General features: G+C 69.8%; 56 protein-coding genes and 1 riboswitch (1 of these 57 running past the window's edge). Of the genes, 35 read left to right on the top strand and 21 right to left on the bottom strand.

Annotated features, from left to right (window positions below; translation table 11 throughout):
- Window positions 1-147 precede the first annotated feature (147 nt).
- Complete coding sequence (locus tag ABD108_RS00200) at window positions 148-816, bottom strand: TetR family transcriptional regulator (RefSeq protein WP_343928925.1); 669 nt, start codon at window positions 814-816, stop codon at window positions 148-150.
- Window positions 817-872: 56 nt separating this feature from the next.
- On the opposite strand from ABD108_RS00200, the gene ABD108_RS00205 reads away from it, so the two are divergent.
- Window positions 873-1,445, top strand: coding sequence for an ester cyclase (locus ABD108_RS00205; RefSeq protein WP_343928926.1), 573 nt, complete (start codon window positions 873-875; stop codon window positions 1,443-1,445).
- Window positions 1,446-1,459: 14 nt separating this feature from the next.
- Entirely contained in the window at window positions 1,460-3,301 is a 1,842-nt protein-coding gene (locus ABD108_RS00210) for a neutral/alkaline non-lysosomal ceramidase N-terminal domain-containing protein (RefSeq protein WP_343928927.1), read from the top strand.
- On the opposite strand, the gene gdhA is transcribed toward ABD108_RS00210, so the two are convergent.
- Window positions 3,298-4,641 carry an NADP-specific glutamate dehydrogenase gene (gene gdhA, locus ABD108_RS00215; RefSeq protein ID WP_220655738.1) on the bottom strand — a complete coding sequence of 448 codons (1,344 nt, stop codon included), beginning with the start codon at window positions 4,639-4,641 and terminating at the stop codon, window positions 3,298-3,300. The two genes, ABD108_RS00210 and gdhA, sit on opposite strands and share 4 nt — an antisense overlap.
- An 83-nt stretch (window positions 4,642-4,724) precedes the next feature.
- A complete protein-coding gene (locus ABD108_RS00220) occupies window positions 4,725-5,783 on the bottom strand; it encodes an alpha/beta hydrolase family protein (protein WP_220655737.1) in 1,059 nt (352 codons plus the stop codon).
- Window positions 5,784-5,937: 154 nt separating this feature from the next.
- On the opposite strand from ABD108_RS00220, the gene def reads away from it, so the two are divergent.
- Genes def through ABD108_RS00235 form a run of 3 tightly spaced genes read left to right on the top strand, consistent with a single transcriptional unit; the run spans window position 5,938 to window position 8,770 of the window.
- Window positions 5,938-6,480: a peptide deformylase gene (gene def, locus ABD108_RS00225; RefSeq protein WP_305112053.1), complete on the top strand. Its 543-nt coding sequence runs from the start codon at window positions 5,938-5,940 to the stop codon at window positions 6,478-6,480.
- Complete coding sequence (locus tag ABD108_RS00230) at window positions 6,480-7,415, top strand: methionyl-tRNA formyltransferase (protein WP_343928928.1); 936 nt, start codon at window positions 6,480-6,482, stop codon at window positions 7,413-7,415. The genes def and ABD108_RS00230 overlap by 1 nt, the downstream gene beginning before the upstream one ends.
- Window positions 7,361-8,770 carry an RsmB/NOP family class I SAM-dependent RNA methyltransferase gene (locus ABD108_RS00235; protein ID WP_425579749.1) on the top strand — a complete coding sequence of 470 codons (1,410 nt, stop codon included), beginning with the start codon at window positions 7,361-7,363 and terminating at the stop codon, window positions 8,768-8,770. The genes ABD108_RS00230 and ABD108_RS00235 overlap by 55 nt, the downstream gene beginning before the upstream one ends.
- An 81-nt stretch (window positions 8,771-8,851) precedes the next feature.
- Here the strand turns inward: ABD108_RS00235 and ABD108_RS00240 are convergent, their stop codons facing one another.
- Window positions 8,852-9,775 carry an LGFP repeat-containing protein gene (locus tag ABD108_RS00240; RefSeq protein ID WP_343928930.1) on the bottom strand — a complete coding sequence of 308 codons (924 nt, stop codon included), beginning with the start codon at window positions 9,773-9,775 and terminating at the stop codon, window positions 8,852-8,854.
- A gap of 149 nt (window positions 9,776-9,924) precedes the next feature.
- On the opposite strand from ABD108_RS00240, the gene rpe reads away from it, so the two are divergent.
- The 6 genes from rpe to ABD108_RS00270 all read left to right on the top strand — a co-directional run bounded on the left by rpe (window position 9,925) and on the right by ABD108_RS00270 (window position 14,728).
- Window positions 9,925-10,602, top strand: coding sequence for a ribulose-phosphate 3-epimerase (gene rpe, locus ABD108_RS00245; protein WP_220655732.1), 678 nt, complete (start codon window positions 9,925-9,927; stop codon window positions 10,600-10,602).
- 9 nt (window positions 10,603-10,611) lie between these two features.
- On the top strand, window positions 10,612-11,607 hold the full coding sequence (gene ribD, locus ABD108_RS00250) for a bifunctional diaminohydroxyphosphoribosylaminopyrimidine deaminase/5-amino-6-(5-phosphoribosylamino)uracil reductase RibD (RefSeq protein ID WP_343928931.1): 996 nt from the start codon (window positions 10,612-10,614) through the stop codon (window positions 11,605-11,607).
- Between the two features lie 75 nt (window positions 11,608-11,682).
- Window positions 11,683-11,841: riboswitch (FMN riboswitch) on the top strand.
- Window positions 11,842-11,896: 55 nt separating this feature from the next.
- Window positions 11,897-12,520, top strand: a complete 624-nt coding sequence (locus ABD108_RS00255) for a riboflavin synthase (protein ID WP_220655730.1) — start codon at window positions 11,897-11,899, stop codon at window positions 12,518-12,520.
- Window positions 12,521-12,522: 2 nt separating this feature from the next.
- Window positions 12,523-13,773 (top strand): bifunctional 3,4-dihydroxy-2-butanone-4-phosphate synthase/GTP cyclohydrolase II, encoded by a 1,251-nt coding sequence (locus ABD108_RS00260; protein WP_220655729.1) that lies wholly within the window; start codon window positions 12,523-12,525, stop codon window positions 13,771-13,773.
- Window positions 13,770-14,246 (top strand): 6,7-dimethyl-8-ribityllumazine synthase, encoded by a 477-nt coding sequence (ribH, locus tag ABD108_RS00265; RefSeq protein ID WP_220655728.1) that lies wholly within the window; start codon window positions 13,770-13,772, stop codon window positions 14,244-14,246. The genes ABD108_RS00260 and ribH overlap by 4 nt, the downstream gene beginning before the upstream one ends.
- 26 nt (window positions 14,247-14,272) lie before the next feature.
- On the top strand, window positions 14,273-14,728 hold the full coding sequence (locus tag ABD108_RS00270; RefSeq protein WP_220655727.1) for a PH domain-containing protein: 456 nt from the start codon (window positions 14,273-14,275) through the stop codon (window positions 14,726-14,728).
- Between the two features lies 1 nt (window position 14,729).
- Here the strand turns inward: ABD108_RS00270 and ABD108_RS00275 are convergent, their stop codons facing one another.
- The 4 genes from ABD108_RS00275 to ABD108_RS00290 form a co-directional block, all read right to left on the bottom strand.
- Window positions 14,730-16,223 (bottom strand): aldehyde dehydrogenase family protein, encoded by a 1,494-nt coding sequence (locus tag ABD108_RS00275; protein WP_343928932.1) that lies wholly within the window; start codon window positions 16,221-16,223, stop codon window positions 14,730-14,732.
- Window positions 16,220-17,800: a GMC family oxidoreductase gene (locus tag ABD108_RS00280; RefSeq protein WP_220655725.1), complete on the bottom strand. Its 1,581-nt coding sequence runs from the start codon at window positions 17,798-17,800 to the stop codon at window positions 16,220-16,222. Before ABD108_RS00280 ends, ABD108_RS00275 begins: the two co-directional genes overlap by 4 nt.
- Window positions 17,801-17,902: 102 nt before the next feature.
- Complete coding sequence (locus tag ABD108_RS00285) at window positions 17,903-19,357, bottom strand: peptide MFS transporter (protein ID WP_305112049.1); 1,455 nt, start codon at window positions 19,355-19,357, stop codon at window positions 17,903-17,905.
- A 37-nt stretch (window positions 19,358-19,394) separates the two neighbouring features.
- A complete protein-coding gene (locus ABD108_RS00290) occupies window positions 19,395-20,405 on the bottom strand; it encodes a hypothetical protein (protein WP_220655723.1) in 1,011 nt (336 codons plus the stop codon).
- Window positions 20,406-20,558: 153 nt separating this feature from the next.
- Here ABD108_RS00290 and ABD108_RS00295 point away from each other — a divergent pair, with 153 nt between their 5' ends.
- The 5 genes from ABD108_RS00295 (at window position 20,559) to ABD108_RS00315 (ending at window position 26,303) form a co-directional block, all read left to right on the top strand.
- Complete coding sequence (locus tag ABD108_RS00295) at window positions 20,559-20,996, top strand: cupin domain-containing protein (RefSeq protein WP_343928933.1); 438 nt, start codon at window positions 20,559-20,561, stop codon at window positions 20,994-20,996.
- 73 nt (window positions 20,997-21,069) lie between these two features.
- Complete coding sequence (locus ABD108_RS00300; protein ID WP_343928934.1) at window positions 21,070-22,731, top strand: long-chain fatty acid--CoA ligase; 1,662 nt, start codon at window positions 21,070-21,072, stop codon at window positions 22,729-22,731.
- A gap of 65 nt (window positions 22,732-22,796) precedes the next feature.
- Window positions 22,797-23,126, top strand: a complete 330-nt coding sequence (locus ABD108_RS00305; RefSeq protein WP_220655716.1) for a hypothetical protein — start codon at window positions 22,797-22,799, stop codon at window positions 23,124-23,126.
- Between the two features lie 46 nt (window positions 23,127-23,172).
- Window positions 23,173-25,239, top strand: a complete 2,067-nt coding sequence (uvrC, locus tag ABD108_RS00310) for an excinuclease ABC subunit UvrC (RefSeq protein ID WP_220655715.1) — start codon at window positions 23,173-23,175, stop codon at window positions 25,237-25,239.
- On the top strand, window positions 25,236-26,303 hold the full coding sequence (locus ABD108_RS00315) for an SLC13 family permease (RefSeq protein ID WP_220655714.1): 1,068 nt from the start codon (window positions 25,236-25,238) through the stop codon (window positions 26,301-26,303). Before uvrC ends, ABD108_RS00315 begins: the two co-directional genes overlap by 4 nt.
- 3 nt (window positions 26,304-26,306) lie before the next feature.
- Here the strand turns inward: ABD108_RS00315 and ABD108_RS00320 are convergent, their stop codons facing one another.
- From ABD108_RS00320 to ABD108_RS00330, 3 genes are all read right to left on the bottom strand, one after another.
- On the bottom strand, window positions 26,307-26,885 hold the full coding sequence (locus tag ABD108_RS00320) for a DUF6928 family protein (protein ID WP_220655713.1): 579 nt from the start codon (window positions 26,883-26,885) through the stop codon (window positions 26,307-26,309).
- 66 nt (window positions 26,886-26,951) lie between these two features.
- Window positions 26,952-28,928 (bottom strand): gamma-glutamyltransferase, encoded by a 1,977-nt coding sequence (gene ggt / locus ABD108_RS00325; RefSeq protein ID WP_343928969.1) that lies wholly within the window; start codon window positions 28,926-28,928, stop codon window positions 26,952-26,954.
- Between the two features lie 69 nt (window positions 28,929-28,997).
- Window positions 28,998-29,468 (bottom strand): M15 family metallopeptidase, encoded by a 471-nt coding sequence (locus ABD108_RS00330; RefSeq protein ID WP_425579747.1) that lies wholly within the window; start codon window positions 29,466-29,468, stop codon window positions 28,998-29,000.
- Window positions 29,469-29,665: 197 nt separating this feature from the next.
- Between ABD108_RS00330 and rapZ the strand changes: the two genes are divergently transcribed.
- The 11 genes from rapZ (at window position 29,666) to ABD108_RS00385 (ending at window position 40,750) form a co-directional block, all read left to right on the top strand.
- Window positions 29,666-30,523: an RNase adapter RapZ gene (gene rapZ, locus ABD108_RS00335; protein WP_220658395.1), complete on the top strand. Its 858-nt coding sequence runs from the start codon at window positions 29,666-29,668 to the stop codon at window positions 30,521-30,523.
- Window positions 30,520-31,482 carry a gluconeogenesis factor YvcK family protein gene (locus ABD108_RS00340; protein ID WP_343928935.1) on the top strand — a complete coding sequence of 321 codons (963 nt, stop codon included), beginning with the start codon at window positions 30,520-30,522 and terminating at the stop codon, window positions 31,480-31,482. The genes rapZ and ABD108_RS00340 overlap by 4 nt, the downstream gene beginning before the upstream one ends.
- 58 nt (window positions 31,483-31,540) lie before the next feature.
- Window positions 31,541-32,527 carry a DNA-binding protein WhiA gene (gene whiA, locus ABD108_RS00345; protein WP_220655710.1) on the top strand — a complete coding sequence of 329 codons (987 nt, stop codon included), beginning with the start codon at window positions 31,541-31,543 and terminating at the stop codon, window positions 32,525-32,527.
- 43 nt (window positions 32,528-32,570) lie between these two features.
- On the top strand, window positions 32,571-33,212 hold the full coding sequence (locus tag ABD108_RS00350) for a hypothetical protein (RefSeq protein ID WP_220655709.1): 642 nt from the start codon (window positions 32,571-32,573) through the stop codon (window positions 33,210-33,212).
- A gap of 245 nt (window positions 33,213-33,457) precedes the next feature.
- On the top strand, window positions 33,458-34,474 hold the full coding sequence (gap, locus tag ABD108_RS00355) for a type I glyceraldehyde-3-phosphate dehydrogenase (RefSeq protein WP_220655708.1): 1,017 nt from the start codon (window positions 33,458-33,460) through the stop codon (window positions 34,472-34,474).
- Between the two features lie 12 nt (window positions 34,475-34,486).
- On the top strand, window positions 34,487-35,725 hold the full coding sequence (locus ABD108_RS00360; protein WP_305112042.1) for a phosphoglycerate kinase: 1,239 nt from the start codon (window positions 34,487-34,489) through the stop codon (window positions 35,723-35,725).
- The gene (gene tpiA, locus ABD108_RS00365; protein WP_220655706.1) at window positions 35,722-36,504 is read left to right on the top strand and encodes a triose-phosphate isomerase; all 783 of its coding nucleotides are present in this window, start codon (window positions 35,722-35,724) and stop codon (window positions 36,502-36,504) included. The genes ABD108_RS00360 and tpiA overlap by 4 nt, the downstream gene beginning before the upstream one ends.
- Window positions 36,505-36,574: 70 nt before the next feature.
- Window positions 36,575-36,811 (top strand): preprotein translocase subunit SecG, encoded by a 237-nt coding sequence (gene secG, locus ABD108_RS00370; protein ID WP_220658394.1) that lies wholly within the window; start codon window positions 36,575-36,577, stop codon window positions 36,809-36,811.
- Between the two features lie 131 nt (window positions 36,812-36,942).
- Window positions 36,943-39,708, top strand: coding sequence for a phosphoenolpyruvate carboxylase (gene ppc, locus ABD108_RS00375; RefSeq protein WP_343928936.1), 2,766 nt, complete (start codon window positions 36,943-36,945; stop codon window positions 39,706-39,708).
- Window positions 39,709-39,730: 22 nt separating this feature from the next.
- Window positions 39,731-40,285, top strand: coding sequence for a DUF4334 domain-containing protein (locus tag ABD108_RS00380; protein WP_305112040.1), 555 nt, complete (start codon window positions 39,731-39,733; stop codon window positions 40,283-40,285).
- A gap of 21 nt (window positions 40,286-40,306) precedes the next feature.
- Window positions 40,307-40,750: a limonene-1,2-epoxide hydrolase family protein gene (locus tag ABD108_RS00385; RefSeq protein ID WP_343928937.1), complete on the top strand. Its 444-nt coding sequence runs from the start codon at window positions 40,307-40,309 to the stop codon at window positions 40,748-40,750.
- 8 nt (window positions 40,751-40,758) lie between these two features.
- On the opposite strand, the gene ABD108_RS00390 is transcribed toward ABD108_RS00385, so the two are convergent.
- A complete protein-coding gene (locus tag ABD108_RS00390) occupies window positions 40,759-42,372 on the bottom strand; it encodes a serine/threonine-protein kinase (RefSeq protein WP_343928938.1) in 1,614 nt (537 codons plus the stop codon).
- A gap of 98 nt (window positions 42,373-42,470) precedes the next feature.
- A complete protein-coding gene (locus tag ABD108_RS00395; RefSeq protein WP_220655702.1) occupies window positions 42,471-43,619 on the bottom strand; it encodes an acyl-CoA dehydrogenase family protein in 1,149 nt (382 codons plus the stop codon).
- A gap of 144 nt (window positions 43,620-43,763) precedes the next feature.
- Here ABD108_RS00395 and ABD108_RS00400 point away from each other — a divergent pair, with 144 nt between their 5' ends.
- The 5 genes from ABD108_RS00400 (at window position 43,764) to ABD108_RS00420 (ending at window position 46,903) form a co-directional block, all read left to right on the top strand.
- Window positions 43,764-44,522 (top strand): hypothetical protein, encoded by a 759-nt coding sequence (locus ABD108_RS00400; RefSeq protein ID WP_305112038.1) that lies wholly within the window; start codon window positions 43,764-43,766, stop codon window positions 44,520-44,522.
- 109 nt (window positions 44,523-44,631) lie between these two features.
- On the top strand, window positions 44,632-44,961 hold the full coding sequence (locus ABD108_RS00405) for a YbaB/EbfC family nucleoid-associated protein (protein ID WP_343928939.1): 330 nt from the start codon (window positions 44,632-44,634) through the stop codon (window positions 44,959-44,961).
- Entirely contained in the window at window positions 44,958-45,266 is a 309-nt protein-coding gene (locus tag ABD108_RS00410; protein WP_220655699.1) for a hypothetical protein, read from the top strand. Before ABD108_RS00405 ends, ABD108_RS00410 begins: the two co-directional genes overlap by 4 nt.
- Window positions 45,263-46,192 carry a hypothetical protein gene (locus tag ABD108_RS00415; RefSeq protein ID WP_220655698.1) on the top strand — a complete coding sequence of 310 codons (930 nt, stop codon included), beginning with the start codon at window positions 45,263-45,265 and terminating at the stop codon, window positions 46,190-46,192. The genes ABD108_RS00410 and ABD108_RS00415 overlap by 4 nt, the downstream gene beginning before the upstream one ends.
- Window positions 46,193-46,213: 21 nt before the next feature.
- Window positions 46,214-46,903 (top strand): VOC family protein, encoded by a 690-nt coding sequence (locus ABD108_RS00420; protein WP_343928940.1) that lies wholly within the window; start codon window positions 46,214-46,216, stop codon window positions 46,901-46,903.
- Between the two features lie 29 nt (window positions 46,904-46,932).
- On the opposite strand, the gene pgl is transcribed toward ABD108_RS00420, so the two are convergent.
- From pgl to tkt, 5 genes are read right to left on the bottom strand one after another with little or no spacing between them, the layout of a single operon-like run.
- Window positions 46,933-47,697: a 6-phosphogluconolactonase gene (pgl, locus tag ABD108_RS00425; RefSeq protein WP_220655696.1), complete on the bottom strand. Its 765-nt coding sequence runs from the start codon at window positions 47,695-47,697 to the stop codon at window positions 46,933-46,935.
- Window positions 47,694-48,611: a glucose-6-phosphate dehydrogenase assembly protein OpcA gene (locus ABD108_RS00430; RefSeq protein ID WP_343928941.1), complete on the bottom strand. Its 918-nt coding sequence runs from the start codon at window positions 48,609-48,611 to the stop codon at window positions 47,694-47,696. The genes pgl and ABD108_RS00430 overlap by 4 nt, the downstream gene beginning before the upstream one ends.
- Entirely contained in the window at window positions 48,608-50,146 is a 1,539-nt protein-coding gene (zwf, locus tag ABD108_RS00435) for a glucose-6-phosphate dehydrogenase (RefSeq protein ID WP_343928942.1), read from the bottom strand. Before zwf ends, ABD108_RS00430 begins: the two co-directional genes overlap by 4 nt.
- A gap of 7 nt (window positions 50,147-50,153) precedes the next feature.
- Window positions 50,154-51,260 carry a transaldolase gene (gene tal, locus ABD108_RS00440; protein ID WP_220655693.1) on the bottom strand — a complete coding sequence of 369 codons (1,107 nt, stop codon included), beginning with the start codon at window positions 51,258-51,260 and terminating at the stop codon, window positions 50,154-50,156.
- Between the two features lie 6 nt (window positions 51,261-51,266).
- Window positions 51,267-53,363, bottom strand: a complete 2,097-nt coding sequence (tkt, locus tag ABD108_RS00445) for a transketolase (RefSeq protein WP_343928943.1) — start codon at window positions 53,361-53,363, stop codon at window positions 51,267-51,269.
- Here tkt and ABD108_RS00450 point away from each other — a divergent pair.
- The 3 genes from ABD108_RS00450 to ABD108_RS00460 all read left to right on the top strand — a co-directional run bounded on the left by ABD108_RS00450 (window position 53,353) and on the right by ABD108_RS00460 (window position 55,290).
- Window positions 53,353-53,481, top strand: a complete 129-nt coding sequence (locus tag ABD108_RS00450) for a hypothetical protein (RefSeq protein ID WP_255585447.1) — start codon at window positions 53,353-53,355, stop codon at window positions 53,479-53,481. The genes tkt and ABD108_RS00450 overlap by 11 nt on opposite strands.
- Before the next feature lie 192 nt (window positions 53,482-53,673).
- Complete coding sequence (locus ABD108_RS00455; RefSeq protein ID WP_374758696.1) at window positions 53,674-54,654, top strand: heme o synthase; 981 nt, start codon at window positions 53,674-53,676, stop codon at window positions 54,652-54,654.
- A gap of 6 nt (window positions 54,655-54,660) precedes the next feature.
- Window positions 54,661-55,290, top strand: a complete 630-nt coding sequence (locus ABD108_RS00460) for a maleylpyruvate isomerase family mycothiol-dependent enzyme (RefSeq protein WP_255585446.1) — start codon at window positions 54,661-54,663, stop codon at window positions 55,288-55,290.
- Window positions 55,291-55,303: 13 nt separating this feature from the next.
- Here the strand turns inward: ABD108_RS00460 and ABD108_RS00465 are convergent, their stop codons facing one another.
- The 3 genes in view from ABD108_RS00465 to ABD108_RS00475 are tightly spaced (at most 46 nt apart) and all read right to left on the bottom strand, a layout consistent with a single transcriptional unit that may run on beyond the window.
- The gene (locus ABD108_RS00465; RefSeq protein WP_220655690.1) at window positions 55,304-55,687 is read right to left on the bottom strand and encodes a hypothetical protein; all 384 of its coding nucleotides are present in this window, start codon (window positions 55,685-55,687) and stop codon (window positions 55,304-55,306) included.
- Between the two features lie 46 nt (window positions 55,688-55,733).
- Window positions 55,734-56,309 carry a TetR/AcrR family transcriptional regulator gene (locus ABD108_RS00470; protein WP_343928944.1) on the bottom strand — a complete coding sequence of 192 codons (576 nt, stop codon included), beginning with the start codon at window positions 56,307-56,309 and terminating at the stop codon, window positions 55,734-55,736.
- A 42-nt stretch (window positions 56,310-56,351) separates the two neighbouring features.
- Window positions 56,352-56,594: the 3' portion of a quinone oxidoreductase family protein gene (locus ABD108_RS00475; RefSeq protein ID WP_305112031.1), read on the bottom strand. Its footprint extends 723 nt past the window's final position; only the last 243 of its 966 coding nucleotides appear in the window; its start codon lies off the right edge, out of view — the gene reads right to left on this strand; it ends in the stop codon at window positions 56,352-56,354.

Genomic DNA, 56,594 nt, shown 5'->3' on the forward strand with positions numbered 1-56,594 from the left:
ATGTCGTGGCCGGTAGTACGCCGCGCCGAGCGGTCACCCGGCGCGTCGAGGTGGAGGAGGGATGCGCCGTGATCCTCGTGGTCCGGGTCTCCGCCGCGGCCCGGCGGATCGACTCCATCGTCCGGTTCCCGGGCGACGGGCCGCGCGTCACGCGCGTCGGGCGACGATGAGGTCGACCACCGCGTCGATCATGTAGTCGAACTCCGCCTCCGCATCGAAGCGGGCGAGCTGCGGTGCCACGGCGCGGATCGACGGCAGCCCGGCCTCCGTGAGATCGGCGGCGCGGGCGGCGATGCCGGCGGTGTCCGTGGTGCCGTAGGTGGGGCCCGCGTTCACCTCGCGCAGCAGGGTGCCGATGAGAGCGGCGAGCATGGTGCGGAGCATGTTCACGGCCTCGTCGGCATCGAAGCCCGCGGTCAACAGGATGTGCAGCACACCCTCGACGGGAGCGAGCGAGCGCACGGACTTGAGCTGGCGCGTGAGTACCAGCGTCGCGGCCTGGGGATGGGAGAGGGCCTGGACGCGGAAGGCGTGCGCCGCAGCACGCAGGTCGGTGCGCAGATCGCCCGTGGGCACCGGCACCTCGATCGATGCGAGGATCGACTCCGCGACCGCGTCGAGCAACTGCTCCTTACCCGCCACGTGGTGGTACAGGCTCTTCGCATCCACGCCGAGCCGGCGTCCTACGGTGCGCATGCTGACCGCACCGACGCCCTCGCTGTCGATCAGTGCCAGCGCGGCGGTGACGATCGTGGAACGAGACAGGTGCGCCTCGTTCTTCGTCGGGCGCCCGCGGCGTGGTGCGGTGGAGGACATGCCGGACATTGTGCCGCATACTCGATATCTCCACGCCGTGGAGATATCCTGGTGTGATGCCGTCCTCCGCATCGCGATTCGTCCTACCCCCCGAACCCGTACTGCGCGCCCGGGAGAAACTGGTACTCGACCACTTCCACGACGAGGTCCGGCAGGACTGGGACGCCACCCTCGCCACCTTCCCGCATCCGCACTACGAGCTCATCGCGCAGATGACGGTGCACGACGGTGACCGGGAGGTGCGCGACTACTACGCCGACACCCGCACCGCCTTCCCGGACCAGGATCACGAGATCATCGCCCTGCGGCACAGCATCGACGCCGTCGTCGTCGAGTTCTGGTTGCTCGGCACCCACCGGGGACCGCTCGGCGCCATTCCGCCCACGGGGTCGCGGCACCGCACCCGGATGACCGCCTACTTCGTCTTCGACGAGGCGGAGAACCTCGTGACCGAGCGGATCTACTTCGACCAGCTGACCATCCTGCGGCAGCTCATCGGCGGTCTGAATCCCCGCAGTCCGCGCGGACTTCTGAAGCTGGGCCGGGTGCTGCTCGGCGCAGTGCGGGTGAGCGGGGGAGCGCCCGATCCGCGACTGTCGCGGACCGTCCCGCCGGCGCTCGACGACTGAGTACGCTCGGGCGCGTGGATCGAACGGTGTTCCGGGCCGGGTGGTCGAAGATCGATGTCACGGGGGAACCGTGGGGCGTCGGCATGATGGGCTACGGCATGCCCGGGCAGCGCAGTCGCGGCCTGCTCACCCGGCAGTGGGCGCGGGCCTTCGTCTTCGCGGCCCCCGGGCCCGACGGTGCTGAGCGGCGCGTCGCGTACGTGGTGGCGGATATCGGCATGTTCTTCCAAGCCGCGGTCGACGAGATCGCCGACCGGCTCGCCGCCGCCACATCCGGGCGGCTCACCGCCGCCAACACCGTGCTCACGGCGACCCATACCCATTGCGGCCCTGGCGGACACGGCCGTCACGCGCTGTACAACGTGACTACGCTGGGACAGCACCGCCGGACCTTCGCGCGGCTCGTCGACGGCGTGGTGCGCGCGGTGCTCGACGCCGAGGCGGCTCTGGCCCCGGTCGCGCTCTCGCTCTCCCGCGGCGAACTCCGCAACGCCTCCGTCAATCGCAGCCCCACCTCGTTCGACCGCAATCCCGATCGTGCGGCGCTGCCCGGCCGGATCGACCCGGCGGTCACGCTCCTGCGCCTCGAACGGGACGGTGAGCTCGCGGCGGCGGTCGACTGGTTCGCGGTGCACTGCACCTCGATGACCAACGGGAACCGCCTGATCAGCTCGGACAACAAGGGCTGGGCCGCCGCCGAATGGGAGCGCCGCTCGCCTGTGCCGGGATTCGTCGCGGCGTTCGCGCAGAGCAACTCCGGCGACATCTCGCCCAATCTCGACGGTGCCGCCGGACAGGGTCCCACCGACGACGAGCGCAGCAACACCGCGGAGATCGGTCGCCGCCAGTTGTTCGCCGCGCAGGCACTCGCCGACGGTCCCGGGGAGCCGCAGCCCGCAGTACTCGACCACCGGCTCGCCTACGTCGATTTCGGAGCGGCGATCACAGCAGACGGTCCCACGGGGCGCGCCGTGCTCGGTGCCGCCTTCGCCGCGGGCACCACGGACGGCATCGGGTCGACCGCCTTCCGGCAGGGCCTGGGCAACCGGGTGGGCGTGATCAGTCGGGCGCTGTACCGGCGGCTGCCCGGCCTGGCCGCGAGCCAATCGCCGAAGGAGATGCTGCTTCCGGTCGGGGTGATGGGATGGGTGCAGGAGCGGCTTCCGGTGCAGCTCATCCGGATCGGAGACCTGTACCTGGTGTGCCTGCCCGTGGAGGTCACGGTGACCGCCGGTGCGCGACTGCGGGCCGCGGTTGCGGCGGAGCTCGGCGTCGCCGAGACCGCGGTGCTGATACAGGGATACGCGAACGGCTACGCGCACTACCTCACCACGCCCGAGGAGTACGACGCGCAGCGGTACGAGGCGGGCAGCACCATCTTCGGCCGGAATCAATTGGCGGCGTTCACCGAGGCCGCGGTTCGGCTCGCGAGCGACCTGGTCGCCGGCCGCGTCGGCGCTCCCGGTACGCCGCCCGCCCGGCGCGCTGCGGCGCGGCTGGGCTCGCCAGCCGGGAGCACCCTGCTGAGCCGGCCGCGCCCGGTCCGGGTGACCGCGGTACGGAGCCCGGCGCCGTCGGACCCGGTGCTGACCGTCGAGTTCGCCTGCGGTCACCCGAACCGCACGATCCCGGCCGACTACGCCCGGGTGGAGCGGCGCGTGCGCGAGACATGGGAGCACATCGCCGGCGATGATTCGCCGCAGACCGAGATCGACTGGACGCGAGGACGGTCCGGATTCCGGGCGACGGTGCGCGTCCGCGATCTCGACGACGGGGTCTACCGCGTGGGGTACACGCACCACCGGCCCGGCCACTACGTGTGGTCCGGGCCGGTGACGGTGCGCGGAGCGGGCTAGATGACGCCCTGCGCGAGCATGGCGTTGGCGACGCGGATGAAGCCGGCGATGTTCGCGCCGGTCACGTAGTCGCCGGGGCTGCCGTACTCGTCGGCCGTCTCGAGGCAGCGATCGTGGATGCCCCGCATGATGGAGGCGAGCCGGTCCTCGGTGTACTCGAAGGACCAGGAATCGCGGGAGGCGTTCTGCTGCATCTCCAGGGCGCTGGTGGCCACGCCACCGGCGTTGGCCGCCTTACCGGGCGCGAAGGCCACCCCGGCCTCCGCGAACAGGCGCACGGCCTCGGGGGTGCACGGCATGTTCGCGCCCTCCGCCACGTAGGCCGTCCCGTTCTTGATCAGGCGATCGGCGGCGTCACCGTCGAGCTCGTTCTGCGTGGCGCACGGCAGCGCGATATCGCACGGCACGTCCCACACCGATCCGCCCGGCACGAAGAGGGCGCCGCGCTCCTGCGCGTACACCGAGATCCGTTCGCGGCGAACCTCTTTGACATCCTTGAGCAGGTCCAGGTCGATGCCCTTCTCGTCGACCACGTAACCGGAGGAGTCGGAGCAGGCGACCACGACGCCGCCGAGCTGCTCGACCTTCTCGGCGGCGTACACGGCCACGTTGCCCGAGCCCGACACCACCACGCGCTTGCCCTCGAAGGACTGGCCGCGGGCGGTGAGCATCTCGTTCAGGAAGAAGACTGCGCCGTAGCCGGTGGCTTCGGTGCGCACCCGGGAACCGCCCCAGGTGAGTCCCTTACCCGTGAGCACGCCGGACTCGTAGCGGTTGGTGATGCGCTTGTACTGCCCGAACAGGTACCCGATCTCGCGCCCGCCCACACCGATGTCGCCTGCCGGGACGTCGGTGTACTCGCCGATGTGCCGGTACAGCTCGGTCATGAAGGACTGGCAGAAGCGCATGATCTCGTTGTCGGAGAGCCCCTTCGGATCGAAATCGGAGCCGCCCTTGCCGCCACCGATGGGCATGCCGGTGAGCGAGTTCTTGAAGATCTGCTCGAAGCCCAGGAACTTCACGATGCCCAGGTACACCGAGGGATGGAAACGCAGACCGCCCTTGTACGGGCCGAGCGCCGAGTTGAACTCCACCCGGAAGCCGCGATTGAGTCGCACCGTGCCCGAATCGTCCTGCCACGGAACACGGAAGATGATCTGTCGCTCGGGCTCGCAGATGCGGTGGATCACCGCGGCGTCGGCGTACTCCGGGTGCTTGACCACCACCGGGGCGAGGCTCTCGAGCACCTCTCGCACGGCCTGGTGGAATTCGGCCTCACCCGGATTGCGTCGCAGTACCTCCTCGTACAGCAACCCCAGACGACCCTCGACATGCGCCATGGCGCACTCCCTTCCGCGAGCCGGTCACCGGCTCGCCATCACGTCGCGCCGGTCGACCCGCTCGCCGGGTCACCGCTGCGCGGTCACCGCCCCCCGCGCGGACGGAACTCGTCGGTGTACCCGAGAATCGCCTGCTGGACCACGGGCCAGTAGCGGTTCTGGGACTGCGAGGGGAGGTAGACGTTGTGTCCGGCGCCCGGGAGGAGGACTGCCTCGCCACGGCCGTTCTTCGCGCGCAGGGCCGAGATGAAGGCCTCGCAGCCCTCGGGGCGCACGATCCGGTCGGCGGTGCCGTTGTAGCAGGTGACCGGCACCTTCGGGTTGATGTTCTGGATCGGATCGGCCACCGCGAACTGCTGCGGGAACTCATCGGGCAGGCCGAGGAACAGTCGGGTGTTCACGTTGCCGTCCGCCACGGCGCGGCGCATGTCGAGGACACCGCCCATGGACACCACGGCGGCGGGCGTCACCGCCGGCACGCTGCCCATGGCACCGGGTGTGAGCATCGATCGCGCGGATGCCCACACGGCGAGCTGACCGCCCGCGGAATGTCCGGCGACGACCACGTTCTTCAGGTCGAGATTCGGCGCGTACTGGGACTTCACCGTCTGCAGGTAGTCGATCGCCGCCGCGGTGTCGGTGAGGGTGATCGGGTAACCGCCGCCCGCTCCGATCCGGCGGTACTCCACGTTCCAGACGGCGACGCCGTGGGTGACCAGCGACCGGGCCATCTCCGACATCGATGCGGCCACCGACGGGGTGCGCCAGCCGCCGCCGTGCAGCAGGACGACCACCGGGATCTGCTCCGGCAACGCCGGGGACGATCCGCGTGCGCCCAGGGGGCCGCCCGAGGGATTCGGTGCGACCGCGGGGGCCACGGGCAGGTACAGCTCGCCGTAGTTCTGCACCGGATCGGACCAACCGTCGGGAACGGTGTAGACGATGCGCTGCGGCTGCGTGACCGGGTACTTGCCGACGATCGCCGCCGGGCTGACCGGCGGGTACGAGACGGGAGCGGCGGACGGGGACGACGAAGGCGCACCGCGACCCGTCTCATCGGTCGTGGTGCAACCCGCGCTCAACAGCACGGCAATGCAGGCGGCGGCACCGATCATCGGCCGCCGGGCGCGCGCGAAATGCACGTCGTCCCTCTCTCGCCCGGCGGGGCGGTCTCATGGCGCTTCGTCCGAATTCTAAGGCAACCCTGTGTGGAAGTCACAAGCCCTGTGACGCACGGCGCGGCACGGCGTCGCGGACCGGGGGCGGGGCGCGGCGTCGAGGCTGGATAATGGAGGAATGAGCGTTCTACCCATCCGCATCTATCCCGACCCGGTGCTGCGCACCCGCGCGGACGAGGTGACGGTCTTCGACGACGACCTCGCGCGCTTCGTCGAGGACATGATCGAGACCATGCACCATCACAACGGAGCGGGCCTGGCGGCGCCCCAGGTGGGCGTGAGCAAGCGCGTCTTCGTGTTCGGTTGCGGCGGCCGCGAGGGCCACATCATCAACCCGGTGTGGCGGGCCGTCGGCGAGGAGACGCAGACCGGCCCCGAGGGATGCCTGTCGATCCCGGAGATCCTCGAGCCCTGTACGCGGCACCTGAACGTGATCGCCGAGGGCGTCGATGTGCACGGCGAGCCGATCACGATCGAGGGCACCGAGATCCTGGCCCGGTGCATCCAGCACGAGACCGACCACCTCGACGGGGTGCTCTTCCTGTCCCGGCTCGAGCCGGAGGACCGCAAGCGCGCGATGAAGGCGATCCGCACCGCGCCCTGGTTCACCGACCCCGCCACCACGCTCGGCGAGGGCGCCGCCATCGGCGGACGCTCCTGATGCGGCTGCTGTTCGCGGGAACCCCCGAGCCGGCGGTCCCGGCACTGCGTGCGCTCCTCGACTCCGAGCACGAGGTCGTGGGTGTGCTCACCCGTCCCGATGCGCGATCGGGCCGGGGGCGCGGCGTCCGTCGTTCCCCCGTGGGGCAGGTCGCCGACGAGGCGGGGATCCCCGTCCTCACGCCCGCCACCCTGCGCGCCCCCGAGGCGAGGGACGCCATCGTCGCTCTGGCACCGGACTGCTGCCCGGTGGTGGCCTACGGCGGCATGATCCCGCCCGACCTGCTGGACGTGCCCGTCCACGGCTGGATCAACCTGCACTTCTCGCTGCTCCCGGCGTGGCGCGGAGCCGCGCCCGTCCAGGCCTCCCTCGAGGCCGGGGACGAGCTCACCGGCGCATCCACCTTCCGCATCGAGGAGGGGCTCGACACCGGTCCGGTGTTCGGTGTCCTCACCGAGCGCATCCGGCCCGACGACACGGCGACGGTGCTGCTCGCCCGCCTCGCCGAGCACGGCGCCGAGCTGCTGCGCCGCACTGTCGACGGGGTCGAGGCCGGAGCGGTGTCCGCGGTCCCGCAGGCGACCGACGGCGTCACGCACGCCCCCAAGGTCACCGTCGAGGGCGCCCGGGTCCGATTCGACCTGCCCGCCGGCGCCGTGGACCGGCACATCCGTGCCATGACCGACGCCCCGGGGGCGTGGGTCCAGCACGGCGATACGCGGCTCAAGCTGGGGCCGGTCACCGTCGAGGTCGACGGTGAGCCGCTCGCCCCCGGCGAGCTCCGCGTCACCAAGCGGGAGGTGTTCGCGGGCACCGCGACCGCACCGGTCCGGCTGGGCACCGTGCAGCCGCCCGGCAAGAAGCCCATGCCCGCAGCCGACTGGGCGCGCGGCGCCCGCCTGGAGAGCGGCCTCGTGATCGGAGTGGACCAGTGACGGACCCCGCGCGCAAAGCCGCGCTCGAGACCTTGGCCGCCGTCCGGGAGCGCGGTGCCTACGCGAACCTGGTGCTGCCCGGATTGTTGCGTTCCGCGCGCCTGAAGGGGCGCGATGCCGCGTTCGCGACGGAGCTCACGTACGGCGCGTGCCGCGCGCAGGGGCTCCTGGACGCGGTGATCGAGGACGCCTCGGGCCGGACCGTCGACGAGATCGACGGTCCGGTCCTGGATGCGCTGCGCCTCGGCGTCTATCAGCTGCTGCGGACCCGCGTGGGTGCCCACGCGGCCGTCGACGAGACCGTCGAAGCCGTGAAGGCCTCGTCCGGTCGCGGCGCCGGCGGATTCGCGAACGCGGTGCTGCGCAAGGTGTCCAAGGCCGACGAGGACGCCTGGGTCGCCAAGCTCGCGCCGTCGGCCGCCGAGGATCTCGTCGGGCACCTCGCGGTGCAGTACGCCCATCCCCGGTGGATCGCGGATGCGTTCTGGGACTCACTTCGCGCCAACGGTATCCGTTCGATGGGGCAGCTCCAGGCCTTGCTCGCCGACGACGACGCCCGCCCACCGGTGCATCTGGTGGCGCGGCCGGGGGAGATCTCGGCCGAGGAGCTCGCGCTCATCGTGGGCGGCGAGACGGGTCGGCTCTCGCCCTACGCGGTGTACCTGCCCGGCGGCGATCCCGGTGCGCTGGAACCGGTCCGGGACGGGCTGGCCGGTGTGCAGGACGAGGGCAGCCAGCTGATCGCACGGGCGCTCGCGGTGGCGCCGCTCGAGGGCGAGGACGGCGGACGGTGGCTCGACCTGTGCGCGGGGCCGGGCGGCAAGGCCGCACTGCTCGGCTCGCTCGCCTCGATCGACGGGGCGCGGGTCGATGCGATCGAGCCCGCGGAGCACCGGGCGGAGCTGGTCCGCAAGACGACCAAGGGCCTTCCGGTGGACGTCCACGTGACCGATGGACGCGCGTCCGGACTGGAGCCGGGATACGACCGCGTGCTCGTGGACGCGCCCTGTTCCGGGCTGGGGGCGCTGCGCCGGCGACCCGAGGCCCGGTGGCGCAAGCAACCGGACGATGTCGCGCAGCTGACCGTGCTGCAACGCGAACTGCTCACCGCCGCGGCCGAACTCACGCGCCCGGGTGGCGTGGTGCTGTACGCGACCTGTTCGCCGCACGTCGCGGAGACCATCGACGTGGTCACCGACGAGAAGCTGCTGGCCGCAGCCGGGCTGGAACCGATCGACACCCGCCCGCTCGTCCCTGAGACCGACCTGCCGCTGGGCGACGGGCCGCACGTGCAGCTGTGGCCGCACCTGCACGGCACCGATGCGATGTTCTTCCAGGCCTTCCGCAAGTCCTGAATCGATTGAACACCGTTACGGAGGAAGCCGACCTGCGGTTTCGTTCTCCGTAACGGTGTTCAATCGGCAGATGGGGCGGGGTCAGGCCTTGAGGACGCCGCCCTTGGTGAACTCCTGGGTCAGCGCGCCGCCGGCACCGGGCTTGGCCGGGCCCTTCGGGTAGCCGACGCCGAAGGCGCCGCCGCCCTTGACCCACTGCTCCTTGATCTTCCCGGAGACCACCTGGGCACCGCCCTCGGGCGACCAGACGATCGAGCCCTTCTCGAAATCGTTGTACGCACCGGCGATCGACCCCGGCGTCGCGCCACCCACACTGAGCTCACTCATCAGGGGGTAGCCCAGCTTGCCGGCGGGGCCGCCCTCCTTGATGTAGGCATCGCGGATCGCGCCGACCACGCCGGCGGCCTTGCCGTTGGCGACCTTCGGGTTCCAGTAGATGGCGCCGTTGGCGAACTCCTGGACCTTGCCGCCGCCGGGGATGTCCTTCTCGACGCCGAGCGGCTGACCGTACTTCTTCTGGCCGCCGTCCTTGGTGAAGGCCTCGTTGATCGCGCCGGTCACCGGGAACTTCAGCGGCTCGTCGGGCGTGCTCGGGGTGGTCGCGGTGGCGGTCTGTCCGGCGAGGACCTGCGCGATCAGCTTCTGCGCGTTGGGATCACTGCCGAACATCTTCACCAGCGTCGCCACGTCGGTGGTCGGGAGCTGTCCGGTGGCCAGGATCTGCTGCACCCCGGGGATCTTGGTGAGCTCGGCCAGCGCCGGCTGCGCGCTCGCCGGGATCGCATTCGCGGTCGACACCAGACCCGGGGCGGTGCCGGGTGCGGCGGCCGCGGGAACGGCGGGTGCGGCGGGAGCGGCAGCGGGGGCCGCAGGTGCGGCGGGGGCCGCGGCGACGGGGACCGCCGGGACCGGCGCGGCGGTGGGCTCGTCGAGGGCGGGGCCCGCGGCGATGACCGTGGCCGCCGCCATCGCGGTGATGGTGGCGAAGGTGCGTGCGATCCGCATGACGACCTCTCAACAATCGACGGCACGGGCGTTACCCGTGTGACTAATGTTGCTGATGTTACTAAAGTGGCGTTGTTAGATCAATGTGTCGCCCATCGCGCGTCGGACGGGCGGGAGTCCGGCCGCCCGCGGGCCATAGAATGCGACGCATGTCTTCGCCGATGATCGCGCCGTCCATCCTGTCCGCCGACTTCGCCCGATTGGGCGCCGAGGTGGACGCCGTCGGCGGCCCCGAGGGTGCGGACTGGGTGCACGTGGACGTCATGGACAACCACTTCGTGCCGAACCTGACCCTCGGACTCCCGGTGGTGCAGAGCCTGCTCAAGGCCACCACCATCCCGATGGACTGCCACCTGATGATCGACGATCCGGGTCGCTGGGCGCCGCCCTACGCCGAGGCGGGCGCGTACAACGTGACCTTCCACGCCGAGGCCACCGACGATCCGATCGCCGTGGCCAAGGACATTCGCGCCGCCGGCGCCAAGGCGGGCCTCGCGATCAAGCCGGGGACCGACTTCGATCCCTACATCGAGATCCTCAAGGAGTTCGACACACTGCTCGTCATGAGCGTGGAGCCGGGATTCGGCGGCCAGTCCTTCATCGCCGACGTGCTCGACAAGGCGCGCGCCGCCCGCCGGCTCGTCGATTCCGGCGAGCTGAAGCTCCTGGTCGAGATCGATGGCGGCATCAACGCCGACACCATCGAGCAGGCCGCCGCGGCCGGTGTCGACTGCTTCGTGGCCGGTTCCGCCGTCTACAACGCGGCCGACCCCGCCGAGGCCGTGCGCAAGCTGCGCGCGCAGGCCGCGGCGACACCGCGGGCGTAGCGGCGCCCCGTGACTCCGGTCGACCTGGATACCGCGCTCGCGCTCGCCGTCGAGGAATCGGTGGCCTCGCGCGGCGTGAGCACGCCGAACCCGCCGGTCGGTGCCGTGATCCTGGCGGCGGACGGCGCCGTCGCCGGACGGGGCCGCACCGCCCCCGCGGGTGGGCCGCACGCCGAGGTGGTCGCCCTTGCGGAGGCGGGGGCCGCCGCGCGCGGCGGCACCGCCGTGGTCACCCTCGAACCCTGCGATCACACTGGCCGGACGGGCCCGTGCACGCAGGCCCTGCTCGCCGCGGGCATCGCCCGCGTGGCCTACGCCGCCGCCGACCCCAACCCGGCCGCCGCCGGGGGAGCGCAGACCCTCCGCGCCGCCGGTGTCGAGGTGATCCACCTCGACACGGAGCCCTGGCCGCTCACCGAATGGCTGTTCCGCCAACGCCACGGGCGACCGATGGTCACCGTCAAGCTCGCCGCCACCGTCGACGGCCGGATCGCGGCTCCGGACGGCACGAGTCGGTGGATCACCGGCCCGCTCGCGCGCGAGCGCGTGCACGCCGAACGCGCCGGATTGGACGCGATCGTCGTGGGTACCGGCACCGTGCTCGCCGACGATCCCGCGCTCACCGCGCGCCGCCCCGACGGCTCGCTGTATCCGCATCAGCCCGCCCGCATCGTGGTCGGCGACCGCGAAATCCCTTCCGGAGCACGCATCTTCGACGGGCCCGGCGACGTGGTTCACGTGCACGGTCACGATCCGCACGCGGCGCTGGATGCGGTGGCCGACGCCGCGCACGTCCAGGTGGAGGGCGGCTCCACCGTGATCGGCGCCTTCCTCGCCGCGGGTCTCGTGGACCGAGTGCAGGCCTACATCGCCCCGGTCCTGCTCGGCGCCGGACTGTCCGCGCTCACCGTCCCCGGCATCGGCACCCTCGACGACGCGCTGCGGCTGCGGCTGCACGCCGTCGAGCGCATCGGCGACGACGTCCTGCTCACACTGCTGCGCTGACCTGGGACCCTTCCCTTTCGTGCGCCGTGAACCCAACACTTGGGGTGGCGATGAACGAGTGCTACCGTCGAAAGCGGAAGTTCTCAGGGCGGGGTGCAATTCCCCACCGGCGGTAATCGCGACCGGACAGTTCCGGTCGCCGAGCCCGCGAGCGCCCCACCGTGAGGTGGGGGTCAGCAGATTCCGGTGCGATTCCGGAGCCGACGGTCATAGTCCGGATGAAAGAGAACTACGCGGGCCGTTCCCGCGTTTTTCGTGCCGCCCTGGGCCGAAGTGGCAGGAGCGGCGGATGTTCACCGGCATCGTCGAAGAACTGGGCGTGATCACCGCCCGCGACGACCTCCCCGACGCAGCCCGATTCACGGTGCGTGGCGACCTCGTGACCTCCGACGCCAAACACGGCGATTCGATCGCCGTCAACGGCGTGTGCCTCACCGTGGTCACGGTGGCCGACGGTGCGTTCACCGCCGATGTCATGGAGGAATCGCTGCGCCGCAGCTCGCTGAGCAAGCTGGGCCCCGGCGACCGGGTCAACCTCGAACGCGCCGCCGCCGTGAACTCGCGGCTCGGCGGCCACATCGTGCAGGGCCACGTCGACGGCACCGGCCACGTGATCAGCCTCTCCCCGTCCGAGCACTGGACCGTGGTGCGCCTCGCGCTGCCCACGTCCCTGGCGCGTTACGTGGTCGAGAAGGGCTCCATCACCATCGACGGCGTCTCGCTCACCGTCTCCGCGCTCGGCCGGGGCGTACCCGGCGACGACGCTCAGCACTGGTTCGAGGTCTCGCTGATCCCCACCACGCTGGACCTCACCAACCTCGGCGGGGCCGAACCGGGCACCGTCGTCAACCTCGAAGTGGACATCGTCGCGAAGTACGTCGAGCGTCTCGTGACGCTCAAGGAGGAGAAGTAACCATGGCCAGGTTGGATTCCATCGAACGCGCCATCGCCGACATCGCCGCGGGCAAGGCCGTCGTCGTGGTCGACGACGAGGACCGGGAGAACGAGGGCGACCTCATCTTCGCCGCTGAGAAGGCGACGCCCGAGCTGGTGGCCTTCATGGTGCGCTACACCTCGGGCTACCTCTGCGTGCCGCTCGACGGCGCCACCTGCGACAAGCTCGGCCTGCCGCCGATGTACGCCACCAACCAGGACAAGCACGGCACCGCCTACACCGTGACCGTGGACGCCAAGGCGGGCGTGGGCACCGGCATCTCGGCGGCCGACCGCGCCACCACCATGCTCAAGCTGGCCGACCCGAGCTCCACGGTCGACGACTTCACCCGCCCCGGCCACGTGGTGCCCTTGCGCGCCAAGGAGGGCGGCGTGCTGCGCCGCCCCGGCCACACCGAGGCCGCCGTCGACCTGGCCACGATGGCCGGGCTCGCCCCCGCCGGCGTCATCTGCGAGATCGTCTCGGAGAAGGACCCGGGCGGCATGGCGCAGACCGACGAGCTGCGGGTGTTCGCCGACGAGCACGACCTCGCCCTGATCTCGATCGCCGATCTCATCGCGTGGCGGCGCAAGCACGAGAAGCACGTCGTGCAGGTGGCGTCCGCCCGGATCCCGACGGCGCACGGCGACTTCCAGGCCGTGGGCTACACCTCGATCCACGACGACGTCGAGCACGTCGCGCTGGTCAAGGGCGACATCACCTCCGACGGCGGCGCCGACGTGCTGGTGCGCGTGCACAGCGAGTGCCTGACCGGCGACGTCTTCGGCTCGCTGCGCTGCGACTGCGGACCGCAGCTGGACGCCGCGATGGAGATGGTGGCGCAGGAGGGTCGCGGCGTGGTGCTGTACATGCGCGGCCACGAGGGCCGCGGCATCGGCCTGATGCACAAGCTGCAGGCCTACCAGCTGCAGGACGGCGGCGCCGACACCGTGGATGCGAACCTGCAGCTCGGGCTGCCCGCGGACGCCCGCGACTACGGGCTGGGCGCACAGATCCTCGTGGATCTCGGCATCACCTCGATGCGGCTGCTGACCAACAACCCGGCCAAGCGGGTGGGGCTGGACGGCTACGGCCTGCAGATCACCGAGCGGGTCCCCATGCCGTTGCGGGCGAACGCGGAGAACATCCACTACCTGCGCACCAAGCGTGACCGGATGGGTCACGACATGCGCGACCTCGACCACTTCGATCACCAGGGAGGTACCGCGTGAGCGGCGCTGGCATCCCGGACATCACCCTCGACGGTGCGCAGGACCTCAAGCTCGCGATCGTCGCCTCGCGCTGGCACGACACCGTGTGCGAGGCCCTGCTCGCCGGTGCCCGGCGCACCGCCGAGGCCGCGGGCGTCCGGCAGATCACCGTGGAGCGGGTGGCCGGGGCCGTCGAGCTGCCCGTCGTGGCGCAGGAGCTGACCAAGACCCACGACGCCGTGGTGGCGCTCGGCGTGGTCATCCGGGGCGGTACCCCGCACTTCGAGTACGTCTGCGACGCGCTCACCGCGGGCCTGCTGCGGGTCTCGCTCGACGCCGGTGTCCCCGTGGGCAACGGCGTGCTCACCACGAACACCGAGGCCGAGGCCCTCGACCGCGCGGGCCTGCCCGATTCGGCCGAGGACAAGGGCGAACAGGCCGCCTCCGCGGCCCTCGACACCGCCCTCACCCTGCGCAGGCTGCGGTCCGCGTAGCCCGATTCCGTAGAATCGGACGCGTGATGACCGACGCGACCACGCAGCCCACGTTCGAGGCGCGCCCCCGCAAGATCAAGGTGTACGCCTGGACGATCGCGATCGTGCTGATCATCGGGCACGGCACCGTCGGTCTGCTGCTCACCACGGGCGGGGACACGGGGCCGCTGTTCCGGCCCGACGACAAGGTGGGCATGGCGCTGATCGGCCTCATCCTGGCCGGAGGCGCGTTGCTGTTCACGCGGCCGCGGCTGCGGATCGGTCCCGACGGGGTGTCCGTGCGGAACCTGCTCAACGACAACACCTACCCGTGGGACGTGGTGCAGGGCATCAGCTTCCCGCCGGGGTCGGCGTTCGCCCGCGTCGAGCTGCCGCAGGACGAGTTCGTCGCCATCTGGGCGATCCAGGCCCGTGACGGCGAGTACGCGGTGCAGTCGAGCGCCCGCGCCCGCGAACTCGTCGATCACTACAAGGGCCGCTGACCTACTTCTTCTCGATCGTGCCCTGCCGGCCGTGCAGCAGCGTCACGATCTGCGCGAGCTGCCCCTCCTGCGCCTTCGTGCGCGCGAAGCTGGTCAGGTTGAGCAGCGGAGTGAAGCGCTTGCGCGCGATGCCCTTGGCGTAGCTGAACTCGCGGAGTCCATCGGCGCCGTGGATGCGGCCGAACCCCGAGTCGCCGACGCCGCCGAAGGGCAGGTTCGGCACGCCGGCGAAGGTGATGATGCCGTTCACCGACGCCATGCCCGAGCGGATCCTGTCGGCCAACTCCATGCCGCGGGCCTTGGAGAAGACCGTCGCGGCCAGGCCGTAGCGGGTGGCGTTCGCCTTCTCGACGGCCTCGTCCATGGTGTCGACCTTGGCGACCGTCACCGTGGGGCCGAAGGTCTCCTCGGTCACGGCGAGGGAATCCTCCGGGACGTCCACGAGCACCGTCGGCTGCACGAACCGCTCGCCGACCGCGTCCGCGCCACCGACGAGCGCGCGGCCACCGCGGGCCAGAGCGTCGTCGATGTGCGATTTGATGATCGGCAGCTGGCTCGGCATCGTGATCGGGCCGATCTTGGAGTCCTCCGAGGAGTTCGCCGTGACCTCGCGGGCCTTCGCGACCAGCTTCTCCAGGAACGGGTCGTAGACGTCCTTGTGCACGTAGACGCGTTCGACACCCACGCAGGTCTGGCCGGCGTTGGCGAAGGCGCCCCACGCCGCGGCGTCCGCCGCGGCGTCGAGATCGGCGTCCCGGTCCACCAGGAAGGCGTCCTTGCCGCCGGCCTCGATGACCACGGGCGTGAGGGTCTGCGCGCACGCGGCCATGACCTTCTTGCCGGTGTTCGTGGAACCGGTGAAGGCCAGCTTGTTCACGCCCGAGGTGCACAGCGCGTTGCCGGTCTCGCCGAAGCCGGTCACGGTCTGCAGGACCGGACGGCCCACGGCCTCCTCGAAGGTGCGGGCGAGCCACACCCCGACACCGGGGGTGTACTCGGAGGGCTTGAAGACGACGGCGTTGCCCGCGGCCAGCGCGTAGGCGATCGAGCCCATCGGGGTGAAGACGGGGTAGTTCCACGGTCCGATCACGCCGACCACACCGAGCGGGTGGTAGCGCACCGTCGCCGCTTGGTTCGCCATCACCAGGCCCGACGACACCCGCTTGGGGCCGAGGACCTTCTTGGCGTGCGAGGCGGCGTAGCCCAGGTGATCGATGCCGAGGGCGGCCTCCAGCAGCGCGTCGCCGTGCGGCTTACCGGTCTCGTCGTGGACGATCTGGGCGAGCTGGTTGATCCGGCGGGTGATCACGCCCTTCCACTTGTTGAGCTGGTGCTTGCGGCCCTCGAAACCCAGCTCCTGCCACCAGTCGGCCTGTTCCCGGGCGCGGGCGACCACCGCATGCACGTGATCGGGGGAGTGGACGGGGTAACTCGCCACCACGTCGCCGGTGCGTGGGTTGAGGGAATCGAAGGTCTTGGTCTCTGCTGCGGTCATGCTGACTTCCTGATCTCGTCGGCCGCCTTCTCGGCGATCATGATGGTGGGGGCGTTCGTATTGCCGCGGGTGATCATCGGCATCACCGAGGCATCGACCACACGCAGTCCCTCGGTGCCGCGCACCCGCAGCTGCGGGTCGACCACGGAGTCCTCGCCGGAGCCCATGGCGCAGGTGCCGACGGGGTGGAACAGCGTCTGCGCGTACTGCCTGATGTGTGCGAGATAGTCGTCCTCGGTGGGGGATTCGGGGAGGTGCCAGGGCTTGCCGAGGTGCCGGGCGAGTGGTCCCTGCCGGCACAGTTCGAAGGCGGAGCGCGTGCCCACGAGCATCGCCTCCAGATCTTCCGGGGCCTCGAAGTAGTTCGGCTCGATCGACGGGTGCCAGTCCGGATTCTTCGACCGCAGCCGCAGCCGCCCGCGGCTGGCCACGTTCACCAGCGTCGGACCGCAGACGAATCCGCGCTCGGTGGGTTCGTGCAGCATGTTGTCGTAGAAGCCCGATGCCATCACGTGGTACTGCAGATCGGGCAGGTCCAGATCGTCGCGGGAGCGGAAGAATCCGCCCGCCTCACCCGCGTTGGACGCAAGCGGTCCCGTGCCGCGCACCTTCCAGCGCACCAGGTTTCCGAGCGTCTGCGCCTCCATCAGGTCGGTGCTGCCGTGGGTATCGAAGATCACCGGGACGATCGGGTGATCGTGCAGGTTATCGCCCACGCCGGGGGATGCGACCCGCACGTCGATGCCGTGTTCGGCGAGGTGCTCGGCCGGGCCGATACCCGAGAGCATCAGCAGCTGCGGCGTATTCACCGCACCGCCCGACAGGATGACCTCCTTGCGGGCCCGCGCGGAATGCTCGCCGCCCCCCTGGGCGAAGGTGATCCCGGTGGCCCGGTCACCGTCGAAGTCGATGCGCCGCGCCGTGGCACCCAGCGCCACAGTGAGATTCGGCCGCGTCCGGGCGGGCTCGATGTAGGCCTTATCGGTGGACCAGCGCCGCCCGCCCTTGCAGGTGACCTGGTACAGGCCGGCGCCGTCCTGGCCGGCACCGTTGAAGTCGCCGTTGCGCTCCATGCCGAAGGCCGCCGCGCTGTCCACCCAGTCGTGCACCAGCGGATGGGTGTACACCCGGTCCTCGACGTTGAGCGGCCCCGTCGTCCCGTGGTATCGATCGCCGAGGCTGGTGTTGCCCTCGGCCTTGGTGAAGTACGGCAGCACCTCGTCGTACGACCATCCGGTGGCGCCGTACTCGTTCGCCCAGGCGTCGTAATCGCCGTGGTTGCCCCGGATGTAGATCATCGCGTTCATGGACGAGCACCCACCGAGCGCCTTCATCCGGGGCCAGTAGGTCGTCCGGTCGTCGAGGTGCTTCTGCGGGGTGGTGGTGTAGTTCCAGTCCCACTTCGTCTTGAACAGCGAGGCGAAGGCCAGCGGGATCTGGATCTCGTCCGCATCCGCCTCCCCGCCGGCCTCCAGGAGTAGCACGCTCGTACCGGGATCCTCGGTGAGCCGCGCGGCCATCACGGCCCCCGCGCTGCCCGCTCCCACCACGATGTAGTCGTATTCGTCCGAAGGCACCTGCGCTCCTCGCCTCGTTCAGGTCGTCTGCCCCGAACGTACCCGCCCGGACGGGGTCGGTCCGGGCGAATCGGCGAGGTTCTCAGCGCCCCGACGGTGCGGTCAGGCCACGGCGGGCGCGAGGCGCTTGATCAGCGGCGTCAGGGCCACCACGCCCAGGCCGATGGCGATCGCGACGCCGCCCAGGACGATGAAGTAGGGCGCCTCGTTGGTCTCGTCGTAGAACGTGGCCAGCCGGCCGGCGAGGGCGGAGCCGAGGCTGATCGACAGGAAGTTCAGCGCCACCATCTGGGCGGGGAAGGCGTGCGGCGCCAGCTTGGTGGACACGCTCAATCCCACCGGTGAGATGCACAGCTCGGACAGCGCGAAGATCAGCATGATGCCGAGCAGTCCGATCAGCGGCACGGTGTTCGCACCGGGCGGCATCAGCAGGAAGGCCAGGAAGGCGACGCCGATCCCGACGGTGCCGATCGCGAACTTGATCGGCGTGCTGGGCTGGTTCGAACCGAGCTTGGTCCACAGCGCGGCGAAGACCGGCGCGAAGAGCAGCACGTAGACCGGGTCGACGGACTGGATCCACGAGGCGGGGAACTCCCAGCCCAGGATGTTCCGGTTCAGGCGATCGTCGGCGTACACCGCGACGAAGGAGAACAGCTGCTGGAACAGCGCCCAGAAGGCCACCTGGGACAGGAACAGCGGGATGAAGGCGAGCACCCCGTTCCGCTCGTCCGGGGTGACCCGGCTGCTGCGGAGCAGGAAGGCGAAGTAGCCGATCGAGATGACGGCAACGGCGATGATCACCGCGTCGACGAGGTTGTCGGCCCGGATCACACCGGTGGCGATGAGGACCGCGACCAGGACGATCGCGGCGACGAGGACACCCGCCACCAACTGGATGTCCTTGGTGGAAGCGGGGTTCGGCACGATGCGGCTGATCCGGGGGAGCATCGTGCGGGTGAGCGCGTACTGCCCGAGGCCGAGCGCCATACCGACCGCGGCCAGGCCGAAGCCCCAGTGGAAGCCCGCCGTGTCCTGCAGATAGCCGGTGAGCAGGGGCCCGATGAAGGCGCCCAGGTTGACGCCCATGTAATAGACGGAGAAGCCGGCGTCGCGGCGGGTGTCGCCGGGCTCGTAGAGGTCGCCGACCACCTTGGTGGCATTGCCCTTCACGCCGCCGGAGCCGATGGCCACGCACACCAGGCCGACGATCACACCGGACGAGCCGGGGAGCACCGCCAGCGCGATGTGGCCGGCCATCACCAGGATCGCCGAGTAGAACAGCGTGCGCTCAGCGCCGAGCAGGCGATCCGAGACCCACGCGCCGGCGATCGTGGAGAGGTAGACGAAACCGCTGTAGGCACCCACGATGCCGAGCGCGGTGCCCTGGTCGTAGCCGAGGCCGCCGTCGCCGGCCGAGTAGTAGAGGTAGTACGCCAGGATCGCCTGCATCCCGTAGAACGAGAAGCGCTCCCACATCTCGACGCTGAACAGATTCACCAGGGGCCAGGGGTGCCCGAAGAACCTGGTGTCGTGTTTGTAACCGGGGGTCGTGGTCATCGGAAGATGAAATCACGAACCGGCGGTCGGCGTGTGCTCAGCGGAGCAGGTTGGTGCGTGCGACCTGTTCCCGGAGGAAGTGGAACTGGGTGTCCAGGCTCGCCTGCAGATCGCGGAGTTCGTTGGCGTGCTGCTGGAATCGGCGCGCATCGGCCTCGTTGCCGACGGCATCGCGGTACAGCTGATCGAGCAGCTCGCGGTGCGCGCTGGTGTTGGTCCGGTCGAGCAGCTGCAGATCGTGCAGGAGCCGTTCGACGGGGCGCAGCTCACCCAGGTACTCGGCGAGCGCGGCCACGTGGTCGCGCAACGCGTTCTCGGCCATCCGGGCGGCGGTCGTGTACTCGTCGAGGTGTTCCGCGAGGACCGGGGTCACGGTGGATTCGCCCGACGGTCGCGGTGTGTCGGTGCGCAGCTTCCACACCCGGTAGGCGCGGTGGCTGATGTCCTGCAGCGTGGCGTCGAGATTGATGCGCACCCGGTGCTGGTCGAGGATCGGGTTGTTCCACGCGGGGGAGCGACGGATCTCCTCGGTGAGCAGCACCGCCAGCCCCAGCAGCCGGGTCTCGACCCGGGTGTTCCCCGGTTCCGCTCCCGGGTTGTACGCCGGCACGCGGTCGGCCTGGAAGGGCCACGGGTTCGCCGCCAGACGGGCCCGTTCGCGCTCCTCGAGCCGATGCTTTTGCTGCGCACTGCGCCAGATGTTGAATCCGACCACACCCGCGCAGGCCAGCAGCAGGAAGAGGAAGGCACCGGCCGCCGACGCGGTGACGACACCACCCATGATGAAGACGGCGACGATCAGGGTGACCCAGAGTCCGGTCCGGCGGTTCGGCGGATTCATCGCGCTGCGCTGGAACGATGCCAGGTAGGCCGGGTTGTTGGTGGCGGTGTAGCGCCGGTAGGCGTCGTCGACCGCTGCGGGGCGGATGCCGTCGAGGTAGGACGATGCATCGCGCGCCGCCACCTGTGCCAGCTCGCGACCGACCATCACCGCGTCCGCCGCCGACGTGACGCGGGCGGCGATCTCCTGTGGAACCGTCTCCGCCATCGCAACCCCCTCCTTGTACCTACTGCAAATGTACCGAGACTTCCGGCCCCGGTGCGCCGCGCACGCGATGCGGTGGTGAGGCGACTGTGCTTACAGTCGACGAGCGTCGGACCAGTCGAGGAGTGTCCGGCTCGAAACCTCGAGGAGACCAGGGTGACCTTCGACGCCGACCGGATCGCAACGCAGCTGGGCCTGCAGCCCCACCCGGAGGGCGGCCGATTCCGGGAGTACTGGCGCAGCGACCAGACGGTCTCCCGCACGGACGGCGCCACGCGGTCCGTGGCCACCGCGATCCACTTCCTGCTCGGCGGCGACGACAGATCGCAGTGGCACACCGTCCGGTCGGACGAGCTCTGGCTGTGGCAGGGCGGTGGGACCATCGACCTCCGCTTGGGTGGTAGCGGCGCCACCCCGTCGACCTCTCCCGAGTCGGTACTACTCGGGCCGGACATCGACGCCGGGCAGGCCCTGACCGTCCTCGTTCCCGCGGGCACTTGGCAGAGCGCCCAACCGGTGGACGGTCCCGTTCTGGTCAGCTGCGTCGTCGCACCCGGTTTCGACTTCGAGGACTTTCGCCTTCTCGGCGACTGACGCCTCGCGCGGATTTCGTGCCGCATGACCGAATCCGGGCCGCGGACCGTCGGGCATGCGGTACGCATGTCGCATGGCCGAGCGGATCCTGCCCCTGATGTCCACCATGCAAGACGAGCAACTGTCGCTGGCGACGCTGCTCAGACACGCCACCACCTGGTACGCGGACACCTCCGAGGTGGCCACCTGGACCCCGGAGAAGACCACCCGGATGAGCTTCGGCGAGCTCGGCCGGGAGGCGGCGCGGCTCGCGAACGCGCTGGCCGCCCTCGGCGTGCGGCCGGGCGACCGGGTGGGCACCTTCCAATGGAACAACAACGAGCACATGACCGCCTACGTCGCGATCCCCGCCATGGGCGCGGTGCTGCACACCGTGAACATCCGGTTGTTCCCGAATCAGATCACCTACATCGCCAACCACGCGGAAGACCGGGTGATCATCACCGACGGCAGCCTGATCCCGCAGCTCAACGCCGCACTCGGCGGTATGACCACGATCGAGCACATCATCGTGGTCGACGGAGACACCGGCGCGATCGAGGCTCCGGCGGGTGTCCAGGTGCACGCCTACCGCGACCTGCTCGCCGCCCAGGCCGATAGCTACGACTGGCCGGACATCGACGAACGCGCCGCCGCCGCAGCCTGTTACACCTCCGGCACCACCGGGGACCCCAAGGGCGTCATGTACAGCCACCGCAGCATCTGGCTGCACTCCACCACGGTGTGCGCCACCTACGGACTCGGTATGGGTGCCACCGACACCGTGCTGCCCATCGTGCCGATGTTCCACGCCATGAGCTGGGGAACGCCCTTCGGTGCGCTCATGTCCGGCGCCTCGCTGATCCTGCCCGACCGGTACCTGCAACCCGAGCCGATGGCGCGCCTACTCGCCGAGGAGAAGCCCACCATCTCCGCGGCGGTGCCCGCGGTGTGGATCGGCATCGTCAACCACCTCGCCTCGCACCCGCAGGACATTAGCCACCTTCGCCACATCGCCTGCGGCGGTTCCGCGGTGCCGCTCAGCCTGGCGAAGGAACTCCAGGACACCTACGGCGTGCAGATGGTGCAGGCGTGGGGCATGACCGAGACCTCGCCGCTCGCCTCGATCGCCTGGCCGCCCGTGGGCGTCACCGGCGACGACGCCTGGAAGTACCGGAACACGCAGGGCCGCTTCCTTCCCGGTGTCGAGGGCCGCCTCGTCGACGAGCTCGGCGAACCGGTCCCGAACGACGGTGAGTCGCTCGGCGAGGTCCAGGTGCGCGGCCCCTGGGTCACGGGCCGGTACTACAGCCCCGAGGGCGCCGATCCCGTGGGACCCGAGAAGTTCGAGAACGGCTGGCTCCGCACCGGCGACATCGGCAAGCTCTCCGCCGACGGCTACGTGACCCTGGTGGACCGCTCGAAGGACGTGATCAAGTCCGGCGGCGAATGGATCAGCTCCGTCGAGCTGGAGAACGAGGTGATGGCGCACCCGTCCGTGCTCGAGGCCGTCGCGATCGGTGTGCCCGACCCCAAGTGGGACGAACGTCCCCTCGTGGCCGTCGTCCTCCAACCGGGCGCGACGGTGACGGTGGCCGAGCTCCGCGAGCACCTCGCCGGCAAGTTCGCCAAGTGGCAGATCCCGGACAACTGGTCGTTCATCACGGAAGTTCCCAAGACCTCGGTGGGCAAGTTCGACAAGAAGGTGCTGCGCGCCCAGCACGCCGACGGCGACCTCGACGTGCTCACCGACTGACGCGTCCAGCCGATCCTCAGGTCGCCCGGGGCCTGTGTCCAGCAGCGCCGGACAGGCTGAGTCCCATGACCACGATGAAGAAGATGATCGGTTCCACCCTCCTCGGCGTCACGGTGATCGGCGGCGCCGGCTCCGTCGCCGCTGGCATGGCATCCGCCGCGCCCAGTCAACCGGGCGTGGGCGTCACCCAACCCGGTAAGCCCGCAGCGAACGCCGCGGCCCAGCCGAGGCCCGGCCAGGTCCCGGCGCGGGCTATGCCGCAGAACAACGGCGGCAACCCGAACTGGCGGCCCGGCCCCGTCTTCCACCAGAGCGCCTGGCGCACGCCGATCTGGGATGCGAAGAAGAACCACTGGGGATTCTGGCTCGGACCGGCCTGGATTCCCGTCGGCTGACCCGCCCGCGACCGAAACTGTCGGCCACCCGTCCTACGCTGGACGGGTGGCCGACCCGCAGAGTTACCGTCCCGCACCGGGGACGATCCCCACCCAGCCCGGTGTGTACAAGTTCCGGGACAAGCACGGCCGCGTGATCTACGTGGGCAAGGCCAAGTCCTTGCGCAGCCGCCTCAACTCGTACTTCGCCGATGTCTACGGCCTGCACCCGCGCACCTATCAGATGGTGACCACCGCGGCCTCGGTCGAGTGGACCGTGGTGAGCACCGAGGTCGAGGCCCTCCAACTCGAATACAACTGGATCAAGGAGTTCGACCCCCAGTTCAACGTCCGCTACCGGGACGACAAGACCTACCCGATGCTCGCGGTCACCCTCAACGAGGAATACCCGCGCCTGTCCGTCTACCGCGGTCCGCGGAAGAAGGGCGTGCGCTACTTCGGGCCGTACAGCCACGCCTGGGCCATCCGCGAGACCCTCGACCTGTTGTTGCGGGTCTTCCCGGCCCGCACCTGCTCGGCGGGGGTCTTCAGGCGGCACAATCAGATGGGCCGCCCCTGCCTCCTCGGCTACATCGACAAGTGCTCCGCGCCGTGCGTCGGCCGCGTCACCGCCGCCGAGCACCGGCAGATCGTCGAGGACTTCTGCGACTTCCTCGCCGGGAAGACCGACAACCTCATCAAACAGCTCGAGAACGACATGTTGGCCGCCTCGGAGGACCTCGACTTCGAGCGCGCCGCCCGCCTTCGTGACGACGTCTCCGCGCTCCGCAAGGCCGTCGAGAAGCAGGCCGTGGTGCTCGGCGACGGTACCGACGCCGATGTCATCGCCTTCGCCACCGACGATCTCGAAGCCGCCGTGCAGATCTTCCACGTGCGCGGCGGGCGCGTGCGCGGCCAGCGCGGCTGGGTGGTCGAGAAGCCGGGCGATGCGGAGGGCAACGAGAACGCCGAACTCGTCGAACAGTTCCTGGCCCAGTTCTACGGCGAGGAGGCCGACCGGGCGAAGCAATCGGGCGACGGTGCGGTCAACCCCGTCCCGCGCGAGGTCCTGGTGCCGGTCCTGCCGGACGACGCCGACGAGGTGCAGGAGCTCCTCACCGAGCTGCGCGGATCGCGTGTCTCCCTGCGCATCCCGCAGCGCGGCGATAAGCGCACCCTGATGGAGACGGTGGAGCGCAACGCCGCCGAGGCACTGCACCAGCACAAGCTCAAGCGGTCCGGCGATCTGACCGCGCGGTCCGCGGCGCTGCAGGGCCTGCAGGACGCGCTCGATCTGGACGAGGCACCGCTGCGCATCGAGTGTGTGGACATCAGCCACATCCAGGGCTCCGATGTGGTCGCTTCGCTCGTGGTCTTCGAGGACGGCCTGGCGAAGAAGTCCGACTACCGGCACTACTCGATCAAGGAGGCCGCGGGCGACGGTCACAGCGACGACGTGGCCTCGATCGCCGAGGTCACCCGCCGCCGGTTCCTCCGGCACCGCGCCGACGTGCACCAGCACGCAGCCGATGTCGCCGCCTCCGACACGGGCAGCGATCTCGCCGCCGGTGGCAACGAAGGCGGCCTCGCTGCAGACAGCGGGGGCGGTACTGCCGCCGCGGACAACGGTGGCGACCTGGCTCCGGAAGCCGCGATCGACCCGCAGACCGGCCGCCCGCGGCGCTTCGCGTATCCGCCGAACCTCTACGTGGTCGACGGTGGGCCGCCGCAGGCCGCCGCCGCCCAGGCCGTTCTCGACGAACTGGGCGTGACCGATGTCGCCGTGGTCGGTCTCGCGAAGCGGCTCGAAGAGGTGTGGGTACCCGGCGACGACGATCCGGTGATCCTGCCCCGCAGCTCCGACGCGCTGTTCCTGCTGCAGCGGGTGCGCGACGAGGCCCACCGATTCGCGATCTCCTTCCATCGCAGCAAGCGGTCGAAGCGGATGACCAGCAGCGCACTGGATTCGATCCCCGGGCTGGGCGACACCCGCAAGACGGCGCTGATCCGGCACTTCGGTTCCGTGGCCAAGCTCCGGACCGCGAGCCTGGAGGAGATCACCGAGGTTCCCGGGATCGGGCTCACCACGGCCCGCACGGTGCTCGACGCGCTGCGCGTCGACGACGGCGCGTGAACGTCTCCGACGTCGTGGCGCAGGTCGCGCCCGTCCTGGTGTTCCTGCTGGCGATCACCGTGGTCGCCGAGATCGCCGAGACCGCAGGTGTCTTCGAGGCCGCGGGAACGCTGGCCGCCCGGCTGGGGCGGGGGAGGGTCGCGCTGATGTGGCTGTGGGTGGTCGCTGCGGCGTGCCTGGCCACCATCACCCTCAGCCTCGACACCACGGCGGTGCTCCTGACCCCTGTGGCGCTCGCGATGGCGAAGCGACTGGACATCGCGCCGCTGCCCTTCGCGATGACCACCGTGTGGCTGGCGAACACGGCGTCTCTACTGCTCCCGGTGTCGAACCTCACCAACCTGCTCGCCGTCTACCACCTGCCCGGAGGAGTGCACGCCTATCTGGCGCTGTCCTGGCGTCCCGCGCTCGCGGCGATCGCCGTGACCGTGGCGGTCCTCTGGCTGCTGCATCGGCGGGATCTGCGGGGCCGGTACGCGATCCCCGAGTTCGCTGCTCCCGCGGACCCGGTCCTGTTCCGGACCGCGGCGCTCGTCTGCCTCGCGCTCGGCCCGGCCTTCGCGCTCGGCGTGCCACCGGCCTACGCCGCCGTGGCCGCAGCCGTGATCCTCCTGGTAGCCCTCGCGGTGCGGGCGCCGGATCGCCTCCGCCGCATCGAAGTGCCCTGGCGCATGGTGGTGATCCTGGCCGCGGTGTTCGCCGCGGTGCAGCTCGCCCTCGCTGTCGGCCTGGAGGACGTGCTGCGCCACGTTGCGGGCACGGGCACCGCACCGTCGGACCTGCTGCGGCTCGCCGGAACGGGCGCCCTCGGCGCCAACACCGTCAACAACCTGCCCGCGTACCTGGCGCTGGAGCCGGCAGCGACAGGGGAGCCGGTGCGGCTGATGGCGCTCCTGATCGGCGTGGGTGTCGCTCCGATCGTCACACTGTGGGCATCGCTGGCCACGCTCCTGTGGCGGCAGCGCTGCGCACGGGCGGGTGTGCACGTCTCCGCCCGCAGGTTCGCCGCCGAGGGCCTCGTCCTCGCGGTCCCGGCCACCGTGGTCGCGGTACTCGTCCTGTGATCGTCAGCGGTACACCAGCAGCGGCACGGTCGCGGGATCGATCGCGTCAGGGGTGCGCGGTCCCTCGTAGCAGTAGCCCAGGCGATCGAGGATCGCGAGCTCGGTGACCCACTCGAAGGTGTCGTCCTCGACCACGTGCTGTTCGAAGGGCAGCCGCGCACCGTCGTCGACGATCACCTCCTGTTCGGCCCCACCGAAGGACCGGATCACCTCCCGATTGCGCCAGAACGTGAACACCCCCATGTCCACGACCGAGTGCAGGATGAAGACATCCACATCGCCGCGCTCGAGCAGGGGGGCTCCCCATGCCGGCACCGCCGAGGAGACCCAGTCGGCGGCGTCCTCGTAGGCGACGATCGTCACGTCGCCGTAGACGCCGACGGCGACCTCGTCGAACCGCGGGTACACATCGTTGGCCAGATCACCCGAACGGTGCGCCCGGCGGGAACGGCCCCAGGAACGCTTGCCCAGGATCTTCGTGGCCAAGGCGTCCGAGGCCGCGATGTCCAGCTGCGGTAGTGCCTTGAGCTGGGCCGCGGGATCGGATGTCGACGCGACGAGGAAGCTGCACTTCATACCCATGCCCCGAAGGTAGGAGTCGATGCTTATGAGTCACTTGGTGTCGGCCAGGCACCGACGCGGAGAGCGCTAGCCCCCGCCGAGCACGATGCCCTCGCGCCGCGGGTCCACACCGCCCGCATACACACCGTCCTGTTTGACGATGGCCGACAGTCCGGAGACCTGCGGCACCATGTTGAGCTGATGCCCGAGCCCGCGCAGCTCGTCCGCGACCTTCGCGCCCGCCGGACCGGACACCGCGGGGTGCTCGGTGCCCAGGTTCGTCTTCGGCGAGTTCGCGGCACCGAAATTGGCCATCGACACCGCCTGCTGCGGGTTCAGCTTCCAGTCGGTGATGCCGATGATCGACTTGATCACGTACTGGATGATCACCGCTCCGCCGGGGGAGCCGAGCGCGCCCATCACCTCGCCGCGGCCGCCGTCGGCGCCGCGGGTGAAGAGCAGCGTGGGCGACATCGAGCTGCGCGGCCGCTTGTTCGCCTCCACTCGGTTCGCCACCGGAGCACCCGCGGAATCGACGGGCTCCGTGGAGAAGTCGGTGAGCTGGTTGTTGAGCAGGAAGCCGTTGGTCATGTGGTACGACCCGAAGGCGGACTCGATGGTGGTGGTCATCGATGCCACGTTGCCGTACTTGTCGAGCACCGTGATGTGGCTGGTGCCGTGCTCCGGTGTGGTGGTCACTCCGGGGGTCGCGGTGGGCAGATCGCCGGCCTTCGCCGTCCCCATCGACTTGTTCGGGTCGATGAGCTTCGCGCGGCCCTGCAGGTACGCGGGATCGACCATCGCGGCGGGTGATCCGCCGGGCAACGGGATGAACGCGGGATCGGCGATGTACTTGTCGCGGTCGGCGTACGCGAGTCGCTCGGCCTCCGAGATCAGGTGGATCGCTTTCGCCGTCGGCAGGCCCCCGTCGGGTCCGGGATCGGAGCCCTGCTGCGCCGCCGGGCCCAGCCCCGCCAGGTCGAAGGAGTTGAGGATGCCGAGCGCCTGCGCCACGGTGATGCCGCCCGACGACGGTGCGGGCATACCGCACAGTTCGCGGTCCCGGTACGGCGTGCACACGGGCTCGCGGACCTGAACCTTGTAGTTCGCGAGGTCCTCCAGGGTCATCGTGCCGGCGGTGCGACCGTTCGTCGTGTCGTTGACGGACTCGACGATCGATTCGGCGATCGCGCCGGTGTAGAAGGCCTTGGCGCCCTCGGAGGCGATGGCGCCCAGGGTCTTCGCGTACGCGGGATTGACGAGCTTGGTGCCGGCCTTCTTCGGCGCACCGTCGGGTTCGAGGAGGTACCCCTTGAGATCGGCGTCGTTGGCGAAGTTCTTCGCCTCGTCGGCGATCGCGCCGGCCAGGCGGTCGCTGATGTCGAATCCGTCGTCGGCGATCCGCACCGCCGGGTCGAACAGCTCGCGCCACGACTTCTGGCCGTGCTCACCCTGGACCGCCTCGAGCAGTCGCAGGGCGCCGGGAACACCGATCGCGCGGCCCGACGAGCGCGCGTCGGGCTTGGGGGCGGTCGGATCCTCGGGCGATACCCATCGCAGGTAGTTCTCGGTGGCGCTGGCCGGTGCGGTCTCGCGACCGTCGTAGGCCTGCACCTTCTTCGACTTGGCGTCGTAGTACAGCAGGAAGGCACCGCCTGCGATGCCGGAGGACTGCGGCTCCACCAGGCCGAGCACCGTCTGCGCGGTGACGAGGGCATCCGCCGCGGTGCCGCCCGCCGCGAGAACCTCGCAGGCGGCGCGGGTGGCGATCGGATTCGCCGTCGCCACGGAGTAGTCCTTGGTGTACGTCACCGGGAGGCCGGAGCGGTACCCCGATGCGCCCTCCGGCGTGGTGCTGATGTCCTTCGGGCCGGTGGGCGAGGCCGTGGCCGATGGGGTGAACATCGTGCCCTGGGCTCCGGTGGCGGCGCAGCCCTCGGCGGCCACGGCGACCGACGACGAGGCGGATCCGCCCGAGCCGGACGAGCCGCAGCCGGCGATCACCAGTGGCACCGCGAAGACGGCCGCCGCAGCGGACTTCAGACGGGGACGCGGACCGGTCATGGATGCCTCCAGGCGCTCGACGATGCTGGTCAACGTAGCACCGCCGTAAGTCCCGCGAAGGGTTTCCGATCAGCGCAGCGAGGCGTCCGGCACCGTGGGCGGGCACGGGGCGCCCGGAGACGTGGCGACCTCGAAGTGCCACCACTCGTTGTCGAAGGCGCGGCACAGACCCCAGCGATACCCGTTGGCCTGCAACCAGGCTGCGCCCGCGACCGGGCCCACGTCGATCGCTCGGCCGGTCACGTGCGTCGACTCATCGGGCGGCAGGACCCAGCGTCGCGCCGCCGCGGGCGATCCGTACCGCGCGAGGCCGTCGCGCCAGAGCCACTCCTGTTGGGCCCACGTCCGCTTCCCGGAGGTGATGGACAGTGTCACGCCCTCGGCGGACGCCTGCGCGACGGCGGTGGTGTAGGCGTCCGCGAGGTCCGGCGCGAGGCCGCTGGTCCCGGGGAGCGTCTCCGCGGTGACCACGGGCGCCGGTGCCAGCGCCGCCACGATCCCCAGAGTGAGGGAGGCGACGACGCGACGAGGGGTGGGCACCCGACGACTCTAACCGCCGCTCGTCGACGGTGCCGGGCCCCGGACCTCGGACACCTCCCGTCCGCGCGCCGCGATCGCTAGTCTTGGATCCGACAGCTTCCGCCGCGCGACGAGAGGGATCGACCGTGCGCCCAACCGGGCACCAGGACACCGACGCCGGAGAGCGGACGGTGGGGGAACACCGCAGCGACGGACCGATGGACGTGCTGCTCGTGACCGGCCTGTCCGGCGCAGGGCGCGGTACCGCCGCGAAGGTGCTCGAGGACCTCGGGTGGTACGTCGCCGACAACCTGCCGCCCGCGTTGATCGGGAAGATGGTCGACATCTCGCTCGCCGACGAATCCCGCATCCACCGGCTCTGCATCGTGACCGATGTGCGCAGTCGCACCTTCACGGGCGACTTCGCCGATCTGCGGCGTGAACTCGCGGAGAAGGAGATCGAACCGCGTGTGCTGTTCCTGGACGCATCGGATCAGACGCTGATCCGGCGCTTCGAGCAGGTGCGCCGCAAGCATCCGTTGCAGGGCAGTGGAACCCTCGCCGAGGGGATCGCTGCGGAACGGCACATCCTGCAGCCGATCCGGTCGACCGCGGATCTGGTCGTCGACACCTCGAACCTGTCGGTGGCGCGGCTGCGGGAGAACATCGAGAGCGCCTTCCGCACGCTGCGTTCGGGCACCATCACCGTGACGGTCGAATCGTTCGGCTTCAAGAACGGCATCCTGCTCGATGCCGACATGGTGATGGACGTGCGATTCCTGCCCAACCCCTTCTGGATTCCCGAACTGCGCCCGCTCAACGGGCTCACCGATGATGTCTCCGGTTACGTTCTGGGGCAGCCGGGCGCCTCGGACTTCCTCGACACCTACATCGACCTGATCCAGCCCGTTCTCGACGGTTACCGCCGCGAGGGGAAGACCTACCTCACGATCGGTGTCGGCTGCACCGGCGGCAAGCATCGCAGCGTGGCGATGACCGAGGAGCTGGTGCGTCGGCTCGCGGGTAGTCCGGGCATCGAAGTGCGTGCCGCACACCGGGATCTGGGGCTCGAATGAGTGGTTTGAAGGTCGCCGCGCTCGGCGGCGGGCATGGACTGTTCGCCACGTTGCGGGCCATGCGGGCGCTGGATGCCGATATCACCGCCATCGTCACCGTGGCCGACGACGGCGGATCGTCGGGACGGCTGCGGACCGAGCTCGGCATCATCCCGCCGGGCGATCTGCGGATGGCGCTCGCCGCCCTCATGCCCGACGACGAGCGCGGCGAGTTCTGGGCCGGAATCCTGCAGCACCGCTTCGGCGGCGGCGGTGCGATGGCCGGTCACCCCGTGGGGAACCTGCTGCTCGCCGGGCTGTGCGAGGTGCTCGGGGATCCGGTCGATGCGCTCGACGCCCTCGCCGATCGATTCGGCATCGAGGGACGCGTGCTGCCGATGGTGCCGGGACCCCTGCGGATCGAGGCGGATGTCACAGGGCTGGAAGAAGATCCGCGGCTCTCGCGCGTGATCCGAGGACAGGTCGCCGTCGCGGTCACACCCGGCCAGGTGCGCCGGGTACGGCTGCTGCCGGCGCACCCGGAGGCGTGCGTCGACGCGGTCGAGGCGATCCTCGGCGCCGATGTGGTGACCCTCGGCCCAGGATCGTGGTTCAGCTCGGTGATCCCGCACGTGCTGGTTCCCGAGCAGCTGGACGCGCTGAAGCGGACCTCGGCCAGGCGGGTGTTGATCCTGAACCTGGCGCCCGAGCCGGGGGAGACGGTCGGCTATTCGCCCGAGCGGCATCTGCACGTGCTCGCCGCGCATGCCGAGGGACTGCGATTCGACGACGTGATCGTGGACGCCGAGACCGTGCCCCCGGGCCCGGAGCGCGAGCACCTCGTGCGGGCCACCGCGCACCTCGGGGCCCGGCCCCATTTCGTCACCGTCGGCGTTCCCGGTACGCATCAGCACGACCCCACGGCTCTGGCAGCCGCGATCGGTGATGTGGCCTACAGTGAATCCCCAGGCACTCAATAGTTAAACTTTTGAGTCTTTGTCCGCTCACCCGATCACGTCCCCTAGGAGGAGTCCCGCTGTGGCGTTGACATCCCAGGTCAAGGATGAGCTGAGCAGGCTCTCCATCACGCAGGTGAGCTGCCGCCGCGCCGAAGTGGCCTCCCTGCTGCGCTTCGCCGGCGGCCTGCACATCCAGGGTGGCAGGGTGATCGTCGAGGCCGAGGTGGACATGGGCATCATCGCCCGGCGCCTGCGCAAGGAGATCCTCGATCTCTACGGTTACAACTCCGATGTGCACGTGCTCAGCGCGGGCGGGCTCCGCAAGGCGGCCCGGTACATCGTGCGCGTGGTCAAGGACGGCGAGGCCCTCGCCCGGCAGACGGGCCTGCTCGATATGCGCGGCCGGCCGGTCGTCGGACTGCCCTCGCAGATCGTCGGCGGATCGGTCGGCGATTCGGAGGCGGCGTGGCGCGGAGCCTTCCTCGCCCACGGCTCGCTCACCGAACCCGGACGGTCGAGCGCGCTCGAGGTCTCGTGCCCCGGCCCCGAGGTCGCGCTCGCGCTCGTCGGTTGCGCCCGGCGGCTCGGTGTGACGGCGAAGGCGCGGGAGGTGCGCGGCGCCGACCGGGTCGTGGTCCGCGACGGCGAAGCCATCGGTGCCCTCCTCACTCGGATGGGTGCCAACGACACCCGCCTGGTGTGGGAGGAGCGGCGCATGCGCCGCGAGGTCCGGGCGACGGCGAACCGTCTGGCGAACTTCGACGATGCCAACCTCCGACGGTCCGCCCGTGCCGCGGTGGCGGCCGCCGCCCGCGTCGAGCGCGCGCTGGAGATCCTCGGCCCCGACGTTCCCGATCATCTCGCCCAGGCGGGTTCGTTGCGCGTGCAGCACCGTCAGGCCTCGCTCGAGGAGCTCGGTCAGCTCGCCGATCCGCCGATGACGAAGGACGCCGTGGCCGGCCGCATCCGCCGCCTGCTGTCGATGGCGGACAAGCGTGCCGCGGCCGACGGTGTCCCCGACACCGAGTCCGCCGTCACCGCCGACATGCTCGACGACGGCGAGTAAGTTCAACGCATTTGATATCCACTGATGTGGATATAGTCGACGTGTGAGCGAACCCGAGACCGGCAGCGCCAGCCGTCGCGGCTGCCTCGGGGCCGTCGTCGCAGTAGTGGCGGCACTTCTGTTGTGCGTACTCGTCGTGTTCAGTCCCGACCTGTACGGCAGGTTCCGCGCTGGCGACTCGGCGGCCGACCGGTGGTTGGCAGTGGCGACGGGGGCGTTCGCCGCGATTCAGCTGCTCATCCTGGCGACGGCCTACGGCTACGCCGTCATGGCATCGGTGCGGCGCCTGTACTGGTGCGCCCACCGCCGCAAGGCCGTCAAACGGTGGCGGCGAATAGCCCGGGCGGCGGGAATCGGTCCCGTCCGGCGATGGGCGGCGCTCCGAGCGGGGACCAACGCCCCGACGAAGCAATCGATCAAGCGTCTGTGGAAAGCGCGAACCCCGGCGTGGTTGGGGCGCGGCCTCTTTCTCCTCGGTTTTGCCGGCGCGATCGGCGCTTGGGTGGACATGGGCGCCGACCTCGCGGATCCGCCGATCGGCATGTTCTCCTTCGTGATCCTGGCGCTCGTCGTCCTCAGTGACGACCGGGCGCCAAGCGTCTTCGAATCGCCCACCCTCGGCAAGCACGCGCTGCGCCCCGACGACGATCCGGACTCCGCGACTCGTCACGCCCGCGCCGACTGATCGGTTCCCCGCCTGGAGCGCGTGTCCCCCTGATTCCTCGGTGTCCCCTTGCCAGTTGTCGATGGGAGGCCACGCCGACGAGGGGAGGCCGGCTCCCCGCCGGGAGCGGGCGGTGGAGTTCGCCGGAAATGTCCGAAGCCAGGCGAAGAAAGTGTGACGAGCGCGAACCCCCAGCTCCCTGCCGGTGCGTACGGGCCACGCGATAGGGTGTGGTGACAGGCACATCCAGTCGAAGGAGCAGTTAAGTGACGGTTCGCGTTGGCATTAATGGTTTCGGTCGGATCGGCCGTAACTTCTTCCGCGCGGTGGCGGCCCAGAAGGCGCTGGGCACCACTGATATCGAGATCGTGGCGGTCAACGACCTGACCGACAATGCCACTCTGGCCCACCTGCTGAAGTTCGACTCGATCCTCGGTCGCCTGGACGCGGACGTCTCCGCCACCGGTGACGAGATCCGCATCGGCGACCAGGTGATCAAGGCGCTCGAGGTCCGCGAGGGCCCCGCCGCCCTGCCGTGGGGCGACCTCGGCGTCGACATCGTGGTCGAGTCCACCGGCATCTTCACCGCCCGCGACAAGGCTCAGGGCCACCTGGACGCCGGCGCGAAGAAGGTCATCATCTCCGCTCCCGCCTCGGGCGAGGACATCACCATCGTGATGGGCGTCAACGACGACCAGTACGACGGCAGCCAGAACATCATCTCCAACGCCTCGTGCACCACGAACTGCCTCGGCCCGCTGGCCAAGGTGCTCAACGATGAGTTCGGCATCGTCAAGGGCCTGATGACCACGATCCACGCCTACACCCAGGATCAGAACCTGCAGGACGCGCCGCACAAGGACCTGCGTCGTGCCCGCGCCGCCGCGATCAACATCGTTCCCACCTCGACCGGCGCCGCGAAGGCCATCGGCCTGGTGCTGCCCGAGCTCAAGGGCAAGCTCGACGGTTACGCGCTGCGCGTGCCGATCCCCACGGGTTCGGTCACCGACCTCACCGCGCAGCTCGCCAAGTCGGCCAGCGTCGAGGACATCAACGGCGCCCTCAAGGCCGCCTCCGAGGGCAAGCTCAAGGGCATCCTCAAGTACTACGACGCGCCGATCGTCTCCTCGGACATCGTCACCGACCCGCACAGCTCGATCTTCGACGCCGGCCTCACCAAGGTCATCGACGATCAGGCCAAGGTCGTGTCCTGGTACGACAACGAGTGGGGCTACAGCAACCGCCTCGTCGACCTCGCCGGCCTCGTCGGCAAGTCGCTCTAAGCGGTCCGCGGCGTGAGTTCCGTCTCCACGCTCTCCGACCTCCTCGCCGAGGGCGTCGAGGGACGCACGGTTCTGGTCCGTAGCGATCTGAACGTGCCCCTCGACGGTGACCGCATCACCGACGCCGGCCGCATCGTCGCGTCCGTGCCGACCATCAAGGCCCTCGCCGAGGCGGGCGCCAAGGTGATCGTCACCGCGCACCTGGGCCGTCCCAAGGGCGAACCCGACCCGGCGTTCTCCCTCGCCCCCGTGGCGAAGGAGCTGGGCGAGCGGCTCGGCCGCAACGTCCAGCTCGCGGGCGACGTGGTGGGCCAGGACGCGCTCGCGCGCGCCGAGGGCCTCACCGACGGTGATGTGCTGCTGCTCGAGAACGTGCGTTTCGACGCGCGCGAGACCAGCAAGGACGATGCCGAGCGGGAGGCGCTCGCGCGTGATCTCGCCGAGCTCGTCGACGTCTCCTCGCACGCCGGCCCGGGCGCCTTCGTCTCCGACGGTTTCGGTGTGGTGCACCGTAAGCAGGCATCGGTCTACGACGTCGCCAAGCTGCTCCCGGCCTACGCCGGCCAGCTCGTGGACGCCGAGGTCCGGGTGCTCGCGCAGCTCACCGAGAACCCGTCGCGTCCCTACGCGGTGGTGCTCGGCGGCTCGAAGGTCTCCGACAAGCTGGGCGTGATCCGCGCGCTCGCGCCGAAGGTCGACACCCTGGTGATCGGCGGCGGTATGGCGTTCACCTTCCTTGCGGCGCAGGGATATTCGGTGGGTACCTCGCTGCTGCAGGAGGACCAGATCGACACCTGCAAGCAGCTGCTGCAGGAGTTCGGCGACGTGCTGCACCTGCCGATCGACGTGGTGGTGGCCGACAAGTTCGCCGCCGATGCCGCCTCCAAGACGGTCGCCTCCGACGCGATCGAGGACGGCTGGATGGGCCTGGACATCGGTCCCGAGTCGGCCCAGCGCTTCGGCGCCGTGCTGACCGAGGCCAAGACGGTGTTCTGGAACGGCCCCATGGGCGTCTTCGAGTTCCCGGCGTTCGCCGCGGGCACCAAGGCCGTCGCCGAGGCCGTCATCAAGGCCACCAGCAACGGTGCCTTCACCGTTGTGGGCGGCGGCGACTCGGCCGCGGCCGTGCGCACGCTCGGCCTCGACGAGGACGGCTTCAGCCACATCTCCACCGGTGGCGGCGCCTCGCTGGAGTACCTCGAGGGCAAGGAGCTCCCGGGCCTGCAGGTGCTGCAGAGGAGTGACGCATGAGCCGCAAGCCGCTGATCGCCGGCAACTGGAAGATGAACCTCAACCACCTCGAGGCGATCGCGGTGGTACAGAAGCTCGCCTTCGCGCTGCCGGAGAAGTACTTCGCCAAGGTCGACGTGACGGTGATCCCGCCGTTCACCGACCTCCGCTCGGTGCAGACCGCGGTGGACGGCGACGGCCTGCTCATCACGTACGGCGCGCAGGACCTGTCGCCGCACGACTCCGGCGCGTACACCGGCGACATCTCAGGTGCCTTCCTGGCGAAGCTGGGTTGCACCTACGTCGTCGTCGGGCACAGCGAGCGGCGCACCATCCACGGCGAGACCAACGAGATCGTGCTCGAGAAGACGAAGGCCGCGCTGCGTCACGGCCTGACCCCGATCGTGTGCATCGGCGAGGGTCTCGACGTGCGCGAGCGCGGCGAGCAGGTGGCCTACAACGTCGAGCAGCTCAAGGGCTCGCTCGCCGGCCTGACCACCGACGAGCTGTCGAAGATCGTGATCGCCTACGAGCCGGTGTGGGCCATCGGGACCGGCAAGGTCGCGACCCCCGCCGACGCACAGGAGGTGTGTGCCGCGGTGCGCGCCACTGTCGCCGAGATCGGCTCCGCCGAGGTGGCCGCGGGTATCCGCGTCCTGTACGGCGGCTCCGTGAGCAGCAAGAACGTCGGCGAGCTCGTCGCTCAGCCCGATGTGGACGGCGGCCTCGTGGGCGGCGCGTCGCTCAAGCCCGACGAGTTCGCGGCCCTGAGCGCGATCGCCGCCGGCGGACCGCTCTGACCGACCGGGCCGAATCGCCGGTGCGCCGGCGACCCGTCCCCACTATGTAGACTGGATCCTCGTGGAAACTTTGCAGCTGGTGCTGAAGATCGCCATCATCGTGCTGAGCGTGCTGCTGGTGGTGCTCGTTCTGCTCCACCGCGGCAAGGGCGGCGGCCTCTCGTCGCTGTTCGGCGGCGGCGTCCAGTCGTCCCTGTCGGGCTCGTCGGTGGTGGAGAAGAACCTCGACCGCGTGACGATCTTCGTGGGCATCGTGTGGACCGTGTGCATCATCGGCGTCACCCTGAGCATCAAGCTCAGTTCCTGACGTCCGCGACCTCGAAGGCGCCGTGAATCCGATCGGGTTCACGGCGCCTTCGCTTTGTGCGGGGTCACCCAGCGGCGGGTGATGCGGACCACAGTGGGCACGCTCGGAGCCCGTCCTTCATACTTGTTGTCATGACCAGTGAGCCCGCACGCGCCGCAACAGAACCCCTCCGCGACGACATCCGGCTGCTGGGCGGGATCCTGGGCGACACCATCCGCGAGCAGGCCGGTGATCGCATCTTCGATCTCGTCGAGAACGCCCGGCAGGAGTCCTTCCGAGTACGCCGCTCCGAGATCGACCGCGAGCAGCTGGCCGCGATGTTCACCGATCTGCCGACCGCGGAAGCGGTTCCCGTGATCCGCGCCTTCTCGCACTTCGCGCTGCTCGCCAACCTCGCCGAGGATTTGCACCGCGAGCGGCGGCGCGCGATCCACGTGCGCGCAGGGGAGCCCCCGCAGGCCTCCTCGCTCGCGCACACCTACTCCCTCCTGGAGGAGGCCGGGCTCGACGGTGCCGCGGTGCAGGCAGCACTCCGGCACGCGCTGGTCGTGCCGGTGATCACCGCGCATCCCACCGAGACCCGGCGGCGCACCGTCTTCGACACCCAGCACCGCATCACCGAGCTCATGCGCTACCGCGACCGCACGCAGCTCGATCCCCGCGAGGAGGAGCAGGTGCAGGTGAATCTGCGCCGCCAGATCCTCACCCTGTGGGACACGGCGCTGGTGCGCCTGGAGCGGCTGCGCATCCAGGACGAAGTGGTCAACGGCCTGCGCTACTTCGATTCCGCCTTCCTCGAGGTGATGCCCCAGATCAACCACGAGATCCGCACCCGGCTGCGCGAGCTGTACCCGGACACTGACCTGCTGTCCGAGCCGATCCTGCGGCCCGGATCGTGGATCGGTGGCGACCGCGACGGCAACCCGTTCGTGACCGGCGAGGTGGTCACCATGGCCTCGCGCCGCGCCGCCGCCACCGCGATCGAGCACTACCTGCGCCAGCTCCTGGAACTGGAGAAGGAGCTCGCGCTCAGCCTGCGGCTGACCACCGTCTCCGACGACCTGCTCGCCCTCGCCGCCTGGGACGAATCACCCAAGCAAGCCGACGAGCCCTACCGGCGCGCACTGCGCTGGATCCGGGGACGCCTGTCCGCGACCGCCGCAGCTCTGCTCGACGAGCCCCTCGACGCCCGGATCGACATCGACGCGCCGCGCTACGGCGCACCGTCGGAACTACTGGCCGACCTCGGCGCCGTGGACGCCTCACTGCGCACCGCCGGCGACGGCCTGATCGCCGACGCCCGCCTCCAGGACCTGCGGGAGGCGGTGAACACCTTCGGGTTCCACCTGTCCGGGCTCGACATGCGGCAGAACTCCGATGTGCACGAGGAGACCATCGCCGAGCTCTTCGCCTGGGCCGGTGTGCATCCCGACTACGCCTCGTTGGACGAGGCGGAGCGCGTGCGCTTGCTCACCGACGAGCTACGGCTGCGCCGGCCGCTGGTGGGGCCGGGCGCCGAGTTCAGTGAGCAGACCGCGAAGGAACTCGGCGTGCTGCGCGCCGCCGCCGACGCGGTCGCCAACCTCGGGCCCGGCGCCGTCCCGAACTACATCATCTCCATGTGCACCTCGGTGTCCGATCTCCTGGAGGCGGCGGTGCTGCTCAAGGAGGCGGGCCTGCTGCGCCCGGGCGACGGGTCCGCCGCTGACGCCACCGCGACCTGCTCGGTGAACATCGTGCCGCTGTTCGAGACCATCGAAGACCTGCAGCAGGGCGCGGCCACGATGCGCGCCGCGTTCGAGGTGCCCGTGTACCGCTCCCTGGTGGACGGCAAGGGCGGCCTGCAGGAGATCATGCTGGGCTACAGCGATTCCAACAAGGACGGCGGCTACCTCGCCGCGAACTGGGCCCTGTACCGCGCCGAGCTGGATCTGGTGGCGATGGCCCGCGACGCGGGCGTCACGCTGCGTCTGTTCCACGGCCGCGGCGGCACGGTGGGCCGCGGCGGCGGCCCCAGCTACGACGCGATCCTCGCGCAGCCGCCGGGCGCCGTTCGCGGCACGCTGCGGCTCACCGAGCAGGGCGAGATCATCGCCGCGAAGTACGCCGAGCCCGCGCTGGCGACCCGCAACCTGGAATCGCTGCTCGCCGCCACGCTCGAATCGACGCTGCTCGACGTGGAGGGCCTCGGGGACGACGCCGAGGAGGCCTACGCCGTGCTCGACGAACTCGCCGCCCTGGCGCGTGAGGCCTACGGCGATCTGGTGCACCGCACCGACGGCTTCGTGGAGTACTTCACCACGTCGACGCCGGTGGAGGAGATCGGCTCGCTCAACATCGGCTCGCGGCCCAGCTCGCGCAAGCAGACCTCGAAGATCTCGGACCTGCGGGCGATCCCGTGGGTGATGGCGTGGTCGCTCTCCCGCGTGATGCTGCCCGGTTTCTACGGCACCGGCACCGCGATCGAGAAGTGGATCGACGGGGATCCGGCCCGATTGGAGCGCCTGCGAGAGCTGTACCGGCGCTGGCCCTTCTTCCAGACCGTGCTCTCGAACATGGCGCAGGTGATGGCCAAGTCCGATCTCGGCCTGGCCGCGCGGTACGCGGAGCTGGTGCCCGACGAGGCCCTGCGCGAGCGGGTCTTCGGCAAGATCGCCGACGAGCACCGCCGCACCATCGAGATGTACTACGCGATCACCGAGACCGACGATCTGCTGGCCGACAACCCGGCGCTCAAGCGCTCGGTGTTCAACCGCTTCCCGTACCTCGAACCCCTCAACCACCTGCAGGTGGAGCTGCTGCGGCGGTACCGTGCGGGGGACACCGATCCGCAGGTGCAGCGGGGAATCCTGCTCACCATGAACGGCCTCGCGACCGCCCTGCGCAACTCGGGTTAGGCGAGAGGCGAAGGGAACCCGCGTGACCGAGAACGACGCGCCCGCCGTCCTGCGCCGGTTGCAGGCCGGCGCCACCCTCGACGAGGCCTTGGCCCTCTACGATTCGCTGCCACCGGTCCGGGTCGAGGAGATGATCGGGAGCTGGCGCGGCGCCGGGCTGCCCACCGGCAACCCGATGGACGGCCTGCTCGAGGTGTACGGCTGGCAGGGCAAGCGATTCGACTCGCCCGACGAGGCCCATCCGCTCGTCTTCGGCGGTCGCCGAGGCCTGTTCAGCACCAATCCCGCGGGCCTGCCGCTCGGGGCCATGGTGCGGGCGAGCCCGCTGCTGCGGCTGGGCCCGGTCGCGGCGCTCGGGAGGGCGGCGATCGCATTGCGGCGCACTCGTTCACCGAAGGCGCGGCTGCGGATGATCGAGTACCGCGGCGTGCCCACCGCCACCATGTCGTACGACGCGTTGCCCATCAACGATCACTTCCGGCGGGTGGACGAGCGCACCCTGCTGGGAGTGATGGACCTGCGCGGCCTGCAGAACCCGTTCTTCTTTCTCCTCCTCCGGGAGGAGGACGGCCGCTGATCGGCGGGGTACCGTCGAACCATGACTGAGGTTGCTGTCCTGGACGATCAGGCGACGGTGCGCAAGTTCCTCGCCGACCTCGCGGATGCGCGCGTCGACGATGCGCTCGCCGCCTTCGACGAGAACGTGGTCTACACGAATGTCGGCCTGCCCACCTTGCGCGGCCGGAATCAGGCGGGGCGCGTGGTGAAACTGCTCGCGAAACCCGGCCTGGGCTTCGGCGTCGAACTCACCTCCAGCGCCGCGGAGGGCGGCACGGTGCTCACCGAGCGGATCGACGAACTGCGCGTCGGCCCATTGCATGTGCGGTTCTGGGTGTGCGGCCGGTTCGACATCGTCGACGGCCGGATCATCTTGTGGCGCGACTACTTCGACAATGTCGATGTCTTCAAGGGCATCGTCCGGGGTGTCCTCGCCCTCGCGATCCCCGCGGTGCAGCGGCCGATGACGCCCATCACCCGCTGACCGTTCGATCACCGCTTGGTGGTGCCCTCGGGGCCGCGGGTATCGGAAATCAGCTTCGCGAAGCAGTGCGCGTTGTCCAGCCCCTGCGAGCGGCACCATGCGTTGGCGGGATCGGGTGTGTCCCAGCTCTGCCCGGCGAACACCGGAACCCAGAACACCTTGTTGGTGCTGAACACGGTCCAGTCCGGGCTGTACAACAGGCGGACGTCGCCGAAACGTTGATCGAAGTAGCCGACCTCGCCCAGGATGTCCGCTTCGTACCACGTCTTCCCGTCGTCGGTGGCACCGGCGAACTTCGATGCCAGCTGCGCGACCCACCGGTTGTTCAGTGTGGCGCGTGCGACAGGCAGATCGGTCGCGGCACGCGATTGCAAGGCGACGCGGGGGTCCGCGGGGATCGCGGCCGTGGCCGACGGTGTCGTCGCGGTCGTGGGCGGGGAGGACGCGGTGGCCGTCACAGTCGCCGTGCTCGCGGTGGGCGACGTGTTCCGGTCGGTGAGTGCCAGGTAGCCGAGGACTGCGGTCGCGCCGACCAGCACCGCCGCTATTACCGCAAGGATCGGCACGAGGCGATTGCGCGGTGCGGTCGCCGCGGGCTGGGAGTACGTCGCCGAGGGATGCGAGTAGCCGGCAGGGGGATACGACGGGGCCTGCGAATAGCTGGGCGGCGGTGCCGGGGGATAGGAGGCGGGCTGTGGCTGGGGAGTCGAGATGACCGTGGGGTCCGACAGGTCGGGGACGGGCCGGATCAGCGTGGCGTCCGCGTCGGGACCTGCGACCGCGACATCGACGCTGTGACCGTCCAGCGCTCGACGGGCCGCCGCCGCGAGCTCGCCGCACGACGCGAATCGTCCCGCGGGATCCTTGGCCATTCCGCGGGCAATCACCGCGTCCATGGCGGGAGGGACCGGCGCTTCGGCGGAGGGGCGTGGGATCGGTGACGTGAGATGCTGTTTCAGCATGGCGCCGAGGCTGTCGCCGCGGTACGGGGGATGGCCGGTGAGCGCCTCGTACAGAACGCACGTCAGCGAGTACACATCGGTCGCGACCGTGGCGGAGTCGCCGTCGAACCTCTCCGGCGCAGCGTAGGCCTGCGATCCGACGAAGATGCCCGCCGATGTCATCCGCGATTGCGTATCCGTCACGGCCAGACCGAAATCCAGCAGGTATGGGAAGCCGGACTCGGTCAGCTCTATGTTCGCGGGTTTCACATCACGGTGCACGAGCCCCTTCGCGTGCGCGTCGTCGAGGGCCCCGGCCATCTGCTCCACGAGTGACACGGCGCGGTCGGGCGGAAGCGGACCCTCTCGTAGGACCTCGGAGAGGTTGCGCCCCTCGACCAGCCGCATGTCGATGTAGAGCACCCCGTCGATCTCGCCGAAGTCGTGGATCGGGATGACGTGCGGATCCGCGAGTCTGGCGACCGTCTGCGATTCGCGGGTGAAGCGCTCGCGGAACTGAGGGTCTTCGGAAGCGGAGACGTGCAGCAGCTTGAGCGCGACATCGCGGTCACGACGCGCGTCGTGCGCGAGATAGACCTCGCCCATCCCACCGCTCCCCAGAAGCGGCCCTATCGAATACGGCCCCAGGGTGGTGCCGCTGCGTGTACCCCTACCGCTCATGGTCCCCCTGCATCCCCGGCTCTCGCGACGATCCTAACCGGACGACGAAGGCGCCGCGACGGTTCCGTCGCGGCGCCTTCGTGCGCAGATCAGCCCGGTCAGAGAGTGCGGGCGATGATCTCCTTCATGATCTCGTTGGTGCCGGCGTAGATCATGTTCACGCGGTTGTCCACGAAGAAGCGCGCGGCGGGGTACTCGGCCATGTAGCCGTAGCCGCCGAACAGCTGCATCATCTCGCTGGCCGCGTGCTGGGCGCGGTCCGAGGTCCACCACTTCGCCATCGCGACCGTCGGGATGTCGAGCTCACCCTTGATGTGCTTGGAGATGCAGTCGTCCACGAAGATGCGGGCGATCGTGGTCTCGGTGTGCACCTCGGCGAGCTTGAACTTGGTGTTCTGGAAGCCGAAGACGGGGCGGCCGAAGGCTTCCCGCTCCTTGGTGTAGCGCAACGTCTCTTCGAAGATGACCTCCATGCCGGACACGCAGGCCTGGCCGATGATCAGGCGCTCCTGCGGCAACTGCTGCATGAGCTGGTAGAAGCCCTGGCCCTCTTCGGTGCCGAGCAGATTCGCGACGGGCACGTGGACGTCGTCGAAGAAGAGCTCCGAGGTGTCCTGGCCCTTCTGGCCGATCTTGTTGAGGATGTTGCCCTTGCGGAAGCCCTCGCGGTCGGCCTCCACCAGGATCAGCGAGATACCCGCGGCGCCCTCGTCGGGGTTGGTCTTGCAGACCAGCACCACGATGTCGGCCTGCTGGCCGTTGGTGATGAAGGTCTTGCTGCCGTTGATCACGTACTCGTCGCCGGTCTTGATGGCGCGGGTCTTCACGCTCTGCAGATCCGAGCCGGTGCCGGGCTCGGTCATCGCGATGGCGCCGACGGCCTCGCCGGAGGCCATCTTGGGCAGCCACGTCTGCTTCTGCTCCTCGGTGCCGTACGCGAGGATGTAGTGCGCCACGATGCCGTTGTGCAGCGAGACGCCCCAGCTGGTGTCGACGGCCTGCGCCTGCGCCGCGATGAGCACGGCCTCGTGCCGGAAGTCGCCGCCACCGCCGCCGTACTCCTCGGGGATCGACAGGCATAGCAGGCCCAGCTCGCCGGCCTTGTTCCAGAGGTCGCGATCGACGTGGTGCTGTTCGGCGAACTTCTCGATGTTGGGGGTGAGCTCCTTGGCGAGGAACTTGTCCGCGAGGTCGCGGAGGGCGTCGAGCTCGTCGTTCATCCAGCTCGAGCGGCGGCGTGCGGCCATGGAAGACCACCTTTCTGCAGTCGGATCTGCGGAGGGTTGCTGTCCTACACCTAAGCAGACCGCCGCGAGCGGAAACAAGCACGGGTGCATGTTCCTGATGAAGCTCCAGGTGAGAGGCATTCCATCCGCGCCTATCATCGAGGAGTGCAGACGGTCGCGAGCGGCCGCGCCGCCCTTCGCCGGGTGTCGCGGCGCGAGTTGAGGGCGTTGCCGCGGATCGGTACCGGTCTCGCGGTGAACCTTCTGCTGGCCTTCGGCTGGATCCTGTTCTCGCCGCTGGAGTACACCGATCGCAACAAGATCTCGGTGATCATCGTCTACTTCGTGACCTTCGTGCTCGCCGATTCCGCAACCACCAACATGTTCGCCGACCAGGCGCGGCGTCAGGCCGGCGAACCGCATCGCTACGGGAAGTGCGTCGCCCTGGTGGTCGTGCGGAACGTGACGCTCTTCGTCGCTCTCGGTGCGCCGCTGCTGATCGCGACCGCCGTTCTGGTGATCCTGAGCGACCGCCCCGCCCTCGTCCCGTTCGCCATGGCCTCCGTCAGCGTGCAGGTCCTGGTATGGCTCGGTGTCTGTTCGATCCTCGCGACCGCCTTCCCCGTGGCCCGGGTCGGACCGCGCGGCCTGTGGAACGGCCGCCGTGAGGTGCGCACCACGGTGCTGCGGCTCGCATCGATGGGCGTTCCCTACCTGGTGCTGTGGGTGCTGCTCCCCGCCGACGAGGGGCGTCGACGGCTGCCGGGCCTGGGTGCGGTGCACCGTCGCACTCCCGGCGCGCAAGGGATGGACCACCTGCACCAGGCGCTCGGCGCCGTGGTCGCCGCCCTCACGATCTGGCTGATCTGCGTGCTGATCGGTGCGGCCATCGCGCGACACCGCGCGTGGCGCGCATGGGTCTGACCTGCGAAAACAGAGGTCTTTCGAAATTGTGAAGTCGGAGGGGAACCGATCGCCGTGATGGTGCGTCCAATTGATGCGGGAGGAAATCCAACGAGATCGGGGGGACGAGTTGGCAGACGTACCGCAGGTCGGTTCGTACGTCGCGCAAGCGGATGCGGCGTACGAGCAGGCGGACGAGGTTCGTGAGCGATTGGCCCGGGTATCGGGCACCGGGACGGCGGCGCGCGGCGACGTGCGTGTGACCGTCGGGATGGGGGGACGTCTCACGGGGGTGGTGATCGGGGGGCGTGCCACAGAGCTCTCGGGGGAGGCTCTGAGCGCGGAGATCATGACCGCGGCCTCCCTGGCCGAAAAGATCGCGGCCAGGGAGGTCCACTCGATCGCGTCGACCTACTACCCGGACATCGACGCGTGGAAACCGCTTCTGGGGGAGTCATGACGGAGAGCTGCATCGATCCCGCGGTGACCGCCGCACACACCAAGGCCCTCGCCGCCGCTGCGGACAAGGTCGACGCGGCCGGGACAGCCGCAGGAGCGAGGATCGGCGCCATGGACTTCGGAGCACTGTTCGCCCCGTGGCTCGTACCCATGGTCAACCAGACGCTCCAGCAGACCGCTGAGAGTGTCACCCGGTACCGCGAGTCCTACGCGGAACATCGGAGGGACTTCGTGAAGAACATCGAGGCCGATGTGGACGCGGACCGGACGGGAGCCGCCGATGTCACGAAGGCGGGCTCGAAGTGAGCACCACTGAATCGATCGAGGAATCGATCTCGGGAGTGCCGCTCGCCGAAGCGGTGTTCGATGCGGGCTCGGCCGTCGTGGACGGAAACGGGTTGGGCGCAGTGGGCGGCGCCGTCGACACCGTGCTCAAGATCGACGGTGTCGTCACCGATCCCATCGGGTCCTTCGCCGCCGCCGGCGTCGGCTGGGTCATCGAGCACATCCCCGTCCTGAAGGAGGCCTTGGACGCCGTCTCGGGAGACGAGGAGGCGATCAATGCGGTGAAGACGGTGTGGGAGCAGAAGGTGGCACTCCCGCTCGACGAAGTGTCGAAGTCGGTGAAGGAGGCGGGCGCCGCCACCGCATCGGGCTTCACCGGCGTCGATGCCGACGCCTATCGGACCTCGACGGCCAAGCTCGCCGTCGAGACCAGCGCGCTGGCGTACTCGGCGAAGTCCGCCGCGACCGGGATCAGCTTCGCGGGTGCGATGGTCATCGAAGTGCGGAACTGGATCCGGGACGAGTTGTCGAAGTTCCTGGCATGGACCCTCGCCAAGATGGCGGCAGCCGCAGCCGCGTCCGTCCCCACGGCCGGCTCCTCAGTGGTCGCCGCCACCAATTCGGTTCTGCTGCAGGGGGCCATGCTCGGGCAGAAGTTCGCGCGCATGCTGCAGAAGCTCACGAGCAAGCTCGAGACTCTGGCGGGCAAGCTCAGCTCGCTGGGCAACGCCACCCAGGCGCTCCGCCGCGTGAGCGCGGGGATCGACGGAGTCGCGGCGAGAGCGACGACCGCACTCGACAACGGAGCCGTGATCAACACGGCATTCAGGCTCGCCGGCGACAAGCCCACCTTCAACATCGGAGCAGCCGCGGTCGACCTCGGCATCGCCGAGGTCAAAGCGGCGGGTGACACCTGGGTGACCAACCGCGAGGTCCAGGCGAAGTAGCGGATACGGCACGATGGTGAGGTGAGCACACCGGAGTCCCGCGACCTGCTGATCCTCGACGTCCCCGTGGAGAGCCGGGCCGCACACGCGCGACTGCTGGCGTCGACCGACGCCGACGCCGTCACCATCGGCGGTCTCGACGTCGTCCTCTCCGCCGACGGGACACCCTCGGGAGTGCTCGTGGCCGCCGACGTGCTCGACGGCGCCGTGCGTCTCGCCGACCGCCGTGGTCTCCCCGTCCAGCCGGACGGTGACCGGGCAGCCGCCGTCGTCGACGGACTCACCCTCGGACTCGTCGGCCCGACAATGCCGTACCCCGCCGTCCCCGGCGCCGAGATCACCGGCATGGACCACCTCGTGCTGTCGTCCCCGAACCGCGACCGCATCATCGCGACACTGTGCGGGAGACTCGATTTCGACCTCCGCCTCGATCGCGTGCAGAGCTGGGGCGTGCATCAGCTGTTCTTCCGGCGGGGCGACCTGCTCGTGGAAGTGGTGCTCGCCGAGGGCGACGATGTCGACCCGTCCGGCCCCGACGCGCTGTGGGGCGTCGCCTGGCGCACCGCGGACGCCGATGCGACGCACCGCCGACTCACCGATCAGGGCATCACCGTGAGCGAGGTGCGCCGCGGGGCCAAACCCGGCACCCGCGTCGCCACGATCAAGGACCCCGCGCTGGGCGTCCCGACCATCGTGCTCGAACAGCGGTGACACTCACCCCGGCTGCTCCAGCGCGCTGATCAGGGGAGCTGCGAGGCAGCGGCCGGATCGAGATACCAGACCGTCTCCTCGGACCCGTGCGCACCGGCACACGGCCAGTCGTCGGGATTCGCGCCGCCGACCCCGGCCGCCACGGCCTCGGCCTTCTCAGCGCCGGACACCAGCAGCCACACCCGGCGCGCAGCGCCGACCGCGGGCAGCGTGAGCGTGAGCCGGTTCGGCGGCGGCTTCGGCGAATCGTGCACCGGAACCACCGGGAGCTTCCGCTCGCGGACCGCGTCCGTGTGCGGGAAGAGGGAGTTGATGTGGCCCTCGCCGCCCATGCCCAACAGGTGCACGTCGAACTGCGGCACGATGCCGTCACCCGCCGGAACCGCGTTGCCACGACGGGTCGCGTTCTGCGCCAAGCGCTGCGCGTAGACCTGGGCGGCCAGCGTGGCATCGCCGCTGAACTCGTCGGCGGCGGGGAAGCGGTACACGTTGTCCGGATCGACCGGCACATGGTCCAGCAGCAGGCCTCGGGTCTGCAGTTCGTTGCGGTCGGCGCTGCGGTCGGCAACGAATCGCTCGTCGCCGAAGAAGACGTCCACGGTCGACCAGTCGATCGGCCGGTCCCGCAGGGCCGCGGCGACGCCGTTGCCGTTGCTGCCGCCGGTCAGCACGATCGACGCGAAACCGCGATCGGCCTGCGCCTGCGCGATCACGGCGGCCACATCGTCGGCGGCGGCCGCGACGAGCGCTGCCGCATCGTCGAACCTGCGCACCGTGGTGGTGGAATCGCTCACCCGGACACCTCCGTTCGGTCGACGCCGGCCACACCGGCCAGCGCCTTCTCGTAGATCACGTCGTCGTCGAGACGACGCAGTTCCTCGGCCAGGCACGCGGCCACATCGCGCCGCCGCACCGCGACCCGCCCGTCGGGCTGCCCCGTGCGGGTGAGCACCGCCGTCGAATTCTGGTCGAACTCCAGGGCCAACGGGCCGCCGGGGCGGATGAGGCGCACCCCGAACCCGCCCACCCGGCGGGAGACCGGCACGCCCAACTGCGCGTGCAGCCAGCCCGCCAACAGATCGGTGGCCGCACTCGATGCCGGGCCCGTGACCTCGGCCGAGGTCACGTCCTCGTACGGGGGCTGATCGAGCGCCGAGGCGAGCAGGGCACGCCACGGGGTGATCCGCGACCAGGTGAGATCGGAATCGCCCGGCCGATAGCCCGCGAGCCGCGCACGGAGCGCGTCCACGCCGTCGTCGGCCGAGGTGGCGTCGGTGATCCGGCGCGAGGCGAGGCGCCCGAGCCGGTCCTCCGCCGGGACCGCCGGCGCCGCGCCCGGCCACCACGCCACCACCGGCGTATCGGGAAGCAGGAACGGAACCACCACCGAGGCACCGTGATCGGCCATCTCGCCGTACAGGCGCAGTAGGACCACCTCGGAGGCGCCGGCATCGCCGCCGACGCGGATCTGCGCATCGAGCCGAGTGGCCTCGGCCCGGGAGCCGCGGGCGAGCACGATCACACGGCACGGATGCTCCCGCGAGGCGGCGTTCGTGGCCTCGATCGCACTCTCCGTGGACTCGCCCTCCTCGGCCGAGATGATCAGCGTGAGAACGCGCCCCAGAGCGATCGCGCCGCCCGATTCGCGCAGTCGCACCAGGCTCTTGGAGACCTCCTGCGTGGAGGTGTCGGGGAGATCGAGAATCATGGTCGGCGCCACGTCCTTCCGGTGCGGGCCAGCATGGCGTCCGCCGACGCGGGACCCCAGGTTCCCGACTCGTACTCCTCGGGGCTGCCGTTCGCGGCCCAGTGCGCCAGCGCGGGATCGAGGATGCGCCAGGATAGTTCGACCTCGTCGTTGACCGGGAACAGGGAGGGCTCGCCCAGCAGGACGTCGAGGATGAGCCGCTCGTAGGCCTCGGGGGAGGCCACGGTGAAGGCCTCGCCGTAGCTGAAGTCCATGTTCACATCGCGCACCTCCATGGAGGCGCCCGGCACCTTGGAGCCGAACCGCAGCGTGACGCCCTCGTCGGGCTGCACCCGGATCACCAGGGCGTTGTGGCCCAACTCCTCGGTCATCGTGTCGTCGAACGGGAGATGCGGCGCGCGCTTGAAGACGAGCGCGATCTCGGTGACGCGGCGCCCCAGGCGCTTGCCGGTGCGCAGGTAGAAGGGCACACCCGCCCACCGCCGGGAGGCGATCTCCACCGTGATGGCGGCGAAGGTCTCCGTGGTGGAGGTGTGACTGAAACCCTCCTCCTGCAGTAGGCCGACGACCTTCTCGCTGCCCTGCCAGCCGGGACCGTACTGGCCGCGGGCGGTGGTCTCATCGAGCGGCTCCACGAGCGAGGTCGCCGAGAGGACCTTGATCTTCTCCGACTGCAGCTCGGTGGGCCGGAAGCTGGTGGGCTCCTCCATCGCGACCAGCGCCATCAACTGCAGCAGATGGTTCTGGATCACGTCGCGGGCGGCGCCGATGCCGTCGTAATAGCCTGCGCGGCCGCCCAAGCCGATGTCCTCGGCCATCGTGATCTGCACGTGGTCCACGTAGTGGCTGTTCCACATCGGCTCGAACAACTGGTTGGCGAAGCGCAGCGCCAGGATGTTCTGCACAGTCTCCTTGCCGAGGTAGTGGTCGATGCGGAACACCGACTGCTCGGGGAAGACCTCGTTGACCACGGCGTTGAGCTGCTTGGCGGATTCGAGATCGTGCCCGAAGGGCTTCTCGATCACCACCCGCCGCCAGCCGTCCTCCGGATTGTCCGGTCCCGCACCGTCGGCCAGGCCGGACCGCTTGAGCTGCTCGCAGACAGTGGGGAAGGCGTCGGGCGGGACCGACAGGTAGAAGGCGTGATTGCCGGCGGTGCCACGGGTCTCGTCGAGATCGCGCAGAGTCCCCGCCAGCCGGTCGAAGGCCGCATCGTCGCCGAACTCGCCCTGGACGAACCGGATCCCCTCGGCGAGGCGGTCCCAGACCTCCTGCCGGAACCCGGTGCGGGAGTTCTGCTTCACCGCATCGCGCACGATCTCGCTGAAGTCCTCGTGACTCCACGACCGCCGGGCGAAGCCGACGAGAGCGAACCCCGGGGGCAGGAGCCCGCGGTTGGCGAGGTCGTACACCGCGGGCATCAGCTTGCGGCGCGCCAGATCTCCGGTCACACCGAAGATCACCAGCGCGGACGGCCCCGCGATCCGCGGCAGACGACGGTCGCGCGGATCGCGGAGCGGGTTCGTCCAGGTCATCCGGTGGCTAGGCCTCGGCCTTGAGCTGCTCCGCCGTCGCATCGAGCAACTGCTGCCAGGCCTGCTCGAACTTCTCCACGCCCTCGGACTCCAGCTGGTCGAAGACGTCGGAGAGATCGACGCCCACGCCCTGCAGGTTCTCGAAGACCTGGAGCGAATCCTCCGCCTGCCCGATGATCGTGCCGTCGACCACCTCGCCGTGATCGGCGAAGGCCGCCATCGTGGCACCGGGCATGGTGTTCACGGTGTTCGGCGCGATCAGGCCGGCCACGTACAGGGTGTCCGGGTAGTCCGGGTTCTTCACGCCGGTCGACGCCCACAGCGGGCGCTGCACGTTGCCGCCCTCGATGTTCGCGAACCGTGCGCCGCCGAACACCTCCTCGTAGGCCGCGTACGCGAGCCGGGCGTTCGCCAGACCGGCCTGCCCGCGCAGCGCCAGCGCCTCGTCGGTGCCGATGCCGTCCAGCCGCTTGTCGATCTCACTGTCCACGCGCGAGACGAAGAACGAGGCGACGCTGTAGATCTTCGATACGTCGTGGCCGTTCTTGGCGGCGGCCTCGATGCCGTCGAGGTAGGCGTCCATCACCTGGCGGTGCCGCTCGACGGAGAAGATCAGGGTCACGTTCACCGAGATGCCCTCGGCGAGAACGCGACTGATCGCGGGCAGGCCCTCCATGGTGGCGGGGATCTTGATCAGCGTGTTCGGCCGGTCGACGATCTTCCACAGCTCGATGGCCTGGGCCACCGTGCCGTCGGTGTCGTGCGCCAGCCGCGGGTCGACCTCGATCGACACCCGGCCGTCGACGCCGCCGGTCTTCTCGAAGACGGGGGCCAGCACATCGCACGCCGCGCGCACGTCGTCGGTGGTCACCGTGCGGATCGTCTGGTCGACATCGGCACCGCGGGCCGCGAGCTCGGCCACCTGCGCCGCGTACTCGGTGCCCTTCGACAGCGCGGCCTGGAAGATGGCCGGGTTGGTGGTGACGCCGGTGACGGAGTCGGTCTCGGTGAGCTCCTTGAGCTTTCCGCTGCCGATGAGGCTCCGCGACAGGTCGTCGAGCCAGACGGAGACGCCGGCCTCGTAGAGCGCGGCGAGATTCGGGTTCTGAGCCATGTGTGCTTATCCCTTCAGGTTGGCGAGGGACTGCTCGGCCTTCTGGGCCACGTTCTCGCCGGTGAATCCGTACTTGGTGAACAGGACCTTGTCGGACGCCGACTCGCCGAAGTGCTCGAGCGAGACGACCTCGCCGAAGCCGCCGACGATGCGCCACCACGACTGCGCGATGCCCGCCTCGACCGCGACGCGAGCCTTCACCGAGGGCGGCAGCACGCTGTCCTGGTAGGCCTGGTCCTGGGCGTGGAACCACTCCACCGAGGGCATCGACACGACGCGGGCCTTGATGCCCTTCGCGGCCAGCAACTCCGCGCCCCGCACCGCCAACTGAACCTCCGAGCCGGTGCCGATGAGCAGCACATCGGGGGTGCCCTCGGTGTCCTGCAGGACGTAGCCGCCGCGGGCGACGCCCTCGGCGGACGTGCCCGCGAGGATCGGCACGTTCTGCCGGGTCAGGATGAGGCCGGTGGGACCGTTGCCGCCCGTGCGCTCCAGGGTGGCCTTCCACGCGGCGACGGTCTCGTTCGCATCGGCCGGGCGGACCACGTTGAGGCCCGGGATGGCGCGCAGCGCGGCGAGGTGCTCGACCGGCTGGTGCGTGGGGCCGTCCTCGCCGAGGCCGATCGAGTCGTGCGTCCAGACGTAGATCGGGTCGATGTCCATCAGGGCCGCGAGGCGCACCGCGGGACGCATGTAGTCGGCGAACTGCAGGAACGTGCCCGCGTAGGGACGCGTCGGGCCGTGCAGCACGATGCCGTTGAGGATCGACCCCATCGCGTGCTCGCGGATACCGAAGTGCAGGGTGCGGCCGTAGGGCTGCGCGTTCCAGTCCTCGGTCGAGATCGATGTGGGGCCGAAGGAGTCGGCGCCCTTGATCGTGGTGTTGTTCGAGCCCGCGAGGTCGGCCGAGCCGCCCCACAGCTCGGGCAGCGTCTGGCCGGCGGCCGCGAGGAAGGCGCCGGACGCGGCGCGGGTCGCCACGTCCTTATCGCCCACGGACCAGGTCGGCAGCTCGGCGTCCCAACCGGCGGGCAGGGCCTTGGCCTCAAGCCGGTCCAGCAGGGCCTTGCGCTCGGGGTTGGCGGTCGCCCACGCGCCGAACTTCGCGTTCCACGCCTCGTGCTCGGCCTGGCCGCGCCCCACCAGCTCCCGCGAGTGCGCGATCACCTCGGGGGCCACGTCGAAGCTCTTCGCCGGGTCGAAGCCCAGGATCTCCTTGACCGCGGCCACCTCGTCGGCGCCCAGGGCCGAGCCGTGCACGCCGCCGGTGTTCATCTTGTTCGGCGCGGGGAAGCCGATGACGGTGCGCACGATGATGATCGAGGGCTTGTCCGTGACCGCCTTGGCGGCCGCGGTGGCCTCTTCGATCGCCGTGACGTTCTCGCCGCCCTCGACGTACTGCACGTGCCAGCCGTACGCCTCGTAGCGCTTCGCGACGTCCTCGGACAGCGCGATGTCCGTGTTGTGCTCGATCGAGATCTTGTTGTCGTCGTAGAACAGGATCAGGTTGCCCAGCTGCTGGGTGCCGGCGAGCGAGCTGGCCTCGGAGGTGACGCCCTCCTCGATGTCGCCGTCGGAGGCGATCACGTAGATGAAGTGATCGAAGGGGCTCTGGCCCGGCGCGGTCTCGGGGTCGAACAGGCCGCGCTCGTAGCGCGAGGCCATCGCCATGCCGACCGCGGAGGCGAGGCCCTGGCCCAGCGGGCCGGTCGTGATCTCGACGCCCTTGGTGTGCCGGTACTCCGGGTGGCCCGGGGTGAGCGAGCCCTCGGTGCGCAGCGCCTCGATGTCGCTGAGCTCCAGGCCGAAGCCGCCCAAGTAGAGCTGCAGGTACAGGGTGAGGCTGGAGTGGCCGCAGGACAGGACGAACCGGTCGCGACCGATCCAGTGGGTGTCCGACGGGTCGTGCACCATCACCTTCTGGAACAGGGTGTACGCCAGGGGAGCGAGGCTCATCGCGGTGCCGGGGTGGCCATTGCCCACCTTCTGCACGGCGTCGGCGGCGAGCACTCGGGCGGTGTCGACCGCGCGGGTGTCGAGATCGGTCCAGTCGGCGGGGTGATGCGGGGTGGTGAGGGCTTGGATCTCGGCGGTGCTGGTCACGGCGGGCGGGTTCTCCTGGTCGTGGGCGTACGTGCACGGGGTGCTGATCGCACGGTGGCTTTCGACACTGCACGGCACCGCGCAGTTCCTCGCACCGGTCGAGGCACCCTCAGTGTGAACCCTACTCGGCGGTGCTGCACGGTCTGCGGAAACGGCTCCTCTCCCCGCCTGGATTCGGTCAGTCCGGCGCGGAGGACTACCATGGCCTGTAGTAGTCGATCCGGCGATCGTCGTGATCGGTATGGAAGGCGCGCGCAGCGCGCAGCGAGCTCGGTTCAGCCCCGGGCGTGTCAGGAGAGATCGGGTGCCGATGGTTTTCAAGGGCGGGCACGGGACCAACACCCCCAGCGCTCGCGCCGAGGCCGTGGGCGTGCCCAAGACCATCTTCGGCCGGGTCGTGCAGACGGTGCTGGCCTACATCGCCCTCACCAAGCCCAAGGTGATCGAGCTGCTGCTCGTGGCCACCATCCCGGTGATGCTGCTCGCCGATCGCGGCCACGTGAACCTGCCGCTCATCCTGTCGACCCTGTTCGGCGGATGGCTGGGCGCCGCATCGGCCAACACCCTGAACATGGTGGCCGACGCCGATATCGACAAGAAGATGAAGCGCACCGAGCGGCGGCCGCTCGCGCGCCAGGCGGTGCCCACCCGGCACGCACTGATCTTCGGCCTGGCGCTGGCCGCGGCCTCGTTCGCCTGGCTGAGCGTGATGGCCAACCCGCTGGCCGCGTGGCTGGTGCTGGCCACCATCGCCTTCTACCTCTTCGTCTACACCATGCTGCTCAAGCGGCGCACCAGCCAGAACGTGGTGTGGGGCGGCGCAGCCGGCTGCATGCCCACCCTGGTGGGCTGGGCCGCGGCGACGGGCACGATCCAGTGGCCCGCGATCGTGCTGTTCATGGTGATCTTCTTCTGGACGCCGCCGCACACCTGGGCGCTGGCCATGCGCTACCGCGAGGATTACAAGGCCGCGGGCGTCCCGATGCTGCCGGTGGTGGCGCCGGAGACCACCGTCGCGCGGCAGATGGTCTGGTACACCTGGGCCACTGTGATCACCACGCTGGTGCTGATCCCCGCCGCCGGTGTCGTGTACGCCGTGGCCGCCGCACTGTGCGGTGCCTGGTTCCTGTACGCGGTGCACAAGCTGTACAAGCAGACCAAGGCAGGCCAGGAGATCAAGCCGCTCAAGGTGTTCCTGCAGTCGAACAACTACCTCGCCGTGCTGTTCTGCGCGCTGTCGGTGGACTCGATCCTCAACTTCCCGACCGTCGGCCACCTGCTGGGCCTGTAGGTCGCCGTGGCCGCCGCCGATCGCGCCGTGTGGCCGCTGATCTTCGCCGAACGGGCGGCACTCGCCGCCGATCTCGCCGGACTGACCGACGACCAGTGGGACACCCCGTCGCTGTGCGCGGGCCTGACGGTGCGCGAGGTGCTCGCCCACATCACCGCCGGCGCGTCCGACAATCCGGTCGTCTGGTTCGCGGGCGTGCTGCGGAACCGGTTCGACTTCGACGCCAATGTCGCGCAACGGCTGGCGAAGCGGCTCGGCGACGACCCCGCCGACACCCTGCGGCAGTTCCGCGCCGTCGAGACCAGCCGCACCAAGGCGCCGATACCGGTGGTCGCGATGCTGGGGGAGTCGATCGTGCACGGCGAGGACATCCGTCGCCCGCTCGGGATCGTCCGCGCCTACCCCGCCGAGGCCCTCGACCGGGTCGCACGCTTCTACGCGGGCTCCGATCTGATGCTGCCGTCCGCGACCCGGGCGAATGGCCTGCGGCTGCGCGCGACCGACACCGACTTCGCCGTCGGTGACGGACCCGAGGTGAGCGGTCCGACGATCGCGCTGATCATGGCGCTCACCGGCAGGGACGCCTACCTCGCCGAGCTCGACGGTCCGGGCCTGCCGGAGTTCGCCGCGCGCTGACGGCGCCGCCGTATCACCCGGACATCGGCCGTTCGCCGGTCACCGAGCGCACCCGCACGATCCGACCCGCGACGAAGTCGAAGGTATCGACCCCGCCGACGTGGCGGTCGCCCACGCGCGCATCCCACACGCAGTGCCCCCAGGAATCGGTGGTGTGCGCTTCCACGATGGAATAGGTCAGACCCGGCCGTGGTTCGCGGAACGCCCCGATCAGGTCGGCCAGCGCCTGTGGGGAATCCACGCGATCCCCGACGGTTCCGATCGCGGCGCCGCCGAAACGGATGGACACATGGTCCGCGCAGATCACCGCCGCACTATCCAGCTGCCCGTTCCACAGGTCGGTCCAGCCGTCCAGAAGATTCGCGTGCGGTCCCGTCGTTGTCATGTGACCGAGCATGGCCGAGGGGTGTGACAAGTCACCCGGAGCGACTGTCGACGCGTCCTCAGGAATGCGGCTGCAGGGCGGCGCGCACCGTCGCGCGGACGCGGCGGTCGACCTCCGCGGGGTTGGAGGAGTCGAGCTTGCCGTCCAGGTGCAGGAAGGCCAGACCGTGCACGAGCGCCCAAACGGCGGTGGCGGTGTTATCGGCGTCCTCGGAGGGAAGCGTCTGCGAGACGATGTGATTGAGGTACGCGGTGATCATCTCGACCGCCTCGACCCGATCGGGATCGGTGCCGCAGGGCTCGGCGAACATCGCCCGGAACAGGCCGGTGCGGTGCAGGGCGAAGTTCACGTACGCCACCGCGATATCGGCGAGGTCCTCGGGCGTCGACGGTTCCGGGGACGCCGCAGCGAGCGTCGCGGCCAGTTCCCGATAGCCGACGGCGGCGACCGCTGAGATCAGGGCGTTGCGGTCGGGGAAGTGGCGATAGGGGGCGGCGGTGGAGACCCCGGCACGCCGGGCCACCGCCCGCAGCGACAGGTCGTTCGCGCCGCCCTCCTCGTCGAGGAGCTCGACGGCGGCGTTGACGAGCGCGCCGGGAAGGTCGCCGTGGTGATAGGTGCCCGTCGTGGTCATGGAGACAATCTACCTCAGTGTTTGCGCCGCTTACATATCGTGTCAGGGCAGCAGCGCCACCGAACCCGTGGTGCGGCGCGCCTGCAGATCGATGTGCGCCCGCGACGCCTCGGCCAGCGGGTAGGTGGCGCCCACGCGGAACCGCAGCGAACCGTCGTGCAGGCCGTCGAGCACGGCGCGGCTGCGCCGCGCGAACTCCTCCGGCGTGGCCACGTACGCGCCCAGGCTCGGCCGCTGCACGTAGAGCGAACCGAGCGGGTTCAGGCGCTGCAGGTCGAAGGGTGG

The sequence above is a fragment of the Tsukamurella strandjordii genome (assembly GCF_039525985.1).
Lineage (GTDB): Bacteria > Actinomycetota > Actinomycetes > Mycobacteriales > Mycobacteriaceae > Tsukamurella > Tsukamurella strandjordii.

Coding starts and splice junctions, on each gene's coding strand:
- ABD108_RS00470 (WP_343928944.1), bottom strand. CDS start 56,309: ATGACCACGACGGGCACCTATCACCACGGCGACCTTCCCGGCGCGCTC.
- ABD108_RS00455 (WP_374758696.1), top strand. CDS start 53,674: ATGGTTTTCAAGGGCGGGCACGGGACCAACACCCCCAGCGCTCGCGCC.
- ABD108_RS00275 (WP_343928932.1), bottom strand. CDS start 16,223: ATGACCGCAGCAGAGACCAAGACCTTCGATTCCCTCAACCCACGCACC.
- ABD108_RS00320 (WP_220655713.1), bottom strand. CDS start 26,885: ATGGGTATGAAGTGCAGCTTCCTCGTCGCGTCGACATCCGATCCCGCG.
- ABD108_RS00395 (WP_220655702.1), bottom strand. CDS start 43,619: ATGGCCGCACGCCGCCGCTCGAGCTGGATGAACGACGAGCTCGACGCC.
- ABD108_RS00200 (WP_343928925.1), bottom strand. CDS start 816: ATGTCCTCCACCGCACCACGCCGCGGGCGCCCGACGAAGAACGAGGCG.
- ABD108_RS00270 (WP_220655727.1), top strand. CDS start 14,273: ATGACCGACGCGACCACGCAGCCCACGTTCGAGGCGCGCCCCCGCAAG.
- gdhA (WP_220655738.1), bottom strand. CDS start 4,641: ATGGCGCATGTCGAGGGTCGTCTGGGGTTGCTGTACGAGGAGGTACTG.
- ABD108_RS00410 (WP_220655699.1), top strand. CDS start 44,958: ATGACGGAGAGCTGCATCGATCCCGCGGTGACCGCCGCACACACCAAG.
- ABD108_RS00305 (WP_220655716.1), top strand. CDS start 22,797: ATGACCACGATGAAGAAGATGATCGGTTCCACCCTCCTCGGCGTCACG.
- rapZ (WP_220658395.1), top strand. CDS start 29,666: ATGGACGTGCTGCTCGTGACCGGCCTGTCCGGCGCAGGGCGCGGTACC.
- ABD108_RS00465 (WP_220655690.1), bottom strand. CDS start 55,687: ATGCTCGGTCACATGACAACGACGGGACCGCACGCGAATCTTCTGGAC.
- ABD108_RS00240 (WP_343928930.1), bottom strand. CDS start 9,775: ATGCGGATCGCACGCACCTTCGCCACCATCACCGCGATGGCGGCGGCC.
- ABD108_RS00300 (WP_343928934.1), top strand. CDS start 21,070: ATGGCCGAGCGGATCCTGCCCCTGATGTCCACCATGCAAGACGAGCAA.
- tpiA (WP_220655706.1), top strand. CDS start 35,722: ATGAGCCGCAAGCCGCTGATCGCCGGCAACTGGAAGATGAACCTCAAC.
- ABD108_RS00230 (WP_343928928.1), top strand. CDS start 6,480: ATGCGGCTGCTGTTCGCGGGAACCCCCGAGCCGGCGGTCCCGGCACTG.
- ABD108_RS00260 (WP_220655729.1), top strand. CDS start 12,523: ATGGCCAGGTTGGATTCCATCGAACGCGCCATCGCCGACATCGCCGCG.
- ABD108_RS00255 (WP_220655730.1), top strand. CDS start 11,897: ATGTTCACCGGCATCGTCGAAGAACTGGGCGTGATCACCGCCCGCGAC.
- ppc (WP_343928936.1), top strand. CDS start 36,943: ATGACCAGTGAGCCCGCACGCGCCGCAACAGAACCCCTCCGCGACGAC.
- ABD108_RS00385 (WP_343928937.1), top strand. CDS start 40,307: ATGACTGAGGTTGCTGTCCTGGACGATCAGGCGACGGTGCGCAAGTTC.
- tal (WP_220655693.1), bottom strand. CDS start 51,260: ATGGCTCAGAACCCGAATCTCGCCGCGCTCTACGAGGCCGGCGTCTCC.
- ABD108_RS00340 (WP_343928935.1), top strand. CDS start 30,520: ATGAGTGGTTTGAAGGTCGCCGCGCTCGGCGGCGGGCATGGACTGTTC.
- ABD108_RS00285 (WP_305112049.1), bottom strand. CDS start 19,357: ATGACCACGACCCCCGGTTACAAACACGACACCAGGTTCTTCGGGCAC.
- ABD108_RS00290 (WP_220655723.1), bottom strand. CDS start 20,405: ATGGCGGAGACGGTTCCACAGGAGATCGCCGCCCGCGTCACGTCGGCG.
- def (WP_305112053.1), top strand. CDS start 5,938: ATGAGCGTTCTACCCATCCGCATCTATCCCGACCCGGTGCTGCGCACC.
- zwf (WP_343928942.1), bottom strand. CDS start 50,146: ATGACCTGGACGAACCCGCTCCGCGATCCGCGCGACCGTCGTCTGCCG.
- ABD108_RS00390 (WP_343928938.1), bottom strand. CDS start 42,372: ATGAGCGGTAGGGGTACACGCAGCGGCACCACCCTGGGGCCGTATTCG.
- ABD108_RS00430 (WP_343928941.1), bottom strand. CDS start 48,611: ATGATTCTCGATCTCCCCGACACCTCCACGCAGGAGGTCTCCAAGAGC.
- ABD108_RS00205 (WP_343928926.1), top strand. CDS start 873: ATGCCGTCCTCCGCATCGCGATTCGTCCTACCCCCCGAACCCGTACTG.
- ggt (WP_343928969.1), bottom strand. CDS start 28,928: ATGACCGGTCCGCGTCCCCGTCTGAAGTCCGCTGCGGCGGCCGTCTTC.
- rpe (WP_220655732.1), top strand. CDS start 9,925: ATGTCTTCGCCGATGATCGCGCCGTCCATCCTGTCCGCCGACTTCGCC.